General features: G+C 68.0%; 52 protein-coding genes and 1 pseudogene (1 of these 53 cut by a window edge). 41 read left to right on the top strand and 12 right to left on the bottom strand.

What is annotated here, in order from left to right:
* From metE to BKH28_RS11740, 8 genes are all read left to right on the top strand, one after another.
* Positions 1–960, top strand: partial view of a 5-methyltetrahydropteroyltriglutamate--homocysteine S-methyltransferase gene (gene metE, locus BKH28_RS11775; protein ID WP_081380138.1) — the end only. It extends 1431 nt beyond the left edge of the window; only the last 960 of its 2391 coding nucleotides appear in the window; its start codon lies off the left edge, out of view; its stop codon occupies positions 958–960.
* 91 nt (positions 961–1051) lie between these two features.
* A complete protein-coding gene (gene hisD / locus BKH28_RS11770; RefSeq protein ID WP_075418974.1) occupies positions 1052–2392 on the top strand; it encodes a histidinol dehydrogenase in 1341 nt (446 codons plus the stop codon).
* A gap of 381 nt (positions 2393–2773) precedes the next feature.
* Positions 2774–3022: a hypothetical protein gene (locus tag BKH28_RS11765; RefSeq protein ID WP_256695917.1), complete on the top strand. Its 249-nt coding sequence runs from the start codon at positions 2774–2776 to the stop codon at positions 3020–3022.
* A complete protein-coding gene (locus BKH28_RS11760; RefSeq protein ID WP_075418972.1) occupies positions 3022–4575 on the top strand; it encodes a glycosyltransferase family 2 protein in 1554 nt (517 codons plus the stop codon). The genes BKH28_RS11765 and BKH28_RS11760 overlap by 1 nt, the downstream gene beginning before the upstream one ends.
* Positions 4572–5285 (top strand): hypothetical protein, encoded by a 714-nt coding sequence (locus tag BKH28_RS11755; RefSeq protein WP_075418971.1) that lies wholly within the window; start codon positions 4572–4574, stop codon positions 5283–5285. The genes BKH28_RS11760 and BKH28_RS11755 overlap by 4 nt, the downstream gene beginning before the upstream one ends.
* Positions 5286–5369: 84 nt before the next feature.
* A complete protein-coding gene (gene wecB / locus BKH28_RS11750; protein ID WP_075418970.1) occupies positions 5370–6572 on the top strand; it encodes a non-hydrolyzing UDP-N-acetylglucosamine 2-epimerase in 1203 nt (400 codons plus the stop codon).
* Positions 6569–8524: a DUF2334 domain-containing protein gene (locus BKH28_RS11745; protein ID WP_075418969.1), complete on the top strand. Its 1956-nt coding sequence runs from the start codon at positions 6569–6571 to the stop codon at positions 8522–8524. Before wecB ends, BKH28_RS11745 begins: the two co-directional genes overlap by 4 nt.
* A 94-nt stretch (positions 8525–8618) precedes the next feature.
* Positions 8619–10112, top strand: coding sequence for a Tat pathway signal sequence (locus BKH28_RS11740; RefSeq protein WP_075418968.1), 1494 nt, complete (start codon positions 8619–8621; stop codon positions 10110–10112).
* Between the two features lie 48 nt (positions 10113–10160).
* On the opposite strand, the gene BKH28_RS11735 is transcribed toward BKH28_RS11740, so the two are convergent.
* Positions 10161–12494, bottom strand: a complete 2334-nt coding sequence (locus BKH28_RS11735; RefSeq protein WP_075418967.1) for a RecQ family ATP-dependent DNA helicase — start codon at positions 12492–12494, stop codon at positions 10161–10163.
* A gap of 55 nt (positions 12495–12549) precedes the next feature.
* Here BKH28_RS11735 and BKH28_RS11730 point away from each other — a divergent pair, with 55 nt between their 5' ends.
* The 4 genes from BKH28_RS11730 (at position 12550) to BKH28_RS11715 (ending at position 17348) form a co-directional block, all read left to right on the top strand.
* Entirely contained in the window at positions 12550–14484 is a 1935-nt protein-coding gene (locus BKH28_RS11730) for a cation:proton antiporter (protein ID WP_075418966.1), read from the top strand.
* 97 nt (positions 14485–14581) lie between these two features.
* Positions 14582–15724 carry a histidinol-phosphate transaminase gene (locus tag BKH28_RS11725; protein ID WP_075418965.1) on the top strand — a complete coding sequence of 381 codons (1143 nt, stop codon included), beginning with the start codon at positions 14582–14584 and terminating at the stop codon, positions 15722–15724.
* Positions 15725–15834: 110 nt separating this feature from the next.
* A complete protein-coding gene (hisB, locus tag BKH28_RS11720; protein ID WP_075418964.1) occupies positions 15835–16434 on the top strand; it encodes an imidazoleglycerol-phosphate dehydratase HisB in 600 nt (199 codons plus the stop codon).
* Complete coding sequence (locus BKH28_RS11715) at positions 16434–17348, top strand: hypothetical protein (protein ID WP_178388881.1); 915 nt, start codon at positions 16434–16436, stop codon at positions 17346–17348. The genes hisB and BKH28_RS11715 overlap by 1 nt, the downstream gene beginning before the upstream one ends.
* A 46-nt stretch (positions 17349–17394) precedes the next feature.
* Here the strand turns inward: BKH28_RS11715 and BKH28_RS11710 are convergent, their stop codons facing one another.
* Entirely contained in the window at positions 17395–18996 is a 1602-nt protein-coding gene (locus tag BKH28_RS11710; RefSeq protein WP_075418983.1) for a serine/threonine-protein kinase, read from the bottom strand.
* A gap of 427 nt (positions 18997–19423) precedes the next feature.
* Between BKH28_RS11710 and hisH the strand changes: the two genes are divergently transcribed.
* From hisH to BKH28_RS11695, 3 genes are all read left to right on the top strand, one after another.
* Positions 19424–20062 carry an imidazole glycerol phosphate synthase subunit HisH gene (gene hisH / locus BKH28_RS11705; RefSeq protein WP_075418962.1) on the top strand — a complete coding sequence of 213 codons (639 nt, stop codon included), beginning with the start codon at positions 19424–19426 and terminating at the stop codon, positions 20060–20062.
* A gap of 40 nt (positions 20063–20102) precedes the next feature.
* A complete protein-coding gene (priA, locus tag BKH28_RS11700) occupies positions 20103–20855 on the top strand; it encodes a bifunctional 1-(5-phosphoribosyl)-5-((5-phosphoribosylamino)methylideneamino)imidazole-4-carboxamide isomerase/phosphoribosylanthranilate isomerase PriA (RefSeq protein ID WP_075418961.1) in 753 nt (250 codons plus the stop codon).
* A gap of 79 nt (positions 20856–20934) precedes the next feature.
* Positions 20935–21837 carry an SseB family protein gene (locus BKH28_RS11695; protein ID WP_256695910.1) on the top strand — a complete coding sequence of 301 codons (903 nt, stop codon included), beginning with the start codon at positions 20935–20937 and terminating at the stop codon, positions 21835–21837.
* Positions 21838–21859: 22 nt separating this feature from the next.
* On the opposite strand, the gene BKH28_RS11690 is transcribed toward BKH28_RS11695, so the two are convergent.
* Positions 21860–22177, bottom strand: coding sequence for a hypothetical protein (locus BKH28_RS11690; protein WP_075418981.1), 318 nt, complete (start codon positions 22175–22177; stop codon positions 21860–21862).
* Between the two features lie 67 nt (positions 22178–22244).
* Here BKH28_RS11690 and BKH28_RS11685 point away from each other — a divergent pair, with 67 nt between their 5' ends.
* The 6 genes from BKH28_RS11685 to BKH28_RS11660 all read left to right on the top strand — a co-directional run bounded on the left by BKH28_RS11685 (position 22245) and on the right by BKH28_RS11660 (position 27367).
* Positions 22245–23033 carry an ABC transporter ATP-binding protein gene (locus BKH28_RS11685; RefSeq protein WP_256695907.1) on the top strand — a complete coding sequence of 263 codons (789 nt, stop codon included), beginning with the start codon at positions 22245–22247 and terminating at the stop codon, positions 23031–23033.
* A complete protein-coding gene (locus BKH28_RS11680) occupies positions 23030–24640 on the top strand; it encodes a DUF6297 family protein (RefSeq protein WP_075418959.1) in 1611 nt (536 codons plus the stop codon). Before BKH28_RS11685 ends, BKH28_RS11680 begins: the two co-directional genes overlap by 4 nt.
* Before the next feature lie 363 nt (positions 24641–25003).
* Positions 25004–25603: a translation initiation factor IF-3 gene (infC, locus tag BKH28_RS11675; RefSeq protein WP_428978915.1), complete on the top strand. Its 600-nt coding sequence runs from the start codon at positions 25004–25006 to the stop codon at positions 25601–25603.
* A 123-nt stretch (positions 25604–25726) separates the two neighbouring features.
* Entirely contained in the window at positions 25727–25921 is a 195-nt protein-coding gene (gene rpmI / locus BKH28_RS11670) for a 50S ribosomal protein L35 (RefSeq protein ID WP_003780493.1), read from the top strand.
* Positions 25922–25948: 27 nt separating this feature from the next.
* Positions 25949–26329, top strand: a complete 381-nt coding sequence (gene rplT / locus BKH28_RS11665) for a 50S ribosomal protein L20 (protein ID WP_003780489.1) — start codon at positions 25949–25951, stop codon at positions 26327–26329.
* A 123-nt stretch (positions 26330–26452) separates the two neighbouring features.
* A complete protein-coding gene (locus BKH28_RS11660; protein WP_075418957.1) occupies positions 26453–27367 on the top strand; it encodes a TrmH family RNA methyltransferase in 915 nt (304 codons plus the stop codon).
* Between the two features lie 42 nt (positions 27368–27409).
* Here BKH28_RS11660 and BKH28_RS11655 read toward each other — a convergent pair whose 3' ends face one another.
* Together BKH28_RS11655 and BKH28_RS11650 are read right to left on the bottom strand one after the other, a co-directional pair.
* Positions 27410–28690: a glycosyltransferase gene (locus tag BKH28_RS11655; protein ID WP_075418956.1), complete on the bottom strand. Its 1281-nt coding sequence runs from the start codon at positions 28688–28690 to the stop codon at positions 27410–27412.
* Positions 28691–28899: 209 nt separating this feature from the next.
* The gene (locus tag BKH28_RS11650) at positions 28900–29550 is read right to left on the bottom strand and encodes a TetR/AcrR family transcriptional regulator (RefSeq protein WP_143224140.1); all 651 of its coding nucleotides are present in this window, start codon (positions 29548–29550) and stop codon (positions 28900–28902) included.
* Positions 29551–29815: 265 nt separating this feature from the next.
* Here BKH28_RS11650 and BKH28_RS11645 point away from each other — a divergent pair, with 265 nt between their 5' ends.
* The 4 genes from BKH28_RS11645 to BKH28_RS11630 all read left to right on the top strand — a co-directional run bounded on the left by BKH28_RS11645 (position 29816) and on the right by BKH28_RS11630 (position 33327).
* Positions 29816–30601 (top strand): amino acid ABC transporter ATP-binding protein, encoded by a 786-nt coding sequence (locus BKH28_RS11645; protein WP_075418955.1) that lies wholly within the window; start codon positions 29816–29818, stop codon positions 30599–30601.
* Positions 30602–30690: 89 nt separating this feature from the next.
* Positions 30691–31671: a glutamate ABC transporter substrate-binding protein gene (locus tag BKH28_RS11640; RefSeq protein ID WP_075418954.1), complete on the top strand. Its 981-nt coding sequence runs from the start codon at positions 30691–30693 to the stop codon at positions 31669–31671.
* A 127-nt stretch (positions 31672–31798) separates the two neighbouring features.
* Positions 31799–32455: an amino acid ABC transporter permease gene (locus tag BKH28_RS11635; RefSeq protein WP_075418953.1), complete on the top strand. Its 657-nt coding sequence runs from the start codon at positions 31799–31801 to the stop codon at positions 32453–32455.
* Positions 32452–33327, top strand: a complete 876-nt coding sequence (locus BKH28_RS11630; RefSeq protein WP_075418952.1) for an amino acid ABC transporter permease — start codon at positions 32452–32454, stop codon at positions 33325–33327. The genes BKH28_RS11635 and BKH28_RS11630 overlap by 4 nt, the downstream gene beginning before the upstream one ends.
* 59 nt (positions 33328–33386) lie before the next feature.
* Here the strand turns inward: BKH28_RS11630 and BKH28_RS11625 are convergent, their stop codons facing one another.
* From BKH28_RS11625 to BKH28_RS11615, 3 genes and pseudogenes are all read right to left on the bottom strand, one after another.
* The gene (locus BKH28_RS11625) at positions 33387–34169 is read right to left on the bottom strand and encodes a hypothetical protein (protein ID WP_075418951.1); all 783 of its coding nucleotides are present in this window, start codon (positions 34167–34169) and stop codon (positions 33387–33389) included.
* Positions 34170–34283: 114 nt separating this feature from the next.
* A pseudogene (locus BKH28_RS11620) lies at positions 34284–34478 on the bottom strand (hypothetical protein); the annotation flags it as partial.
* A 115-nt stretch (positions 34479–34593) separates the two neighbouring features.
* Positions 34594–35052: a MarR family winged helix-turn-helix transcriptional regulator gene (locus BKH28_RS11615; protein WP_075418949.1), complete on the bottom strand. Its 459-nt coding sequence runs from the start codon at positions 35050–35052 to the stop codon at positions 34594–34596.
* A 49-nt stretch (positions 35053–35101) separates the two neighbouring features.
* Here BKH28_RS11615 and BKH28_RS11610 point away from each other — a divergent pair, with 49 nt between their 5' ends.
* Positions 35102–35461, top strand: coding sequence for a hypothetical protein (locus BKH28_RS11610; protein WP_178388880.1), 360 nt, complete (start codon positions 35102–35104; stop codon positions 35459–35461).
* Between the two features lie 42 nt (positions 35462–35503).
* On the opposite strand, the gene BKH28_RS11605 is transcribed toward BKH28_RS11610, so the two are convergent.
* From BKH28_RS11605 to BKH28_RS11595, 3 genes are read right to left on the bottom strand one after another with little or no spacing between them, the layout of a single operon-like run.
* Positions 35504–37174, bottom strand: coding sequence for an ABC transporter permease (locus tag BKH28_RS11605; protein WP_075418948.1), 1671 nt, complete (start codon positions 37172–37174; stop codon positions 35504–35506).
* Positions 37174–38139, bottom strand: a complete 966-nt coding sequence (locus tag BKH28_RS11600; RefSeq protein ID WP_081380136.1) for an ABC transporter ATP-binding protein — start codon at positions 38137–38139, stop codon at positions 37174–37176. The genes BKH28_RS11605 and BKH28_RS11600 overlap by 1 nt, the downstream gene beginning before the upstream one ends.
* A 38-nt stretch (positions 38140–38177) precedes the next feature.
* Entirely contained in the window at positions 38178–39041 is an 864-nt protein-coding gene (locus tag BKH28_RS11595; protein ID WP_075418947.1) for a MerR family transcriptional regulator, read from the bottom strand.
* Between the two features lie 200 nt (positions 39042–39241).
* Here BKH28_RS11595 and pheS point away from each other — a divergent pair, with 200 nt between their 5' ends.
* The 9 genes from pheS to BKH28_RS11550 all read left to right on the top strand — a co-directional run bounded on the left by pheS (position 39242) and on the right by BKH28_RS11550 (position 50105).
* Positions 39242–40327 carry a phenylalanine--tRNA ligase subunit alpha gene (gene pheS / locus BKH28_RS11590; protein ID WP_075418946.1) on the top strand — a complete coding sequence of 362 codons (1086 nt, stop codon included), beginning with the start codon at positions 39242–39244 and terminating at the stop codon, positions 40325–40327.
* A gap of 1 nt (position 40328) precedes the next feature.
* On the top strand, positions 40329–42986 hold the full coding sequence (gene pheT / locus BKH28_RS11585; RefSeq protein ID WP_075418945.1) for a phenylalanine--tRNA ligase subunit beta: 2658 nt from the start codon (positions 40329–40331) through the stop codon (positions 42984–42986).
* A 129-nt stretch (positions 42987–43115) separates the two neighbouring features.
* The gene (locus tag BKH28_RS11580) at positions 43116–43634 is read left to right on the top strand and encodes a flavodoxin domain-containing protein (protein WP_075418944.1); all 519 of its coding nucleotides are present in this window, start codon (positions 43116–43118) and stop codon (positions 43632–43634) included.
* 85 nt (positions 43635–43719) lie between these two features.
* Positions 43720–44829 carry an N-acetyl-gamma-glutamyl-phosphate reductase gene (gene argC, locus BKH28_RS11575; RefSeq protein ID WP_075418943.1) on the top strand — a complete coding sequence of 370 codons (1110 nt, stop codon included), beginning with the start codon at positions 43720–43722 and terminating at the stop codon, positions 44827–44829.
* Positions 44826–46022: a bifunctional glutamate N-acetyltransferase/amino-acid acetyltransferase ArgJ gene (argJ, locus tag BKH28_RS11570; protein WP_075418942.1), complete on the top strand. Its 1197-nt coding sequence runs from the start codon at positions 44826–44828 to the stop codon at positions 46020–46022. Before argC ends, argJ begins: the two co-directional genes overlap by 4 nt.
* The gene (argB, locus tag BKH28_RS11565; RefSeq protein WP_075418941.1) at positions 46019–46945 is read left to right on the top strand and encodes an acetylglutamate kinase; all 927 of its coding nucleotides are present in this window, start codon (positions 46019–46021) and stop codon (positions 46943–46945) included. The genes argJ and argB overlap by 4 nt, the downstream gene beginning before the upstream one ends.
* Positions 46942–48216, top strand: a complete 1275-nt coding sequence (locus BKH28_RS11560; RefSeq protein WP_075418940.1) for an acetylornithine transaminase — start codon at positions 46942–46944, stop codon at positions 48214–48216. The genes argB and BKH28_RS11560 overlap by 4 nt, the downstream gene beginning before the upstream one ends.
* On the top strand, positions 48213–48800 hold the full coding sequence (locus tag BKH28_RS11555; protein ID WP_075418939.1) for an ArgR family transcriptional regulator: 588 nt from the start codon (positions 48213–48215) through the stop codon (positions 48798–48800). The genes BKH28_RS11560 and BKH28_RS11555 overlap by 4 nt, the downstream gene beginning before the upstream one ends.
* Positions 48801–48881: 81 nt before the next feature.
* Positions 48882–50105 (top strand): argininosuccinate synthase, encoded by a 1224-nt coding sequence (locus tag BKH28_RS11550; protein WP_075418938.1) that lies wholly within the window; start codon positions 48882–48884, stop codon positions 50103–50105.
* Positions 50106–50145: 40 nt separating this feature from the next.
* On the opposite strand, the gene BKH28_RS11545 is transcribed toward BKH28_RS11550, so the two are convergent.
* Positions 50146–51018, bottom strand: a complete 873-nt coding sequence (locus tag BKH28_RS11545) for a formate/nitrite transporter family protein (protein WP_075418937.1) — start codon at positions 51016–51018, stop codon at positions 50146–50148.
* 177 nt (positions 51019–51195) lie between these two features.
* Here BKH28_RS11545 and argH point away from each other — a divergent pair, with 177 nt between their 5' ends.
* The 6 genes from argH to tyrS all read left to right on the top strand — a co-directional run bounded on the left by argH (position 51196) and on the right by tyrS (position 56620).
* Positions 51196–52779 carry an argininosuccinate lyase gene (gene argH / locus BKH28_RS11540; RefSeq protein WP_178388879.1) on the top strand — a complete coding sequence of 528 codons (1584 nt, stop codon included), beginning with the start codon at positions 51196–51198 and terminating at the stop codon, positions 52777–52779.
* 17 nt (positions 52780–52796) lie between these two features.
* On the top strand, positions 52797–53474 hold the full coding sequence (locus tag BKH28_RS11535; protein ID WP_075418936.1) for a DNA-3-methyladenine glycosylase: 678 nt from the start codon (positions 52797–52799) through the stop codon (positions 53472–53474).
* Positions 53475–53606: 132 nt separating this feature from the next.
* Entirely contained in the window at positions 53607–54032 is a 426-nt protein-coding gene (locus BKH28_RS11530) for a hypothetical protein (RefSeq protein ID WP_075418935.1), read from the top strand.
* Positions 54029–54589 carry a MarR family winged helix-turn-helix transcriptional regulator gene (locus BKH28_RS11525; protein ID WP_075418934.1) on the top strand — a complete coding sequence of 187 codons (561 nt, stop codon included), beginning with the start codon at positions 54029–54031 and terminating at the stop codon, positions 54587–54589. Before BKH28_RS11530 ends, BKH28_RS11525 begins: the two co-directional genes overlap by 4 nt.
* On the top strand, positions 54579–55193 hold the full coding sequence (locus tag BKH28_RS11520; RefSeq protein WP_075418933.1) for a class I SAM-dependent methyltransferase: 615 nt from the start codon (positions 54579–54581) through the stop codon (positions 55191–55193). Before BKH28_RS11525 ends, BKH28_RS11520 begins: the two co-directional genes overlap by 11 nt.
* A 164-nt stretch (positions 55194–55357) precedes the next feature.
* Positions 55358–56620, top strand: a complete 1263-nt coding sequence (gene tyrS, locus BKH28_RS11515; protein ID WP_075418932.1) for a tyrosine--tRNA ligase — start codon at positions 55358–55360, stop codon at positions 56618–56620.
* Positions 56621–57028: the final 408 nt, after the last annotated feature.

Genomic DNA, 57028 nt, shown 5'->3' with positions numbered 1-57028 from the left:
CAGACCGCTGAGATCCGTAAGGCCCGCGCCGCTTGGCGCAAGGGTGAGCTCGACGATGCCGCCTACGACACAGCCATGCGCGCAGAGATCGCCAGCGTCGTCGCCCTTCAGGAACGCCTGGGCCTGGATGTCCTGGTCCATGGCGAGGCCGAGCGCAACGACATGGTCCAGTACTTCGCCGAGCTGCTCGACGGCTTCGTGACCACGGAGCACGGATGGGTCCAGTCCTACGGGTCGCGCTGCACCCGCCCCTCCATCCTGTGGGGCGACGTCGCCCGCCCCGAGCCCATGACGGTTGCCTGGTCGGCCTACGCCCAGTCCCTGACCGACAAGCCCCTCAAGGGTATGCTCACCGGCCCGGTGACGATCATGGCCTGGTCCTTCGTCCGCGACGACATCCCGCGCGCTCAGGTCGCCGACCAGCTGGGGCTGGCCCTGCGTGCGGAGGTGGCGGACCTTGAGGCCGCCGGCATCGGCGTCATCCAGGTCGATGAGCCCGCCATCCGTGAGACTCTGCCGCTGCGGCGCGCCGACCGCCCCGCCTACCTGGAGTGGTCCGTCGGCTCCTTCCGCCTGGCCACCGGAGGGGCGGCTCCCGCCACCCAGATCCACACCCACCTGTGCTACTCGGAGTTCGATGTCGTCATCGACGCGGTCGACCACCTCGACGCCGACGTGACCTCCATCGAGGCCTCCCGCTCGCGCATGGACATCCTTCCTGCGGTGGCCGAGCACGGCTTCGAGCGTCAGCTCGGCCCGGGCGTGTGGGACATCCACTCCCCGCGCGTGCCCAGCCAGGCCGAGTGCACCGACCTGCTCCAGCGGGCCGTCGACGCCCTGGGGGCCGAGAAGGTCTGGGTCAACCCCGACTGCGGCCTCAAGACCCGCGCCTACGCCGAGACCGAGGCGAGCCTGACCAGCCTGGTAGGCGCCGCCCGCGCCGTGCGCGGGGCCCGATGAGCCTCTGACTCAACCGCAGATGTTGTGAGGCGGCCCGGGAGACAACGTGCTCTCCCGGGCCGCCTTGTGCGTGACCGGTAGGCTTACGGGCATGCTCACCCGCACTGATCTGCGCAGCACCCGACTCTCTGCACGCCAGCTGGCACAGGCCCTGCCCAGGGCCACCCTTGACGTCACCGCGGCCCAGGCCGCAGTGGCTCCACTGATCGAGGACGTCCGGTCCCGTGGAGCGGCCGCACTGCGTGATGCCGCCGAGCGCTTCGACGGCGTGCGCCCCGTTCACCTGCGTGTGCCCGCTGCGGCCATCGCCCAGGCGCTCAACGACCTGGACCCGGCGGTGCGCGAGGCCCTCGAGCTGTCCATCGCCCACAACCGGGCCGGGCACACCGCTCAGGTGCCCGTCGAGCGAACCACGGAGGTGGTCCCCGGAGGCACCGTCACCCAGCGCTGGATCCCCGTCGAGCGCGTCGGGCTCTACGTTCCCGGAGGACTGGCCGTCTATCCCTCCAGCGTGGTGATGAACGCGGTGGCCGCCCAGGTCGCCGGCGTCGAGCAGATCGCCCTGGCCAGCCCGCCCCAGGCCGAGTTCGCAGGTCTGCCTCACCCCACGATCCTGGCGGCGTGCGCGCTGCTCGGGATCACTGAGGTCTACGCTGTCGGTGGCGCCCAGGCCATCGCGATGCTTGCTTACGGCGCTGACGCCCAGGACGACACCGATCGCGCAGACGCCGGGGGAGAGATCCTGTGCCGGGGCGTCGACGTCATCACCGGTCCCGGCAACGTCTACGTGGCGGCCGCCAAGCGAGCCGTTATGGGAGTGGTCGGCATCGACGCCGAGGCGGGCCCTACCGAGATCGCCGTCCTGGCCGACGCCGGGGCCAACTCAGAGTACGTGGCCGCCGACCTGCTCTCCCAGGCGGAGCATGATCCCAACGCCGGTAGCGTCCTCATCACAGACTCCCCGGAACTGGCCGACGCCGTCGACGCGGCGCTCGAGCGCCGGCTCAGTGCGACCCGGCACCGGGAGCGGGCATCGACCGCCCTGAAGGGGCCGCAATCGGGAACCGTCCTGGTGCGTGACCTTGCGCAGGCCATTGAGGTCGCCGACGCCTACGCGGCCGAGCACCTGGAGATCCACACGTCCGACGCCCCCGAGGTCGCACGTCGGATCCGCAACGCCGGCGCCATCTTCATCGGCCCCTACAGTCCTGTGCCCCTGGGGGACTACCTGGCCGGCTCCAACCACGTCCTGCCCACCGGAGGTACCGCCCGCTTCGCGGCCGGGCTGAGCGTGATGGCCTTCCTCAAACCGGTCCAGCTCATCGAGTACAGCGCGAGCGCTCTGGAGGTCATGACACCTGCACTGGAGGTCCTGGCGAGCTGTGAGGATCTGCCGGCCCACGGTGAGGCGGCACGCGCCCGGAGACTGTGAAAAAGGCTGCCGAACAGGCCTTTCGAGATCGTTCTGTGACCTACTCGTGACCATCCACTGCCGCATTTGGGAGTGGGCGTGATGGCGCCACCTGCTGCCCTTGATGCTTCAATCGTTGAGATGCCGCCACCTCCTGCTCTTGTGAGCCACCTCCAAGAGGCCGCTTATTGCATGGTCGAATAGCACAGTGTTGCAAAGCGTTACTCTATTGTTATATTTGGTTACGACGCACGGTGCGCCGTGCCCGACGGGCTGAGTTCCCACATCCCGTCACCCCCGGGCGCGCCGCACCGAGGCGTCGGTGCCGACTGAATCTGCTTGCCGCATGCGGTGGTGCCGGTCGGCGCCGGCCCTACCCCTTGGATCCAGATGGATGGCCTCATGCACTACTCCCCATTCGCCGCCGGAACCGGACTGTTCGTCGTGTGGTATGTCGCTCCGGCAGGTTCCCCTCCCGCTCTCGTCGCCCGCTTCCTCATCGACTGTGCCGGCCTGGTGTTCGTCGCCATCCTGGCCTTCTTCCTGATGACCAACCTCTATGGCGCGGCCCGCGCCCTGCTCCCGCACCCCGGGCGCACCGCCGGGCGTCACGTCCAGCAGCGCAGCGGCCTGATGAGTCTGCGAGCGTGATGAGGACGCAGACCCCGTTCATGTCCATGAGCTTCGATTCCTCGAGCCTCCTGGGAATCCTCGACCGCATCGGTTGGTGGGGCGCCCTGGGGATGATCGCAGTCGCTCTCGCCTACACCTTCTTCATGCTCATTGCCTCCCGTGGGGCCCCGAGGCACAGCGGGCCCTCGCATCCGGATGCGCCGCTGCTCATCGTCATCCTCATGCCCTGCCTCAACGAGGCGGAGGTCATCGGTGCCAGCGTCAGGCGGCTCACCTCGATTCCGGACCCCGGCCTGCGCATCATGGTCATCGACGACGGCTCCGACGACGACACCGCTCAGGTGGCCGCCCAGGCCGGCGACGAACGTGTCGAGGTGGTCCGCCGTCGTCCTCCCCACGCCCGTCTGGGCAAGGGGGAGGCCCTTAATGACGCGCTGTCGATCGTGCGCTCCCGATGCACCGCGGTGTCCTCCTCGCGAGTCGTCGTGGGAGTCATGGACGCCGACGGCAGGCTTGATCCCCACGCCATCGGGGAGGTCCGCAAGGCCTTCGCCCCGCAGGATGTCGGTGCCGTCCAGATGGGGGTGCGCATCAACAACCGTTTCGGTTCTCTGCTCGCCCGCATGCAGGACATGGAGTTCGTGATCTTCACCGAGGTCTTCCAGCGAGGACGGCGCCGAGTCCACAGCGTCGGCATGGGTGGTAACGCCCAGTTCGTCCGCCTCAGCGCACTCGACGCCCTGGGACCCCGGCCCTGGACCCGCTCGCTGACCGAGGACTTCGACCTGGGGATCCGGCTCAACGCCACCAGCTGGACCAACGAGTTCTGGCCCGCGGCCTCCGTTCACCAGCAGGGCGTGACGAACATGCGCCGCCTCATGCGCCAACGTACCCGCTGGTTCCAGGGAAACCTCCAGGCGCTGCACCTGCTGCGTTCCGTCGCCCGCGAGCAGCGTGGCCTGGGGCGCGCCGACACGCTCTGGCAGATCCTCACGCCCTACCTGCTCCTGACCGGGTCCCTGCTGACCCTGTCCTTCCTCATTACCATGGTGACCGCCGCTGTGGCCGCGGTCCTCAGATGGGAGCAGTCATGGATATGGCTCGTCGGGGCCTACGTCATCGCCTTCGGGCCCGCACTCATATACGCCTGGATCTACTGGCGCATCGAGCGCAGTGAGGGGCTGAACCCGCTCAAGGCCGTGGGCTACGCACATCTGTTCGTCCTGTACGGGCTCCTTCCCAGCCTCTACGGGTGGCGAGCAGTCGCCCGGGAGCTGACCGGGCGCACCGGGTGGGCCAAGACCGCTCGGGAGGCGGAGCCTGCTCAAGGAGCGCAGGCCGCGCCCAGCAGGCCGGCTGCCGGTCCCAACGAATCGGCACCCGTGGGCTCACCGGTACCGAGCAAGCAGCGGCCGCCCAGCGGGCCTGCGAGGGTGGAGTCCCTTGCGGCTCCCCAGGGCGCAGGCCCGGGCAGTGCCGTCCCGGTCCGCCCCCTGCTGAACCCCACCGCCGTGATCGTGCGCCGACCCCGCCGTCCAGCCAGCAGTCTGACCAACGAGGAGATGAGATGACAGCCGCCAACGCGCCTCAGCACGCAGGAGCCATCGACGGCTCTCGTCGCGGCAGGATCCTGCGTCGCGTACTTCTGACGGCCTGCGTCCTGGCACTGGTCCTAGGAGTCACCGTGTACTGCCATGCTCGAGAGACGGAGTCCTCGGACTGCTCCCAGTGGGAGATCATCTTCGATGGCTATGGCGAGGCCTCGTGCTCCGATGGCCTGCTGCGCCTCAAGCCGACGTCGGCCAACTCCCATGACACGACCCACGCCGGGTTGGCCACCTCCACCACGGTCGAGATCGAGGCGGGCAACGTCCAGACCATCCACACCACGATGACCACCGTCAGACAGCTGCGTGAGGACGGTGAGCCCAATGCCTGGGAGGTCGCCTGGCTCCTGTGGAACTACACCGACAACAACCACTTCTACGCCCTGGCCCTCAAGCCCAACGGCTGGGAGGTCTCCAAGCAGGACACCGCCTACCCGGGGTACCAGAGATTCCTGTCGTCCGGCTCCACGCCCGTCTACCCACCCGGGAAGAGCCACGACGTCACCGTCACCATTGACACAACCAAATCGACAGAGGTCGCCTTCACCATCACTGTGGACGGGAAGGAGCTCGGAACCGTCGCCGACAAGCAGTCCCCCTACCGGTCCGGAAGCGTGGCGGCCTACTGCGAGGACTCCGATGTCACCTTCACCCCGATCATCGAGGACAAGTAGGACCTCCCCTCCACGGCGATATCGGACTCGGCCACCACAGAGGCCCACTTCGTCCCACTCCCGACACACGACCAGGAGAACCCCATGACAACCGACTCCACGCAAACGGGCAGCCCCCTGAGGGTCATGCTCGTCTACGGCACCCGCCCAGAGGCGATCAAGCTCGCGCCTCTGGTGGCCGCCATGCGCGACGACCAGCGCTTCGCCCCCATCGTCGTCGTCACCGGACAGCACCGCGAGATGCTCGACCAGGTGCATGAGTTCTTCGGCATCGTGCCCGACGACGACCTTGACATCCACTCACCGGGACAGACCCTCACCCAGATCACCAACCGCTGCCTGCAAGGGGTGGGGCGGGCGATCGAGGCCCATCGGCCGGACGCCGTCGTCGTCCAGGGGGACACCACCTCCGCCTTCGCCGCCGCGCTCGCGGCCTTCTATCACGAGGTCCCGGTCCTCCACGTCGAGGCCGGTCTGCGCACCGGAGACATCTCCTCACCCTTCCCCGAAGAGGCCAACCGGCGGCTCATCAGCCAGGTGACCACCCTGCACCTGTGCCCCACCACCACCAGCCGGGACAACCTGCTGCGCGAGAGCACCGACCCGCAGGCCGTCAGTGTTACGGGCAACACGGTCATCGATGCGCTCCTGGTCGCCGTCGACCGTCGGGTCCCGCCACCGGACGAGAATCTGGCAGCAGCACTGAAGGACGCCTCCCAGCGTGTCGTGCTCGTCACCGCCCACCGCCGTGAGTCCTGGGGCGAGCCGATGCGGGCCATCGGTCGTGCCGTCGCGCGCCTGGCCGAGAAGCACCCCGAGGTGCTCTTCGTGCTGCCGGTCCACCGCAATCCCAAGGTTCGCGAGGACCTCCTGCCGCAGATCGAGGGCCACGCCAACATCATCTGGTGCGACCCGCTGGAGTACGGAGCCTTCTGCGCGCTCATCGACCGCTGCGACGTCGTCCTCACCGACTCCGGGGGTGTCCAGGAGGAGGCCCCAGCGCTGTCCAAGCCCGTCCTGGTCATGCGGGACAACACCGAGCGTCCGGAGGCCGTCGCCTTCGGGGTCGCCGAGCTGGTCGGAACCGACGAGGACCGCATCGTCGAGCGGGTCTCCACCCTGCTGACCGACGAGGCGGCCTACACGGCCATGGCCCAGGCCGCCAACCCCTACGGCGACGGGCACGCCTGTAAGCGCATCCTGGCCGCCACCGCCGCCCTGTTCGGCCGCGGTGTTCCCCTTCCCGAGTTCGAACCTGTTCCCGCCTCATCCAAGGAGTGTTCATGAGCCTTCCGACCCTGCTGTCTGCACGACGCCGCCGCTGCGCACTGGCCGCCATCGCGGTGTGCCTGGGCAGTTCCATCGCCTCAGTGGGCCCCGCCCAGGCCGCACCCGCCGCCGGCACGCAGGTCCCGGTCGCGGCCCAGGCCGCAGCGGCCAAGCCCGCCGGTGGGGCCCAGGCCAATGACGCCGAGCCGGCCAAGAACCCGCTCCCTGCTCCGCCCGAGCCCGCCGCCGCGGCCAAGAAGGAGCTCCCCCTCAAGGCCGATAAGCAGGCCGGCGTGGATCTCAACAAGCCTGCGCCCGCCGCAGGACAGGTCCAGATCCGCGACCTGAAAAAGAATGCGCCTGACGTTCCTGCCGGCGCGGTGACCTTCTCCAACCAGGAGGCGGGACCCGCATCGACCCTGGTCCTGTTCGACACCACCGGTGACTACGCCAAGCTGGGGGAGTACTACGCCCTGAGCATGGGCACCCTGGCCAGCCACTCCGGGACCGTGACGACCCTTCCGGTCAAGGACTACGTCGCCGGCCTGGCCGGTCGCTTCACCAACGTGGTCTACATCGGCTCCACCTACGACGAGCCCCTGCCGCGAGCCTTCATCGACGACGCCCTGACCGGCAACATCCCGGTCATGTGGTCCGGATTCAACATCTGGCAGCTGGCCAAGACCGACGCAGACCGCGCCGCCTTCACCCAGCGCTACGGCTGGGACGCCGCCAGCTCCTACATCGACTCCACCGACAGGGTCACCAAGATCAGCTACAACGGTGCCTCCCTGAAGCGCAACGAGCTCAACTCCGGTGGCATCATCGCTCCGCACATCACCCGCGACAAGGACGTCAAGGTCCTCGGGCGCGCCGAGTGCTCCAAGCCCGATGGTGCGGCCACCGTCTGCGCCTCCGTCGCCCAGTCCGGCACCAGCTCCTTCCCCTGGGCGGTCAGCTCCTCCGGAATGACCTTCATCGGTGAGATCCCCCTGACCTACCTGGGTGAGCAGGACCGGTACATCGCTGCTGCCGACATCCTCCTGGACTTCCTCCAGCCCGGTGCCCAGCAGTTCCGCCAGGCCGCTGTGCGTCTGGAGGACGTGACCCCGGACAGCGACCCCGAGGAGCTGCAGGCCATCGTCGACTACCTCCACAGTGAGAACGTGCCCTTCCAGATGGCGGTGGTGCCCAAGTACGTCGACCCCAAGGGCACCGAGAACAACGGGACGCCCAAGGAGCTCACTCTTGAGGACTCCCCGGAGCTGGTGGCCGTCCTCCAGGACGCCGTGAAGAAGGGCGGAACGATCGTCCAGCACGGCACCACCCACCAGTTCGGGACCCTGGACAACCCCTACAACGCCGTCTCCGCTGACGACTTCGAGTTCATCCGCTCGTGGTGCTCGGCCACCAACGACACCAAGGCCCCGGCCGTCGACTGCGAGGACAAGTCCTTCGTCCAGATCGGAGGTACCCTGCCGGGCACCTCCCAGGCGTGGGCCGCCGAGCGCGTGGACCAGGGACGCCAGATCTTCGGCGAGGTGGGCCTGCCGACTCCGGAGATCTTCGAGACCCCGCACTACTCGGCCACCCGTGAGGCCTACTACGGCATCGGCGAGCACTACCCGGTGCGCTACGAGCGCGAGCTCCTCTACGCCGGCACCCTGACCAATACCCAGGCCGGTCCTCACGACTACTACGGTCAGTTCTTCCCCTACGCGGTCAACGACCCCTACGGGACCCACGTCCTTCCCGAGAACCTGGGTAACTTCGAGCCCAACGAGATCAACCAGCACCCGCCGCGTCTGGCTCAGGAGGTCATCGACGCTGCCAAGCTCAACCTGGTCAACACTCACGCCACCGCCAGCTTCTTCTTCCACCCCTACTACCCGCTGGCCGAGCTGAAGAAGATCGTCACCGGTATCAAGGCCGAGGGGTACACCTTCGTGCCGGCCTCGGAGCTGAAATGACCACGGCGCAGACTGTGATATTCAGCGGTTCCGGATTCACGGAAATGGGACCGTTCGGTCGAAATATCTCTCAAGAGACTGGAATAATGTTTTCATGACTTTTGAGACTAATCGCAGAAGGGCACTGGCGCTCCTGGGCGCCGGGATTCTGGGGGCCTCAGTGTCCTCCTGCGGGCACGCGAATGTCACTCCGCCGGCCAGGGGAGACGGGGCGACCACCCATCTGAGGCTTCACATCAGTGACGCTCAGGGCAACGCCCTCAGTCTCGAGGCGCTGCGACGCATTCAGTCCAATGGCAAGGGCGAGGTCGGCTATGACGACGCGCTGCTGGATGCCAAGACCCTGGAGGTCATCGCAGTTGGCCCCCTCTACCAGGATGAGGGTGGTGTCATCGGCATCGATGTGCCCACCGGACGTGCCTGCACACTGACCATGTCCTGGCCCACCAGTCATGGGTACTCGGCTCTCATGGCGGATCTGCCGGCCTCCGGCGAGCACGATCTCCTGGAATTGGCGGCCAGAACCCTCCATGACCGGCAGGCCGAGCGCTATCAGCGGGCCACCGCGAATGGTCTCAAGGGCGCTGACGAGGCGGTAACGCTGCGGACCTCCGCCCAGCAGTCTCTGGATGCCTGCGCCACGACCCAGTCCTGGGCGGACCGAGGCCGCCTGGCGAACTCCGCCCTGGAGTCAGCCGCAGGGGCCCAGCTCGCCCTGGACCGGGCGCTGGCCGCCCAGGCACCACAGGACGCCGTCATCGGGGTGACCTTCACCCGAGTGCCCACGGCCGCAGAGGTGGCCGCCGCCCTGGCTCCCGGTGGACCCGGAGGTGGCAAGCGGAAGGTGTCGGCCCGTCTGGTGATCGGTGACCCCAATGACGCCCAGGAGATGGCCGGCTGGCGCAGCACGGTGGAGACCCTGCACGCGCAGGGCGGGCAGGCCCTGGTTCAGATCTGCGACTCCCACGACATGGTCGCCCTGACCGACGCAGCCTGGGACGCACGGGTCAACGCCCTCATCAAGGCGCTTCCCAACGTCGATGCCTGGGAGGTCGGCAATGAGATCGGTGGGGACTGGCTGGGCGGTGGGCCGGTAGCCAAGGCCCAGCGAGCGGCCAAGGTCGTGCGTGAGCGCACCAGTGCCACGACGGTGCTGACCCTGTACTACCAGCTCGGGCAGGCGGACCCGGCGTACTCCCTGTTCAGCTATGCCGCCAGGGAGATCCCCGCGTCGATCAGGGAGCAGATCGACGTCGTGGGGCTGTCCGTCTACCCACAGCTCCATCCGCTGGGAACAGCCGCTGATCGGGTCCTGAACACTTTGGAGGACGCCTTCTCCTCCTCCCGGATCGCTGTGACCGAGCTCGGGTACGGAGGCCAGGACCTCAACGCCGGCCCCTGGTGGTTCGGTTCGGCCTCCGACCCCGTGGCGGCCCGCACCGCCGTCGCCGAGCATGTCACCGGAGCGGCGCTGGGGCGCGCCGACGCCTGGGGCGCTCCCTTCTGGTGGTACTACCTCGAGGATCAGGTCGGGACTCCCGGGGGCCAGGTGGCTCCGGCGCTGGCCGCCGTCTCCACTGGTTTCTAGCGCGCCGGGGTCGGTGGGCGATGCCTGTAGAGGAGGCCCCACCGGCCCCTATCTCTGTGCCAGGACGAAGGGGTGGACCGCCGCCGCCCCCGCCTCCCGTAGGAGGAAGGCCGCCAGCGTGAGCGTCCAGCCGGAGTCGCTCCAGTCGTCCACGAGGACCACCACGCAGTCCTGCAGCTCATACAAGGCCTGGGAGGACCACCCCTGGAGCGTCAGGCTGCGAGCCACCTGTGCCAGGCGAAACGCAGAGCCCACATCGTGCTGCGGCGGGTCCTGGCCGGTCAGACCCACGACGCCCAGCGCCCTGGCGCCCAGTCGCGTGGCCACGGCGTGCCCCAGCCGGCGGACCATGCGGGGGCGGGTGCGGGAGTCCACGACGACGACGGCGAGCGGCCTGCTCAGCCTGTCGGTACCGGCGGTGTCCTGCTCATCCCGGATGATCTCGCCGAGCCGATCCACCGCCTCAAGGATCTGCTGCCTCACGGCCACCGGGACCTCGCCGTCCGAGGCGGAGGCCACCAGCTCACGCAGCACCGCCGGGGTCCCCAACCCATCCAGTCTCCCCACGGCCAGCCCGGTCGCCGTCTGACGATCGGCTCCGATGCGCCCCTTGAGGCGGCCCAGGCCCAGCCGATCCATCCCGGTGGGCCACTGGCGGCGTGCCCGCAGCTCGAACCCTGCGCGCCCGAGCGCCTGACGAGCGGCACCGACCTGCTCCTGGTCGGGGGCGTCAGGAAGCTCCAGGCCCCCGCACAGGTCGCAGGCTCCGCAGCGCCATCCCGGCTCAAGGAGGGGGTCATCGAGCACCGACCTCAGAAAGGCCATCCGGCAGGGGGCCACGTCTCCCTGCTCAGGGCCGGGAACAGCCCCGAGCCCCTCATAGATGACCATCGCCTCCTGCTCGGCCCGGCGGGCGGCACGGACTCTCGCGTAACGCTGGGCGTCATAGGACCAGGGCTGGCCGGTGGACTCCCAACCACCGCGAACCCGACGCACGGCGCCGTCAACGTCAAGGACCTTGAGCATGGACTCCAGCCGGCTGCGCCGCAACGAGGTCACTGTCTCCAGCGCCGCCGTCGACGTCGCCCCGCCGGCTGCGGCCCTGCGCTCCTCCAGAGCGTCCAGGACGGTGCGAACCTGATCCTCGGGCGGGAAGCCCTGCGAGCCGAACCACTCCCAGATGGCCCGGTCCTCCGAGCCGGGCAGCAGGATCACCTCGGCCCGCTCCACACCACGACCGGCGCGCCCCACCTGCTGGTAGTAGCTCACCGGTGAGGACGGAGCCCCCACATGCACCACGAAGGCCAGATCCGGCTTGTCGAAGCCCATTCCCAGAGCGGAGGTGGCCACCAGCGCCCTGACCCGGTCGGCCTTGAGGTCCTCCTCCAGGCGCTCTCGCTCGGCGGCGTCGGTCTGTCCCGTGTAGGCGGCCACCTCCACACCCGCCGTGCGCAGGTACTCGGCGATCTCCAGCGCCGCCGAGACCGTCAGGCAGTAGACGATGCCGCTCCCGGGAGTACGGCCGATGTAGGCGGCCAACCAGGCCAAGCGGGAGGCGGCATCCGGCAGGACCTTGACCCCCAGGTGGAGAGAGCCGCGCTCCAGGGTCCCCCGCAGCACCAGGACCTGCTCGCCGCCCGCCCCGCCTTCCTCCAGGGAGGCTCCCAGCTGCTCAGCGACGTCGGCGCTGACCCGGGAGTTCGCAGTCGCCGTCGTCGCCAGGACAGGGGTGCACGGCGGCAGACTCGCCAGCAGGGCGCCGATGCGCCGGTAGTCAGGGCGAAAGTCATGGCCCCAGTCCGAGATGCAGTGGGCCTCGTCAATGACGATCATTGCGGCGCTCGCAGCCAGATGGGGGAGTACCTCATCCCGGAAGACCGGGTTGTTAAGACGCTCCGGGGACACCAACAGGACATCGACCTCACCTGCGCGCACCTGGGCCTGGATCTGCTCCCACTGGGTGACGTTGGCCGAGTTCATGGTCACGGCTCGGATCCCGGCACGCTCGGCAGCGGCGACCTGGTCGCGCATGAGGGCCAGCAACGGCGAGATGATGACGCTCGCCCCGGCGCCACCGGGCGTACCGGGGGAGGGCGGTGGTGCGCCCGGACGCCAGCCTGCCCAGCCCTCCCGCAGCAGTGCCGTTGCCACGAAGTACACCGCCGACTTCCCCCAGCCGGTGCGCTGCACCACCAGCGCGCGGCGGCGCGCGACGACAAGCGCCTCGATCGCCCGCCACTGGTCCTCGCGCAGGTGCGCGTCGCTGCGACCCACGAGCTCGCGCAGGACGGCCTCGGCTCGCTCACGCACGGGCGAGTCGACCAGATCGTGGTACGCGGAGCGCTCAGCGCCTTCAGGGTCCTCGGGGCCTGTGATCGTCACAGAACCACGGTAGCGCGGACGATCAAGGCGGCGCTGCCTTGGATACCCTTGGCCCATGGACCTCCTCATCTTCGCCGTGCTGGGCACCTTGGCCATCGCTGCGGCCTCTCAGCTCAGTGACCGCATCGGTGTCGCCCCGGCGCTGATCCTTCTGGCGGGTGGTACGGCGGTCGGCTTCCTGCCCTTCATCCCGGCGATTGAGCTCGACCCCCAGTTGGTCCTGGAAGGAGTCCTTCCTCCGCTGCTGTTCTCCACGGCGGTGAGCATCTCGACGATCAACTTCCGACGCGAGCTCGCGCCGGTGGCGGTGCTGGCCATCCTGCTGGTGGCCCTGTCCGCGGCAGTGATCGGCGTGGTCCTCGCTCTCGTGGTTCCAGGACTCTCCCTGGCCTGGGCGATCGCCATGGGGGCGATCCTCAGTCCCACCGACGCCGTGGCCATCTCCATCGCCCGCCGGCTGGGAGTCTCCCAGCGCATCATCACCGTCCTGGAAGGTGAGGGGCTGCTCAACGACGCCACCGCCCTGGTGGTCCTGTCCTCAGCCGTCTCCGCGGCCACATCCGGCGGTGTCAGCATCGGCGGCGTCCTGGGCGGCTTCGCCCTGGCGGTCCTCGTGGCCCTGGGCGTGGGCTGGCTCGTCGGTGAGGTGAGCCTGCGGGTGCGCTCCCACATCACCGACCCCACCGTGGACACGGTCGTGTCCTTCACCGTCCCCTTCCTCGCGGCGATCCCAGCCGATCACATGCACGGCTCCGGCCTCGTGGCAGCCGTCGTCGCCGGACTCATCACCGGCCACCGCGGCCCCCGGATGCTGCCGCCGGCCCACCGCGTGGCCTCACGCACCAACTGGCACACCGTCGAACTCACCATGGAAGGACTCATCTTCCTGGTCATGGGGCTGGAGTTCTTCGGCATCGTGGAGAAGGTCGACGCCTCAGCTCTCGGTGTTGTCCGGGCCATCGCGGTCGCTGTCGTTGCCGGGGCGCTGACCATCGTCATCCGGGCCCTCGTGGTGGCACCAATGCTCAAGGTCCTCAGCCACCGGACCGCGCGATGGGCGATCCACTGGCAGGAGAACGAGGATGCCATCCACCAGTTCCAGAACCGCTGCTCGGCCATCGTACGCGGAGAGTCCGAGATGCCCCCGGTTCCCTGGGACCGGAGCCCCCTGGCGCAGGTTCAGCGCAGGCTCCGCCGAGAGACCAACCACGAGAGCATCGCCAGGCGCGCGCTCCGCCTCTCCAGCCGGGTCAGACGCCGGGGCGCCGACCTGGACTACTTCGCGGCTGAGCCCCTGGGCACACGCGAGGGCGCCGTCATCGTCTGGGCGGGGATGCGCGGCGCCATCACCCTGGCAGCCGCCCAGACCCTGCCGACCACAGCGCCTCACCACGCCTTCCTCCTCCTGGTGGCCATGCTCGTGGCCGCCGGATCACTGACGATCCAAGGCCTCACACTGCCCGCACTGGTCCGCCTCGTCAGCCCCGCCATGGCCGGACCCGCCGACGAGGAGGAGAAGGCCGCCGTCATCTCGCTGCTGGTCAACGCCGCCCGCGACGTCGCCTCCGTCGGTGCCCACGGCGCCTCCCAGCACGCCGTCCCCACCGTGTCCACCGGTGCCGCAGACCCCGACACCCCAGGCGTTCAGGCGACGACGAGCATGCCTGAGCTGGACAAGGTCTCACAGGCCGCCCCCGACCCCGAGGACAACGAGAGCCTCAGCCCCGCCACTGAACAGCACGGCCTCGTGCGCAGAGAGGGCAACGACATCGTCGTCTCGCCGGCAGCCATTGCCAAGGCCTGGGCCGACCCCACCTGGCGCCACGACGAGCTCGCGCCCATGCGAGAACGCGCCCTGGACATGATCCGAGCCCAGCGCGAGGCCCTTCTCGACGCCGGCGACGAGGGCCTCTACTCAGCCGACTCCCTGGAGCACGCCCTGGACCGCCTCGACTTCCAGGAGATCATGCTGACCAGCGAGCCGCACTGACAACGCCCCCAGCAGGACACTGTCGCCACACTGCCGCCGGCGCCATCTGCTGCGGGACCCTCGTCCGCGGCAGCGGACCGAGCCGTAGACTCTTGGCGTGAGCGCGAACCTGCCCCTGAGACCGGACCTGGAGGGTGAGGCCCCCTACGGGGCCCCGGAGATCGACGTCCCCGTGCGGCTGAACGTCAACGAGAACCCCTACCCGCCCTCTGCCGCTGTCATCGAGTCCATCGCCACCGCCGTGGCTCAGGCCGCCCGGGGCCTCAACCGCTACCCGGAGCGGGACTTTCCTCGGCTGCGGGCCGCGCTCGCGGACTATCTCAAGGCCGAGTCCGGTGCGCACCTGGTCCCTGAGCAGATCTGGGCGGCCAACGGCTCCAATGAGGTCATGCTCCACGTGCTCCAGGCCTTCGGCGGTCCCGGGCGCATCTGCCTGACCTTCACCCCCACCTACTCGATGTACCCCGAGTACGCCCGTGACACACTGACCGACTACGCCACGCGACCGCGCCGGGAGGACTTCACTCTCGATGTGGACGCCGCGGTGGCCGCGATCAACGAGCTGCGGCCGGCCGTCGTCATTCTGGCCAGCCCCAACAACCCGACCGGAACAGCCCTGCCGCTGGAGGGCATCAGGAGGATCCTTGAGGCGGCCCGCGGTCACGGCCCCCTGCTCGGAGCCGAGATCGGCTCGCCTGCCCGGGCCAGTGACTGCGTCGTCGTCATCGATGAGGCCTACGCCGAGTTCCGTCGTCCGGGCGTGCCCAGCGCCCTGGAGCTGGTGGGGCCGGTCAACCCGCACCTGGCCGTCACCCGCACCATGTCCAAGGCTTTCGGGGCAGCCGGTCTGCGCCTGGGGTACCTGGCCGCGGATAGCGCCCTGGTTGACGCCCTGCGCGTCGTGCGTCTGCCCTATCACCTGTCCGCCGTCACCCAGGCCGCGGCCCTGGCCGCCCTGTCCCACCGTGACGAGCTCATGGCTCAGGTGGCCTCCCTGCGTGATGAGCGCGATGCCTTCGTGGCCTGGCTGCGCGGCCAGGGGCTGACCGCGCACGACTCGGACGCCAACTTCGTCCTGTTCGGCCCGTTCCCGGACCGCGATGCCGTCTGGAGACGCCTGCTCGACGCCGGGGTCCTCATCCGCGTCGTCGGCCCCGATGGTTTCCTGCGGGCCAGCATCGGCACGCCCACTGAGATGGAGCTCCTCCGCCGTGCCCTGCTCGCAGCCATTGGTGGATGAAGAGGGACGCCGGCAGCGATCAGAGGCGAGGACCGGTAGGGTTGCTATCGATTGAGATACCTTGAACCACTCCGCTGAAAAGCACGACACACGATGCTGAGGAAGCACCCATGAGCCGTACCGCCCGCATTGAACGAGCCACGAGCGAGTCAAGCGTCGTCGTCGAGATCAATCTCGATGGCACGGGCAAGACCGACATCTCCACCACCGTCCCCTTCTACGACCACATGCTCACTGCGCTGGGGCGCCACTCGCTCATCGATCTGACAGTGCGCGCAACCGGTGACACCGAGATCGACGTGCACCACACCGTTGAGGACACCGCCATCTGCATCGGTGAGGCCCTGCGCGTGGCCCTGGGGGACAAGCGCGGTATCCGCCGCTTCGGTGAGGCCAGCGTTCCGCTGGACGAGGCCCTGGCTCATGCCGTCGTTGATATCTCCGGACGTCCCTACCTGGTGCACGAGGGTGAGTCCGAGGCCTTCATCCACCACCTCATCGGCGGTCACTTCACCGGTTCCATGGTGCGTCACGTGCTGGAGGCCATCGCCTACCACGCCGGCATCTGCCTGCATGTGCGTGTCCTGGCCGGGCGCGATCCCCACCACATCGCCGAGGCCGAGTTCAAGGCCCTGGCCCGTGCCCTGCGCGCTGCCGTGGAGGACGACCCCCGCGTCGAGACCATCCCATCCACGAAGGGAAGCCTGTGATGGATCAGACCCCCCAGCCCGACGAGAGCCGCGACGACCGCCAGGATCACGAGCGCGATCTGGACGCCGAGTTCGCCGCCCTCATGGGCGACGTGGAGATCCCCGACGACCTCTCGGTCGAAGGCATGGAGGCTCCGCAGGACACCCGACGTGAGCTGGGCCAGGAGACCCCTGCGGAGGACGGCTCCGTTCCGGTCGGCGCCGAGGGGGAGAGCGGACCCGCGCACGTGAGTCCCGACGACGTCCCCCACAACACCTACCATCCTCTGAGCGGGGAACAGGCGCGAGCGGAGGACATCGACGAGCCTTCCCGACTCACCGACGCTCAGGAAGCGCAGATCGCCGCCGCGACCGACTCCCTGAGCTCCTCCGTGCCCGGACAGTCCGACGACCAGGCTCCCCGGGCGGTCAAGGTCGCTGTCGTCATGACACCGCTGAACCGGGCTGATGGCTTGGCGGGAATGTGCTCCCTCCTGGACCTCGACTGCACCGTGGTGCCCTCCTCCAACGGAGCCTTCGCGGTCAAGCAGTTCGTCTCGGCCCACTCCGACTGGGACGTGGCCGAGCTGCTCGGCGGCTCCGACTCCGAACCAGCTGAGGCCGCCGAGCTGGCCGCGCAGCTCTCTCGCCTGTCACGAGCCGGCGCGGTCCTCATGACCGCCGACCTGGCCACCGACGTCGGTATTGAATCCGGCCTGTCCGGGACGATCACCGCCCGTCACTTCACCAACGGCCAGCCCGGCGAGGAGGCCTCGGCGGGGCTCCTCCTGGCCTCCATGGACCAGGTCGTGGAGGACGTGCTCCTGGGGATCATCGACGCCGACGACGTCCCCGGCGCGGTGAAGTCCTCCGAGATCAAGGCGCCCCGGGCGATGCGCTGGTTCGGACGCGGCCTGCGCCGTCCCCCGCAGTGATGTCACAGGTGCGAGCCGTCCGCTGCCGGCCAGGGGGCATTGGCTCCTAGCCGGCGTAGGAGCTCGTCCGCTGCCCGCCCTTGTCGGAGGCGATGCAGGAGAAGCCCCGCTTTCCGGCGTTCCAGCCGGCCTCTCCCGGACCCAGCACCGATGTACTCGGATCGCTCGCCCCGTACTGCTGGGCCGCCTCTGAGGTACAGGTGGCCTGCACGTTGGGATCGGCCGCCAGGTCGTCGTCACTGGAACCCGAGGTGCTCTCCGCCAGGGTCCCCACCTGGTAGACCTCCCAGGAGTGGGGCTCGTTGCAGTCGACCTTCCTGGCCGTGGTCTGCCCTGAGATCGAGGTAGTGCCCGCCAGGCAGGTACCCACCGGGTGCGGCGGGGTCGAGGCGGCGTCCTGACTCGACGATGAGGACTGGGAAGCGGAACCCGGTGCCGTCGCGGCCGACGACGATCTGGTGGCACTGACCGCGGGAGCCAGGTGGGCGCCCGCCACCCATCCTGCGCTCAGACCGACGACCAGGCCGACAACTGCGCCGATCGCTCCAGAGCGCAGACCGATCTGGCGGCGCTCCGATCTGGACAGTCTCATCGACTGACCCGCCTGAACTGAGGCGGGAGCGTTCGTAAATACCTTCCCGGAGCTCTCCAACCCGCCTGAGACGACTGAGGGGGCTGAGGCGGCGGAGCCTGAGGGGCCGGCTGCACGGACAGGGAAGACGGAGTCGGATGATGACCACTGCGACGCACCGGACAGAGCGTGGGAGTCGGGCGATCCTTCCCGTTGGTCGGGCGGAGGCGGCGCCAGTCCGGCCTCAACCAGCCGCAATGAGGTCACCGGCCCGCCGACGGCCAGGTTTCCTACCCCGAGATGCTCACGGATCTGTCCCAGGGCCCCGGTGAGCTCGGTGCCGTTGCGGTAGCGGTCCTTGGGGTCCGGCGCCATCGCCTTGCTGAGGACCGGAAGCAGGATCTCGGGGACATTCGGGTCGCTGATGTCCAGGGGGTCGTCGAGGGAGCGGACGATCTCCGGCAGGCTGCGTTGCACGCCGTCGGGACCACGCCGGGGGCCTCGCCCCGTCAGCAGGGCGAAGAGTACCGCGCCCATGGACCACACATCCCCCTCGGGGCCGGGGCTGGCCAGCATGAAGGCCTCCGGCGCGGCGAAGTCGGGGGTGAGGCACTCCAGAGTCACGGTGGGATCCTGACCTTCGCGCTGGACCGCGGCGATGCCGAAGTCCGACAGGCGTGGAGAGCCGTAGGAGTCCAGAAGGATGTTGGCGGGCTTGATGTCCCGGTGCATGACACCGGCCGCGTGGGCCGCCCCCAGAGCCGAGGCCGCTGCCTCCACCAGGGCCACGGCGTCGGAGGCGGGGGTCGGGCCGCGTGAGACGAGGTCGTAGAGGCTGCCGCCCGCGCACAGCTCCATGACCAGGTAGGGGCGAAGATCGGGCAGCTTGCCCGTGTCGACCAGTGAGACCACATGAGGATGCCCCGAGATCCTCGAGGCCGCCTGCACCTCGCGCATGAACCGCCGCTCATTGCGAGGATCATCCAAGGGACGGGAGTCCACCTTGACGGCGACCGGACGCTCCAGGGAGTCCTGCACGCCGGCGTAGACCGTGGCGAAGCCGCCGCGTCCCAGCACCGAGGTGATCCGCACGCCGGGGATGGAGAACGGTGCTCCGCTGCGCGACCTGCTGGATCCACCCGAGCCTGTGCCGGCCGCTGCGGGTGAGTGGCTCGAGAAGGACTGCGAAGGCGGCGGAGGCGGGGGTGCCGACCAAGGCGGCTGAGGGGCCTGGCCGGAGGGGGACTGCATGCTCACGGATGAATACTCGCCCATCTTGGGGATTCGTGAAAGGAAGCCGACTACCCAGATCCGAATCGCACAATCCGTGCCGTGTCTCCGCGCTGTCCCTGCTCACGCCCACGATGAGCTCGACGCGCCACCCGATCCGCTGCGCCAACGCTGTGGAGCCGACGCTGACGGCTTCGATTCTGCGCATGTCAGAAGGCGTTTCAGAGTGTGGAGGATGCTCAGAACGATCTACCGGGACGATAGGATATGTCACATGCAAGCGCCACGCGTCACCGTCCTGTCATACGGATCCGGCAACGTCCGTTCGGCGGTGCGTGCTCTGGAACGCGTCGGCGCGCAGGTGACCCTCACCAGCGACCCGCACGAGGTCGCTGAGGCCGATGGGCTCGTGGTCCCCGGGGTGGGAGCCTTCGGCGCGGTCATGGAACAGCTGCGGGCGGTTGGCGCCCCCCGTCTCATCGAACGGCGCCTGGCCGGTGGACGGCCGGTCCTGGGAATCTGCGTGGGCATGCAGGTCATGTTCGAGCGCTCCGAGGAGCACGGGACCGCTGAAGACGGACTGGGACAGTGGCCCGGCACCGTGTCCCGCTTGAGTGCCGACGTCGTTCCTCACATGGGGTGGAGCCGGGTCCGCCCTCCTTCGGACTCCGTTCTGTTCGACGGCGTTGCCGACGAGCACTTCTACTTCGTCCACTCCTACGCGGCCACTGCGGACCCTGCCGAGCTGCTCGGTCCCGGTCCCACCCGTCTGCCCCAGGTCACCTGGGCGACTCACGGGAACGACTTCATCGCCGCCGTCGAGAACGGAGCCCTGTGCGCTACGCAGTTCCACCCCGAGAAGTCCGGTGACGCAGGGGCTCGGCTGCTGCGCAACTGGTTGACGACCCTCTGAACCTCACCCGAGTCATCCCACGACCACTGCAGGAGAAAGCATGCTCACTCTACTTCCCGCCGTCGACGTCGCCGATGGCAAGGCCGTCCGGCTCCTTCAGGGAGAGGCCGGCTCAGAGACGGACTACGGCAGCCCCGTCGACGCCGCCCGGGACTGGGTGCGCGCCGGAGCCGAATGGATCCACTTGGTGGACCTCGACGCCGCCTTCGGTCGCGGCTCCAACCATGAGCTGCTCTCTCGCATCGTCGGCGAGGTCGGTATCAAGGTGGAGCTCTCCGGAGGCATCCGTGATGACGCCTCACTGGCCCGGGCCCTGGCCGCCGGTGCCGCCCGGGTCAACCTGGGGACAGCGGCTCTGGAGGACCCCGAGTGGACCGAACGGGTGATCGCCGAGCATGGGGAGAGGATCGCCGTTGGCCTCGACGTGCGCGGCTCCACCCTGGCGGCCCGCGGCTGGACCAAGGAGGGCGGAGACCTGTGGGAGACCCTTGAGCGGCTCAACGCTGCGGGGTGCGCGCGCTACGTCGTCACTGACGTCACTCGGGACGGAACGCTGAGCGGCCCCAACACCACCCTGCTCACCGATGTCTGCCAGCGGACCGCAGCGCCGGTGGTCGCCTCCGGTGGTATCGCCCACCTCGATGACCTGGTCGCGCTGCGTCGTCTGGTGCCGCTGGGACTGGAGGGCGCGATCGTCGGCAAGGCGCTCTACAACGGCAACTTCACTCTTCAGGATGCCCTGGTCGTGGCCGGTGACGAGGAGGGGCGAGAGCCCTCGAAGGCTCACGTCTGACTACTCCGAGCGCCCCGGCTCCCGCATCGTCGCCCTGTTCGCCGACGTCAGGGACAAGGTGGATCGGAAAGGCGCTACCGTGAGGGCCGTGAGCCATTCAGCGCAGAACCAGCAGACAGATCCCGAAGCAGCACCCGCGCTGGTCGGCGACTCAGCGGCCGGGACCCAACGGGCCACCCAGGTGGCGGCGGCCATGGCCGCACGCGCCAAGCTGGAGCGGCTTCTGGCTGCACCGGCCCCCTTCGCCGACGACGATGGCTCGATTAGGCCGGAGGTGCGCGACGCCCTGGAGGCCGTGGACCTGCCGCGTCATCAGTACCTCGATGAGTTGTGGGCGGCACTCGTCGGTGGCCGGCTCATCGTCCCTGTGGCCGCCCATGCCCTTCCCGGCCGCCTGAAGGGGAGCCGGGAGCAGTCCGTGAGCCTGGCGCAGGGTCTGGCGGGCGATGGCGCACCGCAGGTTCCGGCTCACGAGGTGCACACCACCGACGCCTGCCAGGACGCGGCTACCCTGGCGGTGAGCCTGCCCGACGGGCACATCGCCCTGCCGGTGTTCACCAGCGCCGAGGCCATGACCGCATGGCGCAGTGACGTCCGCCCCGTGCCGGTGAAGCCCCGGCGAGCGGCGCAGGTGGCCTGTCTGTCCACCGACCAGTTATGGGTGCTCGACCCCGGTAGCCGGGACCTGCGTCTGCCGCGCCCCGCCGTCGTGGCCCTGGCCGGGGGAGAGGCGTGGGTGCCATCATGGCGCAACGAGCCGGTTCAGGCCGAGGTACGCGCCCAGCTCCAGGAGGTCGACGGAGTCACCGGCGTGGCCTTCGGGCCCGGTGAGGGTGCCGAGCTGCGGGTCTTCATCCGCATCGACGCCGCAGACGGTCGCGCCGGCGTGGCCCGGAGCCTGGAGGGCTGCCAGCACGTCATGGTCAACCCGGCCTGGGGAGACCTCGTCGACACCGTGGAGCTGTGCCCGCTTCCCGCCTGATCCGTGCAGCTGGAGCACAATCTCAAGGGCGCCCCAGGATCAGGGCCTCCCACTGCTCGACCTGTCTGTAGTGGTCCTCCAGCGGCCCGGCCACCTGGTCGAAGCGGGCAACGACCTCATGCAGGACCTGGGCGTCCTGGGATCGTCCGTCATTCTGGGCGATCCGGGCACAGGCCTCAGCGATCGCACGGGCATGGGCGAGATCCCGGGACGAGACCATCACCCGGCCGGGGCCCGGGTCCCTCGTGGTGCTCCAGTCGGTTCCGGCCTCACGGGAGAGGGCGGAACCGCCGTCTGATGCGCCATTCGGGTCCGGTGTCCTCACGCTGTTCCAATCCATGATTGCGGAGCGTAAGGCATCCGATTCGACCAGGCCACCGAAAAAAACGTGTGTTGGAATAGTATCGATGATCGCGATGTCGACCACCTCAGGCCCATCTCAACCCGACCCCGAGCTGCCGCCCGGTATCCGGCATGATTTCAACAGCGGCACCCAGCCTCCGGCTCCAAGCCGTGAGCCACTGGTGAGCGCCCGCGACCTCAGTGTCGGATACAGCGACCAACCGGTCTGCGCCCCGGCGACCTTCGACCTGCTTCCCGGCCAGGTGCTGGCACTGGTCGGAGTCAACGGGGCCGGCAAGTCGACGATCCTGCGCACCTGCTGCGGGCTACTGCGCCCGCTGGCAGGGCGGGTTCGCGTGCTCGGACACGTCCCGGACCCCCGTTCAGGTGTCCAGCGCGCAGCTGTCGCCACGGATCTGGGGCAGGAGTCCTTCTTCCCCACACTGACCGTCATCGAGCACCTGCGGCTGGTCTGCTTCGGGCACGGCGTCGTCGAGGCCGACGACGTGGTCAGTGACCTGCTGGAGGACCTGGAGCTGCGGCGGCTCGCGGGGCACCTTCCCGAGGAGCTCTCCTCGGGGCAACGGCGCCGTCTGGCGCTGGCGTCGGTCCTGGCCCGACCCCGTAGGCTGCTGATCCTCGATGAGCCCGAGCAGCGTTTGGACCGGGTGACCCGCCTGCTCCTGGCGGACCGACTCGTTGAGGAGCGTGAGGCCGGCGGGGGAGTGCTCATGGTCTCCCATGATCCGGAGATCGTTGAGGAGGCGGCCACTGACGTGCTCCTCGTCGGACGCGACACCCGGATGCTCAGCGTGGATGATGGCGTGCGCGCCATTGAGGAGGGGCTGCGGTGACGCCGCTGGGCGAACAGAAGACGCAGCCCCTCTCCACGGCTCCGGAGAATGCGGTGCTTCCCGACGGGGCCGCACTGCGCAGCTGGGTGAGGCTCCGTACCCGGCGGCATCGCCGCGGTGTCTGGGCGCTCGTAGGAGACATCTACTCCGCGCTTCTGACGATCATCATCGTCGGTACGATCCTGGCCCCCTATCTGCGGGCACTGATCGTGGATAGGCCCGCCTCGGCGACCGGGACCGGTGCGCTCCACGGCTTTGTAGTAGCGGGTCTCGAGCCCGGGTGGCTGGTCCTGGCGCCGCTCATGCTGCTCGCAGCGGTCGGTGTCGGTTCACTCGGCCTACTCGGCCCGCTCTTCCTGCGCCCTCATGAGGCTGCCTGGTGGCTGCCCATGCCCGGGGATCGGGGCAGCCTCCTGGTGCCGGTGGCCCGTGTCGAGTACCTCATCGCGGCCACCGTGGGAGCCGCGGTGGGCGTGCTCCCAGCGCTGGCGGCCGGAGGTGGCTGGGTCGCCGCTGTGGCGTGGCCGGCCCTACTCGCGACCGGGAACTGCCTGGTGCTCACCGAGCTCATCAAGGCCCAGATCCTTGGCCACGGTGTCGAGCGGCTGCGGCGCCGTCTCATCCTGGCGGGAGTCGCAGCCTGCCTGGCCGGTGTGGGGCTTCCCTTCCCGCGCTCCGTACTGGGGAACGCGGTGATCGCCCTCCTGGCCGGTGCGCTGGTCGTCCTCACTGTCACAGAATGGCAGCGGGCCAGACGCAGCCTGGGGCAGGTGCATGATGCTGCGCTCCTCGCCGTCGTCGCGCGTTCCTTCGGTGCGCACGTCTCATTGCTGTCGTTGGACACCAGGGCCCTGGGGCGGCTGATCTCCCCGGATCCTGCCAGGCCCGTGACCCCTTCGCCGTTGTGGACGGCCGGGATCGGGAGCCGGCTGCCCCGACCCCTCGGGGTGCTGATGACGGTGGCTCAAGCGGACTGGATCCTGCTGCGTCGCCAGCGCCGGCGCCTGCTTCAGATGGGGGTCGGGCTGGCCATCGCGGTGCTGCCGCTCCTGTCCAGCGCGGTCGGTGCCCCCCTGCGCGCCGTCGGCTATCTCATCGGAGGATGGGTCGCGACCCTGGCCGTTGCCGAGCCGGCGCGTCAGGCCTGGTTCGACGGCGGTCCTGACACCTCCTGGCCGGTGGCGCCCTGGGTGGTGCGCGCGGGGCACCTGCTCGTGCCGGCCGTTCTCATGAGCACGTGGTCCCTCCTGAGCCTGGCCCCAGTCATGGCGACCCACGGGGCCGCGGCCGACTGGAAGGGGCTGGGAATCGTGGTCGCCCTGGCTCTTGTGAGCGGCTGGGCCTGGGGCGGGGCGGCGCTGCGTTCCGGGTATCGGGAGATGCCCGACTTCGCCGCCGGACTCGTCACCTCGCCCGTGGGATCCCTGCCGCCGGGAGTGGTGCAGATGTTGACTCAAGGGCCCGATGCCGCCGTCGTAGGAGCACTGGCTGCGGCGCTTGCCGCCAGTGGAATCGCGGCGCCGACGACGACGCTGCTCGGGATCCAGGCCGCCGCCGGCATCATCGCCGTCGTGTGGGGAGTCCGCACGAACCGCTGGGTCTCTTGACGCTCTGACTCGCCTCATATCCGCCTCATACGTGGGAGGACTCACGCCAAGTGGGGCGAGAACGCAGTGGGAGAGCAGGCCTGTGTCCTGGTAGCATTCCTCATTGACCACCCGGGGTTCGCCCCGGTGCGCAAGCGGAGTGATCCCACCTGGGTTCCTTTCGGGAATCGGGTTCATGCAAGGGTGACAAGCCCTTCGCGGTCCCTGCTCGGCCACGGCCGTGCGGTGACCGCGCTCATCACGAGGCCTCCGACCTGCGCGGCAGGGACGGGGGCCTTTCCTCGTCCCGCAAGCATCCGTGACTCAGAGTGAGGAACCGACATCAGCGAGCCCCGTATCAACGAACGGATCCGCGTTCCCGAAGTGCGTCTCGTCGGCCCCAGCGGAGAGCAGGTCGGCGTTGTCCGCGTGGAGGACGCCCTGCGTCTGGCTGAGGAGGCCGATCTCGACCTGGTCGAGGTGGCACCCGACGCCCGACCTCCGGTGTGCAAGCTCATGGACTACGGCAAGTTCAAGTACGAGTCGGCCATGAAGGCGCGCGACGCGCGACGCAACCAGGCAAACACCCAGCTCAAGGAGATCCAGTTCCGCCCCAAGATCGATGAGCACGACTACGCCACCAAGCGCGGCCACGTCGAGCGATTCCTCAAGGGCGGGGACAAGGTCAAGTGCATCGTCCGCTTCCGCGGCCGTGAGCAGTCCCGGCCCGAGCTCGGGATCAGGCTCCTGCAGGGCCTGGCCGAGGAGATGGCCGAGCTGGGCACCATCGAGTCCCACCCCCGTCAGGACGGCCGCAACATGGTCATGGTCCTGGCCCCGGTCCGTAAGAAGGCCGAGGTCAAGTCCGACCAGCGCCGCCGTCGCGAGGAGGCCCGTGCCGCTCGCCGTGCCGAGAAGCACGCGGGCCGGGCGCCCAAGGGCGCCAAGGCCTTGGACGGGGAGCCTGCCGGCGAGAACGCCTGAGAGCGCCCGACGGCGCTCTCGACACTCACCTGACACCACCGACCCACCCCCTCGCCACCGTGAGCGGGGTCCGCAGTCCCGGCGACCACTGGTCTCCCAGGGACCGAGAAGAGGAAATTACCCATGCCGAAGAACAAGACGCACTCCGGTGCCAAGAAGCGCTTCCGGGTCACCGGCAGCGGCAAGCTCATGCGCGAGCAGGCCAACAAGCGCCACCTGCTGGAGGTCAAGTCCTCCCGCCGCAAGCGCAAGCTGTCCCAGGACCAGCCGGTCGCCCCGGCCGACGTCCGCCAGGTCAAGAAGCTGCTCGGTCGCTGACCGCCCAACCCACCAAGGAGTCTCACCATGGCACGTGTGAAGCGGGCTGTTAACGCCCAGAAGAAGCGTCGTTCCGTTCTCGAGAAGGCCTCGGGCTACCGCGGCCAGCGCTCGCGCCTCTACCGCAAGGCCAAGGAGCAGGTCACCCACTCCGGCGTCTACGCGTTCCGCGACCGTCGCGCCCGCAAGGGTGACTTCCGTCGTCTGTGGATCCAGCGCATCAACGCTGCCGCCCGCGCCGAGGGCCTGACCTACAACCGCTTCATCCAGGGTCTTGGCCTGGCCGGTGTGGAGATCGACCGCCGCATGCTCGCCGAGCTGGCCGTCAACGAGCCCGAGGGCTTCAAGGCCCTTGTGGAGGTGGCCCGCAAGGCCCTCCCCGAGGACGTCAACGCCCCCAAGGCCTGAATCACCAGTGCAGCCGGGGGCCAGCCCCGCTGACACATGATCGCCGAGTCCTCGTCACAGACCCTGAGTCGGTTTGTGGCGGGGATTCGGTGTTCTGGTCGGCCGCTCGCGTAGGCTGACGGCATGAGCCCTACCGCCTCTGCCGTCCCTGATGAGTTCTTCGATGACTCTGCTGACCGTCCTCAGGCTCGAGGGCCGCGGCGGCGCACCGTTACCGAGGGGCCGGCCGCCGGCCGAGAGGTACTGAGCAATCCGGCCTCGGCCCGCATCTCCCGGGTAGCGGGCCTGTCACGCCGCAACGCGAGGGCTAAGCACCGTCGCTTCCTGGTTGAAGGCCCCCAGGGCGTGCGCGAGGCCGTCCGGCACGCCCCAGGCCGCCTGCTCGACGTCTACTTCACCGAGGCGGCCGTCGAGCGCCACAGCGAGATCTGGGATGAGGCCGTGGCGGCCGAGCTCTACGTGCACGTCACCACGGAGCAGGTCATGGACGCCATGAGCGCTGACGCTCAGGGCCTCCTGGCCGTCGTAGCCACCGAGGAGGCCACCGGCTCCGAGGCGCTGACCACCGTCCTGGAGGGGGCCAGGCTCGTCGCCGTCCTCACCCAGGCCCAGGACCCGGGAAACGCTGGAACCATCATCCGGGCCGCCGACGCCGCCGGAGCCGACGCCGTCGTCCTCGTACGCGGCAGCGTGGACCCCACCGCGCCGAAGGTCGTGCGCTCCACCGCCGGAAGCCTCTTCCACCTGCCCGTGGTCACCGGTGTGGCCCTCGACGACGCCGTCACCGCGCTCCACAACGCCGGACTCACCGTCCTCGCGGCCGACGGACGCGGCGACTTCGACCTCTTCGAGGCCGAGTCTCTCCTAGAGGCGCCCAGTGCCTGGCTGCTCGGCAATGAGGCCCACGGACTGCCCTCAGAGGCGCTGAGCCGAGCCGACGCCGTCGTCTCCATCCCCGTCTACGGCAAGGCGGAGTCCCTCAACGTCGCCGCAGCCGCGGCCGTCTGCCTCTACGCCAGCGCCCGGGCGCAGGCCTAGGACACAGTCCGGCGGAAGTCTCGGAGGCAAACCGCCGCAGACTCACAGCAGCTCGCAGATCGCCTCGGCTGCACGGCCCGGTCCGTCCAGCCCCTCCATGAGCCTCGCCATCCGTCGAGCGCGGGAACGCATGCCGTCGTTGGCCAGGGCCTGCCGCACCAGCGCCGCCCAGTCGGCCCTGCGAGCCTCCTTCTGCGAAACGAGTCTGGCCGAGCCGAAGGCCACACAGCGCTGAATGTTGAATCGCTGCTCGAACTGCAACGGGATCCCGATGAAGGGCCACCCCTGGACGCAGCTGGTCTGCACCGTTCCCTCCCCGCCGTGGGTGATGGCCAGGTCGACGGCGTCGCCCAGCTGGTGCGCCGGGATCCAGTCAGTGACGTGCACGTTGGGCGGAAGAGTCTCCAGGTCCTCCTCGTGAAGGTGGGTGCGCACCGGTGCCAGTACCTGGCAATCCGCCCGGCCCAGGCCTGCGAGCACGTCAAGGACGAGGTCACGGTTCCCCGATGAGCCCATGGCGAAGTACACCAGGGGCTGGGGGCCGGCAGCCAAGTTGGCCAGGAGCTCGGGAGTCTCCCCGGGCAGACGGGCGTAGACCGGTCCCACCACTCGGTGTCCCTCGGGCATCCTCAGCCACCGAGGCAGCAGGTGCGGAGCGCTGGCGATGAGATTGAGGTCGGCAGTGAGCCCTGCGAGCACTCCCCGGGGCAGCGAGACGCCATTGGCCTTGGCCACCTGATGGAAGGAACGGGACAGGGGAACTCGAGTCCCGAATGCATGGAGCGCGTGGGCGGCCACGTTATCGAGCAGGCACTCCTCGGGGGAGGTGCGGGGCAGGAAGCCGGTGGACCCTGTGGCGCGCGCCGCCTCCAGGTGCGCCAGGGAATAGGCGAAGGGCCGTACGAAAACCAGTGGCACGCACTCCGCCCGCGCAGAAATAAACTGGCTGGGAGTTACTCCGATGACAACGGCGTCCGGACGCAGGCCGCGCAACAGTACGCGCTCGCTGCTCACCCGCTGGGCGAGCATCTGCGCCGTGAACGGGTGACGCAGGCTGCGGCCCTGGTCGAAGGCCAGCGCCAGCCGTCCCTCCTCCTCGCCGAGGTAGGGGGTCAGCAGGCGGAACTCGAAGCCCGCGGCCCTGATGTACTCGGAGTTGCGTCGCGAGAAGCCGGCAAAGACGCACTCAACGTGCGACGGCATCCGGCGGGCCACCTCGATCGCGCGGGTCACCTCGGCGAAGTTGAATGTCTCCGGAGCGAAGAGGACACGCGATGTCCTGCGGCTTACAGCCACCACATCTCCAGTGGTGCCTTGAGGCATGATCGGCTCTCCTTCTGAGAGCGAGGGGCGCCGCAGTACGGGGAACCCTCATCGTCGTTCTATTGCACGTCTTGTACAACTGGGGGAGAGAGTAGCACGTCCGTGCCGACGTGAACGCCTATTTTTACGACAGGTTTGGAATGCTGGAAAAAAGTGTGTGATGCGGACTCGGCTGAGGCCTGATTCTCGGCGTGGCTCGGAGGCCGACCTCAGTGGTCACCCACCAGGTCATGGGCAGTGGTCGGCGCTGAGGCCTGTTCGGCGGTGTGCTCGGCGCCTTGCCGAGCCTGGGACACCAGACCCCGTAGCGTCTGGGCGGACATGTTCGTGATGGTCTCCTGGCTGATCTCGGGGTGATCCAGCCAGGCCAGGCACAGGGTGATCATGGTGCTGATCCACACCTCGGCGGCGAACATGGCGTGCTCGTCGGGCTCTGCGATGCCCAGGAGCATGAGTACGAGGCGTTCGTAGCGCTCGAAGCTGGTGGCCAGCGCTGCCGCGATCTCAGGGTCCTGGTCAAGACCTCCGGTGTGAAGCGCTCGAAGGCTGTCGGGCCTGGCCTTCACATAGCCCGCGAAGGTGGAGATCGCCCCTTCCAGGGTCAGCGCCGTCTGCTGCTCGACCAGACCATGAAGGTGAAGGATCTCGTACTCCACAATGGCTCGGGCGAAGGCGATCTTGGAGGGGAAGTAGTGATAGAAGAGTGTGCGTGAAACGCCGGCCCGCTTGATGATCTCGTTGACGTGAGTGCGGTCGAGCGTTCCTTCCGCGAACAGCTCAACGCCTACTCTCACCAGCTCCTCCCGGCGCTGCTCGGGCTGGAGGCGGCGGCGCGGATCGGTGGCATTCGCGGGACTCATGCAGATGAGACTACGACCGCATGGTCGGCTCGTGCGGTTAGGCACTCTGTATGGCGTGTGAGCATCATCCCAAGGGCTGGGGCACTCGGGGGCGGTTGACGTCCTGGTTGCCGACGGTGCTACTCTTCCTGACGAGAGGTCGAAACCTCCTCGAATGTGCAGGCCGACACGAGTCAAGGAGGAATGCAGTGCGCATGTGGATGTGTTGCTGTTGCTGTCGATGAGACAGATGACGCTCCCATACCCATGTTGAGACGAGGTACTCGTGACCGCATCCGCACCCTCTCCTGATCAGGCAGCCGCAGACCGGAACGATGACGTCCTGGTGCGGATCAGCCACGTCACCAAGTACTACGGCCGTTTCAAGGCTCTCGACGACGTCTCACTCGACATCCACCGTGGCGAGGTCGTGGCCGTCATCGGCGCCTCCGGATCGGGTAAGTCCACCCTGTGCCGCACCGTCAATCGCCTGGAGCCGATCCAGGAGGGGCGGATCGAGATCGACGGAACCCCCCTGCCTCAGGAGGGCCGGGCTCTGGCCCAGCTGCGCGCCGAGGTGGGAATGGTCTTCCAGTCCTTCAACCTCTTCCCGCACCGCACGGTGCTGGACAACATCACCTTGGCACCCATGAAGGTGCGTGGCGTCCCCCGGAACCGGGCTGAGGAACGGGCCCGTGAGCTGCTGGCCAGAGTCGGTCTGGAGGACCAGGCCGGAAAACGTCCCTCCCAGCTGTCCGGAGGGCAGCAGCAGCGCGTCGCCATCGCCCGTGCGCTGGCCATGGACCCCAAGCTCATGCTCTTCGATGAGCCCACCAGCGCCTTGGACCCGGAGATGATCAACGAGGTCCTCGACGTCATCAAGGACCTGGCGGCCTCGGGCATGACCATGCTCGTCGTCACCCACGAGATGGGCTTCGCCCGCTCGGTCGCCGACCGGGTCGTCTTCATGGACGGCGGCCAGATCGTTGAGTCCGGCCGACCCGCTGAGTTCTTCTCCTCCCCGCGCACCGAGCGCGCCCGCGACTTCCTCTCCAAGGTGCTCAGCCACTGAGCCCCGAACCGCACCGTCTCCCGAGTGCGGCGACCACCGCAGGCCCAGCGCCTGGGACGGCCCCTCCCCGTCCGAACGAAAGGAACACCATGACCACCCTCTCCCGCCGCGGACTCCTGGCCACGACCGGTGCCGTCTCCCTGGCCGGCGTGCTGGCCGCCTGCGCCGACACGGGCGCCGACGGTAAGGCCGTCGCCTCGTCGTCGGCCTCCGACGCCGACTACGACAAGGCCATTAACTCCGGTCCGGTGGCCGCCGCCGACGTCGTGGCCGCCTCCTCCTGGGCCGCCGCCGTGAAGCAGGCGGGCAAGCTCGTCACCGGCGGGACCAAGACCTCGGAGGTCTTCTCCTGGGAGGACTCCAAGACGAAGAAGATCTCCGGTTTCGATGCGGCCATCGCCCAGGCGCTGGCCCGCTACATCATCGGCGGCGACGACGCCCGCTCCCTCCTCGAGGTCCAGCAGGTCACCTCCGACACGCGCGAGACCGTCCTGACGAACGGCACGGTCAAGGCCGTCATCGCCACCTACACGATCACCCCGGAGCGGGCCAAGAAGATCGACTTCGCCGGCCCGTACTACGCCTCCAGCCAGGCCATCCTGGTCAAGGCCGACAACCAGGACATCACCGGCGTCGACACCCTCACCGGGGATGTCGCGGTCCAGTCCAACTCCTCGTCGGCCGCTGCGCTGAAGAAGCACGCCCCCAAGGCCAACGCCAAGCCCTTCGACACCCAGGCCAAGTGCGTCGCCGCCGTTGAGAGCGGTCAGGTCAAGGCCTACGTCGTGGACCAGTCTCTGCTCAAGAGCGAGGTCCTGTCCAATGACAAGGTCAAGATCGTCGGTGAGACCTTCGCCGAGGACCCCTACGGTATCGGACTCCCCAAGGACTCCGGTGCGCAGGCCTTCGTCAACACCTTCCTGAAGACGATTGAGGCCGACGGCACCTGGAAGAGGATCTGGGACGCGACGATCGGAAAGTCCCTCGGTGGCACCGCCCCACAGCCGCCGGCCATCGGCTCGGTCCCCGGCTCCTCGGCCACCGGGGACGCGACCCCGCAGAGCTCCTGAACGACGTCAGCGCCTGTCAGGCTTGCCGTGTCCTCGGTCCGAGCGGATCCGCTACAGGGTCTCGGTGGCGCGGCAGCCGGCAGCATTCCCGTCATGGTGACGACCCGCATCTTGCAAGGAGGCGACTGTGAGTGCCATTACCGATAATCTCGCCGATATCGGCTGGGGGCTGCTGGTTACCCTAGTGATCTCCGTCCTGTCCTACCTGGGTGGGCTGTTCCTGGGATCGCTCATGGCCATCTTCCGGGTCGGTCCCATCCCTCCGCTGCGCGCGCTGGGCGCGGCGTGGGTGACAGTCGCCTGCAACATTCCCAACTTGTGCCTCATGGTGCTCATCGGGCTGGCGCTACCCCATGTCGGTATCACCATCCCCCTTTTCTGGGCGGTGATCGTCGCGCTGATCTTCTCCTCATCCGGATTCGTGTGCGAGACGGTCCGCAGCGGAATCAACTCGGTGCCGAAGGGCCAGATCGAGGCCGCTCGCGCTCTGGGAATGCCCTTCAGCCTCATCATTCGCGGCATCGTCCTGCCCCAGGCGCTGGTGCGCACGATCCAGCCGCTGGTCAACATCTTCATCGCCTGCCTCATCGGCTCCTCGCTCGCCGCGGCCATCGGCGTCGTCGAGCTGACGGCCGTCACGCAGAGAATCAACCAGGATCGGGCCGCGGGAGTCATCACGTTCCTCACCTCCGGTCTCACCTACCTGGCCATCGCCTTTGCCGCGACGAGGCTCGGCGGGCTTCTCGAAAGACGCCTGGAGTTCATGGGGAGGGGACAAGCATGAGCTCAGACATCATGCCGATGACAGATGCCCGTCCACGCCGACAGCGGGGCCAGGGCTCCGGGGCAACGGATGCGGCGCTGCTCTTCGATGAGCCGGGGCCGCGGGGGCGCATCCTGATCGCCATCGGATCGGTCTTCGCCGTCATTGGAATCGCGGCGCTGGTGGGTGCGGTTCTCTACCGACTGGACCTCGCGGGGCAGCTCGACTACCCCGAGTGGCGCTACTTCCTGGGACGCTCGGTCGTCAGTCAGCTCCTGGAGGCGGCCGGTACCACGTTGAGCCTGGGGGCCGTCTCCGCTGTCCTCACCTTCCCTCTGGGAATCGCCCTGGGATGGCTCCGCCTGCTGGACAACCGTCCCGTGAGGTGGCTGGTCGGCCTGTGGATCGATGCCATGAGGGCGGTGCCGATGCTGCTGCTCGTCTACTTCTTCCTCCTGGTGGTTCCCCGCTTCGCGACGGTCTCGGACTTCTGGAAGCTGGCTCTGCCGATCGTCATGTGCACCTCGGCGACGACGGCGGAGGTCTTCCGCTCCGGTGTCCGGGCGCTGGATCGGGGACAGACAGAGGCCGCCGTGGCACTGGGGATGAGTCAATCTCTCACGATGCGCCTCATTCTGGCGCCGCAGGCCCTGCGTCTTATGCTCCCGACTCTGGTGACGCAGCTGGTGACCATCATCAAGGGGACAACGCTGGCGTACGTGCTCGCCTACCCCGAGCTCATGTATCGCGGTTCCACCATGATCGGTCAGGCGAAGATCGACGCCCGTTTGTCGGTCTTCTTCCAGACCTATGTCATCATCGCCGTGCTCTACATCATCGTGAACTGGTCCCTGGGGGCACTGGCCAGGTACATCGAGTCGCGTACCCGCTGAGGGTGGGGCAACAACATCGCCCCACCCTCAGCGGGCGGAGTCAGCTGTAGGAGACCGGTCTACTGGTGCTGGTCTAGTACGACTCCGACGTAGCGGCCGAAGTGTTTCGTGATGTTCTCATGATTGTTGTTGGGCCAGTCGCTCCACGTGTGCCTGAAGGAGACATCCGGGGCTGAACTGTAGAACGCCAGTCCCTTCTTCGCGTTCCCGAGGGCGTCATAATCTTTGGACGAATCCCATTTTCCGGTCACCCAGTTCAGTGAGAACGTGCTTCGAGCCTGGGTGGAGAATGAGACTCCAGTCTGGTCTTCTGGAGCGTTACCTCCACCGAAGACAAGGAATCCTCCGGCCTTCATGCTTTCGGCATATTGGGGGAAGAAGCTCTGGGTAATGAACTCGGAGCCTCCGGAGTAGCCGATAAGCCACAATTGGTCCAGGGTGCTCGCGTGCTTGGTGCTTTCCCTCTGGATTGTGTCTGTCAGATAGTTGACGTTGTCTCCGCTCCACCATTTTCTATCCTTGCTGGGGGTACGAACGGACAAGACGTTATAGCCTCGGCTCGTTGCGGCACCAACGATTCCGTCTGCTCCGGCAAGGCCGCCGGGAATCGGGGACGTGTCGTCGCCGTCACTGTCATGCAGCTCCTGGCCGTCACCGTCAAGGTAGACGACCAGTCCTCTTCTTCCGTTTCGGCCCGGGTAGAATCTCGTCGCAGGAATGGCCGCCTCATTGGTAGTTGTTGAGGTGGCCGCTGCTGCTCCTGTGCTATGACCGATGTACGCGGTCGCTGCGAGAGCAAGTGGCAGACCAAGGGTATGACGCCGGGAAATGAGCTTTGCCATCAGTGATTCTCCTCGTGTGATGGTATTGCTGTCTGCGTCGGGGTAATGGGACGCTAACACGAGCAATCTTGACAGTAAAGCGGGGTGGGAAACGTCCAGTCTTTATGGTGCCGTCTACAAGGTGTCGCTGGATGGTGGGGCGGAGATGAGCTGTAGTGATGGTGTTCGGGCGGGCAGGCCGCGGCGGGTGTAGGCGGCCAGGCCGATCATGATGCCGATGAGGCCAACCACGGCTTGGACGGTCAGAGGCTTCCAGTCGGGGGAGCCGACGACGTCGAGATGATGCCCGAGCACGCTGAGGTCCTTGGCCAGTGTTCGAGTCCGAGTCGACTGGGTGTGGAGGGTGCTCGCCGCGACATTGGGAGCATATCCGCTGCCGGAAAGTACGTTGTCCGTGTGTCGGAAGCCAGTGAGCTGACCTGGGCTACGCCTCGTCTTGGCCTGTTGTCACAGCGGAGTGAAGAAGTGAAGGCAGAAGCCTGTCCAAGGCCTGTTGATCGTTGGGGGAGAGGGACGTGCGCAGATCGGCGTCAAGTCTGCTGGCGACATCGGTGGCAGTCTTCAGCAGCTTGCGCCCTTCGTCGGTGATCTCGATGATCTGCACTCGACGGTCGCTCCGACTGCGCGTCCTGCGCACGGCACCGGTGCTGGTGAGCTGGTCGACCAGTGTCACCACCAGGCTTGGGGCGACATGAAGTCGTGTGGCGATCTCGCGTTGTGAGGTCGCCACTCCGGCGTCGACGACGGCGAGCAGTCCCACTTGTTTGTGGGACAGGCCGATGTGTTCGATGCGTCTTGAGAAGGACTGGGTGATCTGGCTGCCTGCGACACCGAGCTGGAAGCATGCCGAGGACAGGATTGCGTGGCCATCTTCTCCGATCATGAGAATAATGTTACAGTACAAAATGATTCAGATGTGAACGATAGGGAGAGTGGTCCTCATGCCGTGGTGGCTCGCGTTGCTGAACTCGTCGCTGGGAATCGTCTCTGCGGGGTTCGGCGTCGTTACGGTGCTCCGTCCGCAGGCACTTGCGCCGCCTGGCCCTGACGGGCGAGAGAGCCGTTTCTATCCGGCGATGTACGCGGCTCGAAGCATCCCACTCGGACTACTTGTCGCCGTTGCTGTCTGGCTGGATCCTGCCCGACCGCTGACGTTGCTCGTCTTGGCTGCGTCGGCGGCCGCTCAGCTTGGAGACACTGCGATCGGAGTGATGTACCGCCTGCCGGGGATGGCGGTGTTCCCTCTTGCCGTTGCCCTCGTCCACCTGATCGGCGCGGTATATCTGTTCTGAGAGCAACACAAGATGACGAGGTGAGAGAGAACAGTCTCGTCGTCAGGCGGGCAGGTCGCGGCGAGTGTAGGCGGCCAGGCCGATCATGATGCCGATGAGGCCAACCACGGCTTGGACGGTCAGAGGCTTCCAGTCGGGGGAGCCGACGACGTCGAGATGATGCCCGAGCACGCTGAGGTCCTTGGCCCAGCCCTTGAGCTCGACGAGTCCACCGAAGAACTGGGCGAAAGCGCTCCAGGTGACGACCGCCCAGGACAGGCCGGTCAGTCTTGGCGCCAGACCCACCAGGGCGGCCGCGATCCCGATGGCCGCCACCATACCGGGCAGCTGGCTCACCGTGAACACGAAGGACCGCGCCACGGCGTGGTCGTCCGTGAGCTGAGTCGCCGTCGTCGCCGCAAGGACCGCTGCCGAGACGAGCAGCAGGACCATCGACTCGATCAGTGCGCACAGAACCTGGGATAGGAACACGCGTCCTCGACTGACTCCGGCGGCCAGCTCGACCTCCACCAGGCCCGCGCGCTCCAGACCCGCCAACCGGTTCACCCGCTGCACCGCCGCCACAGCCACAAGCAGTACCGTCACCACTGTCATGAGGGACATGAACTGCTCCACCGGGGACCCCACGGCCATCTTGCCGACATAGGACGCCGTCGGCGAACCGGGGGCCAGCAGGTCCTTGATGCTGCCAGAGACGGATCCGTACAGGAGCGCAAGACCCGTCGAGGCCAGTGCCCAACCGACGAGACCGCGCCACGACAGGCGCCCGAGCAGATCCATATGTCCCCGCACTCGCCACCGCCGCCGAGACGAGCTGCGGTCGGGGAGGTAGCCGTCCAGGTACTCACGGCGCGCGGCGAGCACCGCGGCGCCGAGTGTCAGAGCGATGGCAACGGCGTTGCACACCGCGAGCACCGCGAAACGGTCATCGGTGTACGGGCGTACGAGGTCACGCCAACCCAGGGGAGTCAACCACCTGAGCCAGTCCGAGCCAGTGCCGTCTGAGATCTGGTCGGCGCTCACCCGCATCACGAAGGCGAGTGCGAGCATCACCATGGACAGGCCCCTGGCCTGGCCCACCTGACGTCCCAGCTGGGAGGCCACCGCCGCGACGGCCGAGAACACCCAGCCGGTTACGCAGATCGTCCCGGCCAGCGCCCAGGCCCCAGTGACCGTCAGCTCCTCGATCATCCTGGTCTGCCAGGTCAGAATGCCACCGACCCCCGCAGACAGGGTGCCGACCACTGCCCACATCAGAGCCACCGGCACGAGAAAGGGAACCGACCTGCCCACACCCGTGGCGCGCAGGATCTCGACGAGACCCTCGTCCTCATCCGCCCGCAGCACCCGGCACGTCAGCAGAATCGCCATAAGTGAGGTGCACACGAGCAGGAAGGTTCCAGTCTCCCACTGCAGGAGCTGCCCGAGCCTGCCAGGAGTCGGGACGTATCCGTAGAGCAGGCGCGTCCCGGGAGACTTGCGCATCTGCTCGATGAGCACCGTCCGGGTCTCCAACGAGGGGTAGACGCTCTCGTAGCTCGGCGCGGTGACACCGACTAACAGCCACAGGGGCATCAGCCAAGCCACGATCTGAACCCGGAATCGTCTCAGCAGAATCCGCAGGTAGGTGTCCCAGCCGGCCAGGGCACCGTTCGCGCCGGAGCTGACGGCCGGCACCATCGCGTTCGCTGCTGTGCTCGATGCGACGTTCATCAGGCCTCCTCGTAGTGGCGCAGGAAGAGATCCTCCAGACTGGCCGGCTCACACGTGACGTCCTGGATCCGGTGCTCGCCCGCGAGGCTCAGCACCGCCGGCACCTGCTCCGCCGACACCTCGAGGCTGAGACGGCCACTGTCCTCGACGACGTCGAGCCCGACGGCCTTCAGCGCCTGCGAGACGGTGGCGAGCTCGTCGGTCGGAACGCCCAGCTCGATACGGGTGCGTGACAGACGCCGCAGAGTCCCCAGGTCACCGTGCTCGACGACGCGGCCGTTCTTGATGATCGTCACCGCACTGCACAGGCGTTGGACCTCGGCCAGGATGTGGCTGGAAAGCAGAACCGTGCGGCCCTCACCGGCGGCCCTGGCGACCTCCTCGGTGAAGGCCCGCTCCATGAGTGGATCCAGGCCACTGGTGGGCTCGTCGAGTACGAGCAGCCGTGTCGGAGCGGCCAGGGCGGCCACGAGCGCCACCTTCTGCCGGTTCCCCTTGGAGTAGGTCCGTACCCGCTTGGTCGGATCGAGATCGAACCGTTCGATGAGCTCGGCCTCCCGATCGGTGTCGCGCGATCCTCGCAGTCCGGACAGGGCATCGAGCACCTGTCCGCCGGTCAGGGCCGGCCACAGCGCCACATCACCGGGAACATAGGAGACCTCCCGGTTGATGAGCGCGGCATCCCTCCACGGCTCGCGGCCCAGCACGCTCACACTTCCCTCATCTGGCCGGTAGAGCCCCAGCAGGACACGGATCGTTGTGGACTTACCCGCACCGTTGGGGCCGAGGAAGCCGTGGACGCTGCCCGCCTCCACCTCCAGGTCGAGGTGGTCCAGAGCCCTGAAGCGCCCGAAGCGCTTGACCACACCGCGCACGTGCACCGGCGACTCAGTCCCGCGTCCCAGGTCACGGACCGCGGCGGGAGGGGAATCCGTGGCGTGCTCGGCTGAGCCCGTGTGGGACATCGCTGCTGATGCGACTACTGCCTTCTTTGCCTCGGTTTTCACAGCACTGGCTCCTCTCCCGCCGAGCGGCGGATAGTTGCGGCGAAGTCCGGATCGGCGAGCAAGAGCTCCATGAGCTCAGCCACGAAGGCCTGCTGAGCCGGATGCGGATAGCTGGAAGTAGTCAGCACATGGGTGAGTCGCCACATGGCACGGCCCAGAGCGCCCGAGGGCAGGTCGTCCAGGACGGCCAGGGCGTGCTCCTTGTGGCGGCACGCCAGCCCCCAGCTGTTCTGCGCAATCCGGTGGGCCTCGGCCCGGCCCTCCTTCTCCGGCAATGTGGACAGCCGGGTGAAGTCCGCGATCTGCTGGGCGGCCAACTCCCGATCGGCCTCATCCAGTCCCTCGATGAAGGGGATCGCACTGTCGGGCACCATGCCCAGCGAGGCGAGTACCACCATCATCTGGCGTTCGGCCCGCAGCCCTCGCATGCTGCCGCCCAGGTGGGCGATCCTGGCCTCCATGTCGTCGTAGAAACGCGTCAGGGCGCTGGGGGCGGGGGACAGGCCCTCACCGCGCTCCACCCGGGCGATGAGCTCATCGACACGGGAGGTCTGCTCGGCCAGGCTGCGTTGCTGTGCCTCGATCGTGCCCCGAGTGGCCCGCAGGTCACGCAGCACCGCCTCACGGCGGGAGTCCTGATCGGTGCCGATCGTGTCCGAGGCGAGCATCTCAGCCACCTGAGTCAGCGACAGCCCGCCGTCGGCCAGCCACCGGATACGCAGCAGACGGGCCACGTGCTCGACGCCGTACTCGCGCTTCCCCCGTACCGTGGGCGGAATCTCCAACAGACCCAGGTGGTGGTAGTGACGCACCGCCCTCGGCGTGGTGCCGGCGATCCGGGCAAGCTCCTTGATGCGCATGAATCCATGACAGCAGGTGACGTAACGTCACCGTCAAGTCCCAGGTGGCAGCAGCCCGACTGGAGCGCGTGACCACATGACAAGGTGCGGGGAGCGGCTACCGCGCCACCCCGGTGACGAGACGATTCACGCCCTCGCGACGGCGCGGACTACCCTTAAGGGCGGACAACCCCGGAGACACCTGGTGGAAGGCACCGCATATGACTGACGCTCCCGGCGCGCTCTCGCCCCTGGACGAGGCCGGCATCAACGCCGCCGTCGAGGAGGCCCTGGCCGCCTTCGCCGCAGCCGGCACCCTCGCCGAGCTCAAGGAGGCCCGCCTGGCCCATACCGGCGACGCCTCACCACTGACCCTGGCCAACCGGCTCATCGGCACCCTGGACAAGGCGGATAAGCCCACGGCCGGCAAGCTCCTGGGCGGCGCTCGCGGGCGTATCGCCAAGGCCCTGGCCGCCAGACAGGAGACCCTCGAGGCCGCCGCCGAGGAGGAGATGCTGCGCACCGAGGCGGTCGACGTCACCATCCCCACCTCGCGGACGCAGAGGGGCGCCCGGCACCCCCTTGACATCCTCGTCGACGAGGTCACTGACCTGTTCGTCGCCATGGGCTGGTCCATCGCCGAGGGGCCGGAGGTGGAGCACGAGTGGTTCGACTTCGACGCCCTCAACTTCGACGCCGATCACCCCGCCCGCCAGATGCAGGACACCTTCTACATCGACGGCTCCAGCGTCGGGGCGGACGAGGGGCAGGCGGCCAACCTCGTGCTGCGTACCCACACATCCCCGGTCCAGGCCCGGGTCATGCTCGATCAGCAGCCCCCGATCTACGTGGCCTGCCCCGGCAAGGTCTTCCGCTCCGACGAGCTCGATCAGACCCACACCCCCGTCTTCCACCAGGTCGAGGGCCTGGCCGTGGACAAGGGCCTGACGATGGCGCACCTCAAGGGCGTCCTCGACCACTTCGCCAAGGCCATGTTCGGTCCCGAGGCGCGCACCCGCCTGCGTCCCTCCTTCTTCCCCTTCACTGAACCCAGCGCCGAGATGGACCTGTGGTTCCCTCAGAAGAAGGGCGGCGCCGGCTGGATCGAGTGGGGAGGCTGCGGCATGGTCAACCCCAACGTGCTCACGGCCTGCGGCATCGACCCCGAGGTCTACACCGGCTTCGCCTTCGGCATGGGCCTGGAACGCACCCTCATGCTGCGCCACGGCATCGCCGACATGCACGACATCGTCGAGGGCGACATCCGCTTCTCCCAGCAGTTCGGCACCACCGGAAAGGGAAACTGACATGCCCTACGTCCCCATTGAATGGCTGCGCGAGCACGTCGATGTTCCCGCCGACCTGAGTGCCGAGCAGCTCGCCGCCGACCTCGTCCGGGTGGGCCTGGAGGAGGAGCGCATCGTTCCCCCGGCCGTCACCGGCCCCCTCGTCGTCGGCAAGGTCCTCACCCGCGAGGCCAAGGAGCAGTCCAACGGCAAGGTCATCAACTACTGCCGCGTCGACGTCGGACCCGAGCACAACGATGCCCCCGGCACCGGCAAGGAGCCCTCCGAGCTGCCCAGCCGCGGCATCGTCTGCGGCGCCCACAACTTCGACGTCGGTGACTACGTCGTGGTCTGCCTGCCCGGCGCCGTCCTCCCCGGTGACTTCCGCATTGCCGCGCGCAAGACCTACGGCCACGTCTCCGACGGCATGATCTGCTCCGCCCGTGAGCTCGGCATCGGGGAGGACCACTCCGGCATCATCGTGCTCCAGCAGTGGCTGGCCGAGCACGGCCACGAGGGTGAGGAACCGCCCGCCCCCGGGACCGACGCCATCGGCATCCTCGGCCTGAGGGAGGAGGTCCTCGAGATCAACGTGACCCCGGACCGCGGCTACTGCTTCTCCATGCGCGGCGTGGCCCGCGAGTACTCCCACTCCACCGGCGCCCGCTTCACCGACCCCGCCGACGCCACCGACACGGGGCTCTACCCCAACGGCGTGGCCCCTGCCGACGAAGGCGGCTTCGACGTCGTCATCCCCGAGGACCCCCGCCCCATCCACGGACGCCCCGGCTGCGACCGCTACGTCGCCCGTCTCGTGCGCGGCATCGACCCGAACGCACCGTCGCCTGCCTGGATGCAGGACCGCCTCACCGCCGCAGGCATGCGGCCCATCTCCCTGGCCGTCGACGTCACCAACTACGTCATGCTCGACTTGGGTCAGCCACTGCACGCCTTCGACGCCGGTAAGCTCACTGCCCCCATCGTCGTGCGCCGGGCGAAGGATGGTGAGCGCCTCACCTTCCTCGATGACGTCACCCGCACCCTCGACCCCGAGGACCTGGTCATCGCCGACTCCCCGGAGGGCGAGGGCTCCCGGGCCCTGGTTCTGGCCGGTGTCTTCGGCGGCGCTCTCAGCGAGGTCGACGCCAGCACCCGCGACGTCCTCATCGAGGCCGCCCACTTCGACCCGGTCTCCGTGGCCCGCTCCTCTCGACGCCACAAACTGCCCACCGAGTCCTCCAAGCGCAACGAGCGCGGCGTGGACACCGAGCTCACGCCCATCGCCGCGCAGCGAGCCGTCGACCTGCTCGTCGAGTACGGCGGCGGCACCGCCGAGCCCGTGGCCACCGACATCAACCGCACCCGGGCCCCCGAGCCCATCACCATGCGCGCCGACGCCGCCGAACGACTGACCGGCGTCGCCTACGGAACCGAGCGCGTCACCGAGCTGCTCACCACCATCGGATGCACCGTGGAGCGCAGCGGCTCCGCCGACGACGGAACCGTTCTGCTGACCGTCACCCCGCCGACCTGGCGCCCGGACCTCGTGGGGCCCGCCCACCTGGTTGAGGAGATCGCCCGCCTCGACGGCTACGACGCCATCCCGGTCATCGTGCCCGCGGCCCCCGCCGGCACGGGACTGAGCGCCGACCAGAGGGCCCGCCGTGACGTCGTGCGCGCCCTGGCCGAGGCCGGACTCACCCAGGTCCTGTCCTACCCCTTCATCGGGGACATCCACGACCTGCTCGAGATCCCAGCGGACGACGTTCGCCGCCAGACGGTCCGTCTGGCCAACCCCCTGGCCGAGGACGCCCCCTACCTGCGCACCAGCGTGCTCGACTCCCTGGTCGATGTCTCCCGGCGCAACGTCTCCCGAGGCCTGACTGACGTCGCCGTCTTCGAGATCGGCTCAGTCACCCACCCGGCCGGCACCATTCCCGCCCCGATCCCCGGAACCGCCGGGCGTCCCACCGACTCAGAGGAGGCGGCCCTTGAGGCGGGCGTCCCCGCTCAGCCCACTCATGTCGGTGCCGTCATGACCGGTGAGCACGAGCGCAGCGGAGTCCTGGGGGTCGGCCGCCCTTGGGACTGGGCCGACGCCGTCGAGGTGGTCCGCACTGTGGCCAGCACGCTCGGGGTGGACATCGAGGTCTCCGCCCCTGAGCGCCCCTACGCCCCCTGGCACCCCGGTCGCACCGCGGAGATCCGCCTACCCGGTCGACGTCGGGGCAAGGAGGTCGAGCCCGGCAGGATCGTCGCCCACGCCGGCGAGCTCCACCCGCGGGTGGTCCGCGCCCTCGGACTTCCGGAGCGGGCCTGCGCCGTCGAGATCGACCTCAACCCGTTGCTGGAGGCCTCCCGCGGCGCCGGGGCACTCCAGGTCAAGGCCGTCTCCACCTTCCCGGCCGCCAAGGAGGACATAGCCCTCGTCGTCGACGAGACCACCACTGCCGCCGAGGTCGAGGCCCTGGTCAGACAGGCCGCAGGGGACCTGGCCGAGGAGGTGCGTCTCTTCGACGTCTTCCGCGGCCCCCAGCTCGGCGAGGGCAAGAAGTCTCTGGCGTTCTCCCTGGTGCTGCGAGCCCCTGACCGCACGCTGACCGCCGAGGAGACCGCCGGCGTGCGCAAGCGCGTGGTCAAGCGGGCCGCCAAGCTTCTGGGAGCCGAGCTGCGCAGCTGAACCACGTCCGTCCTCACAAGAACTGACGGCCATGATGTGACGCACATCATGGCCGTTAGTGCCTCTTCGATGTCTTCGGCGAGCAGGGGATCCCAGACAGCAGGTGTGCTCTCGGTAATACTAGGTGGCATGAAGATCCTGCTGACCTCTTCCTCCAAGCACGGGTCCACCGATGAGGTGGCTGCGGTGATTGCCGAGCGGCTCCAGGCCGCCCAGATCGATGTGGAGACCAAACGTCCCGAGGATGTCGACAGTGTCGAGGGGTATGACGCCTTCGTCCTGGGGAGTGCGGTCTACATGACCAAGTGGACGCCGGAGGCCGTCGACTTCACCGAGCGCTTCCGTGATGTCCTCAGAGACAAGCCTGTGTGGGCCTTCTCCGTGGGGCTCTCCGGTCTGCCGAAGGGCAAGGTCTCCGATCCCATGCGTATCGGCCCGGTGCTCCTGGCCATTGACCCGGAGGATCACGTGACCTTCGCGGGCCGCTTCGATCCCTCCAAGCTCAGTCTGCGTGAACGCTCCATCGCCAGACTCGGGGGAGCGACCGAGGGTGACTACCGCGACTGGGGTGAGGTGCGTCAGTGGGCCGACGCCATCGCCACCTCCCTCTATGACGACACGCTCACCGGTCGCCGCGATCGCTCCTAGTCCTCGACGTCGGGGCAGGGGGGGAGAAAAATTTCAGTGACCACCGACGAGTGCATTTCTATGCAGGCGGATGTATGGTTGCTGTATGAGTTGGACAGTTGCTGTTGCTGGAGCCACCGGGTACGCCGGCGGTGAGGTCCTGCGCCTGCTCACGGCCCACCCCGAGGTGGAGGTCGGTGCGCTCACGGCGGCTTCATCCGCCGGCAGTCGGCTCGGAGACCACCACCCGCACCTGGTGTCCCTGGCGGACCGAATCGTCCAGCCCACCGAGGCGGAGATCCTCGCTGAGCACGACGTCGTCGTCCTGGCCCTGCCGCACGGGGCCTCCGGAGCCATCACAGCGGCCCTTGAGAGGCTCGCGCCGGACGGCGGTGGCGCACCCCTTCTCATCGACTGCGGGGCGGACCACCGCCTGACCAGTCAGCAGGCATGGGAGACCTTCTACGGCTCCGACTACGCCGGCGCCTGGACCTACGGCATGCCCGAGCTCCTGCACAACGGCGAGACGTGCCCCCGCGCTCAGCGCGACGAGCTGGCCGCCACCAGGCGCATCGCAGTTCCCGGCTGCAACGTCACTGCCGTCACCCTGGCCGTCCAGCCCGGCATCGCCGCCGGACTCCTCGACCCCTCCCGACTGACCGCGGTGCTGGCGGTCGGCTACTCCGGCGCCGGCAAGGCGCTCAAGCCTCACCTCACTGCCGCTGAGGCACTGGGGTCGGCTCAGCCCTATGCCGTCGGCGGCACCCACCGACACATTCCCGAGATCATCCAGAACCTGGAGGCGGCCGGCGCTGCCGCCGGCTCAGTACACCTGTCCTTCACCCCGGTCCTGGTCCCCATGAGCCGTGGCATCCTCGCCACCGTCACCGCCCCCATGACTCCGGCTCTGCGCCAGGCCCCCGACCCGGAAGCCACCCTACGGGCGGCCTGGGATGACGCCTACGGGGTCACCGACAGCGGTGAGAGCCTCATCCAGCTGCTGCCCGAGGGTACCTGGCCCACCACCGGCACCGTCCTGGGAAGCGGAACCGCAACCGTTCAGGTCGCCATCGACTGTCGTGCGGACTCCGTCATCGCCATGTGCGCCATCGACAACCTCGGTAAGGGCACCGCCAGTGCCGCCGTGCAGTCCCTCAACCTCGCCCTCGGGCTGGAGGAGACCACCGCCATCGTCACCCAAGGAGTCGCACCGTGAGCGTGACCGCAGCCCAGGGATTCCGCGCCGCCGGCGTGCGCGCCGGCCTCAAGGCCTCCGGCAGGCCCGATCTCGCCCTCGTCGTCAATGACGGACCCCTCGACACCGCGGCCGGAGTGTTCACCACCAACCGGGTCGTCGCCGCCCCCGTCGTCTGGTCACGGCGGCTCCTGGCCGGTCAGGAAGGTGCCCGGCCGGGCCACGCCCGCGCCGTCGTCCTCAACTCCGGCAGTGCCAACGCCTGCACCGGCACGCAGGGCCTGAACGACACCGAGGCCACCGCCGCCCGCACCGCCGGCCTGCTGGGGGCCGAACCGGGCCAGGTCCTGGTCTGCTCCACTGGCGTCATCGGAGAGCGCATCGATATGCCCGTCCTCCTGGAGGGAGTCGACGTCGCCGCCCTCGCCCTGGCCGACACGTCCCAGGCCGGGACCGATGCCGCCACCGCCATCATGACGACCGACACCGTCTCCAAGGAGGACGCCGTCGCAGTCGGTGCCGGCGAGCAGAGCTGGACCATCGGCGGCATGATCAAGGGAGTGGGCATGCTGGCCCCCGGGATGGCCACCATGCTCGCCGTCATCACCACCGACGCCGTCATCACCCCTCCGCAGGCGCAGGACGCCCTGGCATCCGCCACGGCACGAACCGTCAACCGGATCAACTCCGACGGTTGCATGTCCACCAATGACACGGTTGTCCTACTGGCCTCCGGAGCCTCCGGCATCACGCCCTCTCGAGCCGAGTTCGACGAGGCGCTCACCGAGGTGATGAGCAGGCTCGGCCGGCGCCTCGTGGCCGATGCCGAGGGCGCCACCCACGACATCGCCATCACCGTCTCCGGCGCCGTCAGCGAGGAGGCCGCCGAGGCCGCAGCCCGCACCGTCAGCTCCTCCAACCTCCTCAAGTGCGCCGTCGCCGGGGCCGACCCCAACTGGGGGCGCATCCTCTCCCAGCTCGGGACCGTGCCCGAGGACGTCTGCCCCTTCAACCCCGATGAGGTCGATGTCGCCATCAACGGCATCACGATCTTCAGCCACGGCACCCCCGAACCGAACCGGGACGCGGTGGACATGAGCCCACGCGAGACCCGCATCGACATCGACCTGTCGGCGGGCCCGGCCGAGGCCACCGTGTGGACCAACGACCTCACCCACGGATACGTCACCATCAACGCGGACTACACGACATGAAACGGACCCCTCTCGACCCACAGACCAAGGCATCCGTCCTGCTGGAGGCCGTACCGTGGCTGCGCACCTACAAGGGCGCCACCATGGTCATCAAGTACGGCGGCAACGCCATGGTCAACGATGATCTCAAGCGCGCCTTCGCGCAGGACATCCTCTTCCTCCACCAGGTCGGGGTGCGCCCCGTCGTCGTCCACGGCGGCGGGCCCCAGATCAACGCGATGCTCAAGCGGCTGAACATCACCTCGGAGTTCCGCGGAGGCCTGCGCGTGACCACACCTGAGGTCATGGACGTTGTCCGCATGGTCCTCACCGGCTCCGTGCAGCGAGAGCTCGTCTCCCTGCTCAACATCGACGGCTCAGCCGCGGTCGGCATCAGTGGTGAGGACGGCGGACTCCTGCGAGCCCGGCAGCGCCTGGCCACGGTGGACGGGCACAAGGTCGATGTCGGCCTGGTCGGTGACGTCGTCGACGTCAGCCCGCAGCCCATCATCGACCTGCTCGACCAGGGCCGCATCCCGGTCATCTCCTCGGTCGCCCCGCTGACGACGGACTCCGAGACGGTCCTCAACGTCAACGCCGACACGGCCGCCGCCGCGATCGCCGTGGCCCTCAAGGCCCGCACCCTGCTCATGCTCACCGACGTCGAAGGGCTCTACTCCGCCTGGCCCGACCGCAGCACACTGGTGCCCTTCATCAGCGCCGCTGCGCTGGAGGAGCTCCTACCCACGCTCGAGGCCGGGATGATCCCCAAGATGGAGGCCTGTCTGCGGGCCGTCTACGGAGGAGTCGCACAGGCGCACGTCGTTGACGGGCGCCAGGCGCACAGCATGCTGCTCGAGATCGTCACCGACCAGGGTGTCGGCACCGTCATCCACCCCGGAGACGCCCCGATCCCACCGTTGAACGGAGGCAAGAGCCTATGACCCCCTCCTCACAAGCGCCGGCCCCCACCGCCGAAGCCACCGGGGGCGGCACCGACAACGCCGGATGGCTGACCCGTTACACCGACGCCGTCATGAACACCTTCGGCACCCCCGGCCGGGTCCTGGTGCGGGGACGGGGCGCCCACGTCTGGGACGCCGACGGCCGGGAGTACATCGACCTGCTGGCGGGCATTGCCGTCAACTGCCTGGGCCACGCACACCCCGCGATCATCCGGGCCGTCACCGACCAGCTCGCTGAACTGGGTCACGTCTCGAACTTCTTCACCACCCCCGCCCAGGTCAACCTCGCCGAGGAGCTCGTCCGGCTGACCTTCCCCAGCCGTCCCGCTCACGACTCGCGCGTCTTCCTGGCCAACTCCGGTACCGAGGCCAATGAGGCCGCCTTCAAGATCGCCCGGCGCCACGGCGGTGACCGGCGCCCCCGGGTCCTGGCCCTCCAGGACGCCTTCCACGGCAGGTCCATGGGTGCCCTGGCCCTGACCCACAAGGCCGCCTACCGTGAGCCCTTCGAGCCGTTGCCCGGCGGGGTGGAGTTCATCCCCGCCGGTGACATCGAGGCACTGCGCACCGCACTGGGGCCGGATGTGGCAGCACTCGTCGTCGAACCCATTCAGGGTGAGGCCGGGGTGCGCGAGCTGCCCGCCGGATACCTGGAGGCGGCCCGCGAGCTGACCGAGGCCGCCGGCGCCCTGCTCATCATCGATGAGGTCCAGACCGGAATGGGACGCACCGGCGCCTGGATGGCCCACCACCTGCTGGCGCCAGGCGTCGTCCCCGACGTCGTCACGCTGGCCAAGGGACTGGGCGGAGGCGTCCCCATCGGCGCAGTCGTCGCCACCGGTCAGGCCGCGGCTCTCCTCGGGCCGGGACAGCACGGCACCACCTTCGGCGGAAACCCCGTGGCCTGCGCAGCAGCGCTCGCCGTCATCGAGACCATCCGCAGCCAGGCCCTGCTCGACCGGGTTCAACAGCTCGGCTCGGCCTGGTCCCGGGAGCTGGCGGCCGTCGACGGAGTCGACCAGGTACGCGGCCGCGGCCTGCTGCTCGGTGTCGGGCTGGAGGGTGGACTCCCACCCGCCGCTGAGCTCGCCGCCTCTCTGGCGACCCGCGGCTTCATCGTCAATGCGCCGCGCCCCGACACGATTCGCCTGGCGCCGCCCTTCATCCTGTCCGATGAGGACGCCGGGGCCTTCACCACCACGCTGTCCGAGGTCCTCGCTCGGGCGCTGTCAGAGAGAGCCGGTTCATGAGCGCCACCATTGAGGTCTCTCAGCGCGACCTGGCGGCAGCGGCCCCGCTGGTGCCAGGGACCAAGACCGCCAGGCACGCCAGTATCGTCCAGATCCTGTCGCGTGAACGTATCCGCTCCCAGGCCCAGCTGCGCAAGGCCCTGGCACAGCGGGGCATCAGTACCACCCAGGCCACGCTCTCGAGGGATCTGGTGGAGCTACGGGCCACGAAGATCCGCGCCCCGGGTGGAGAGCTCATCTACTCCATGCCTGAGGCCGGTGCCCCCGGCCAGGTCCATGCCGGCGCCATCTCCGAGACGGAGGAGACCGACGATTCCCTGCGTGCCCACACCACACCCCGTCTGTCCCGGTGGTGCGCCGAGCTGCTGGTCACCGCCGAGTGGGCCGGTCCCCAGGTGGTCCTGCGAACTCCTGCCGGAGCCGCCCAGCTGCTCGCCGGGGCCGTTGATGACGCCATGATGCCCGGCGTCATGGGGTGCATCGCCGGAGACGACACCGTCCTGGTCATTACCCGCGGCGCTCAGGTCGCAGCCGACGTGGCCAGGCACCTGCTCGCCCTAGCCGATCCCTCAGCCCGAACCTGACCTTTCTCCCCGCCATCCTTGGCACCTCATGTCACCTCGGCGCCGGTCCGCCGGCGTCATCACGAAGAGAAGAGTGATCCCATGAGTATCCATAAGGACCGTGTCGTCCTGGCCTACTCCGGAGGCCTGGACACGTCTGTCGCCATCGGTTGGATCGGTGAGGCCACCGGTCGAGAGGTTGTGGCCGTCGCCGTCGACGTCGGCCAGGGGGGCGAGGACCTCGAGGTGATCCGTCAGCGAGCCCTCGACTGCGGTGCCGTCGAGGCCTATGTCACCGATGCCCGCGACGAGTTCGCCAACGACTACTGCATGCCCGCTCTCAAGGCCAACGCCCTCTACGAGGGAACCTACCCGCTCGTCTCAGCGCTCTCCCGCCCCGTCATCGCCCGCCACCTGGTCAAGGCCGCCCGCGAGTTCGGTGCGCACACCGTGGCGCACGGCTGCACCGGCAAAGGCAACGATCAGGTCCGCTTCGAGGTCTCCATCACCTCGATGGCCCCTGACATGGACTGCATCTCCCCGGTGCGTGACCTGGCGCTGACCCGTGATGTGGCCATCGACTACGCCGAGAAGCACGACCTGCCGATCGAGACCACCAAGCACAACCCCTTCTCCATCGACCAGAACGTCTGGGGGCGTGCCATTGAGACCGGGTTCCTCGAGGATCTGTGGAACGCCCCCACCAAGGACGTCTACGTCTACACCGATGACCCCGCCTACCCGCCCCTGCCTGACGAGGTGATCCTCACCTTCAAGGAGGGCGTCCCCGTGGCCATCGACGGTCGTGATGTCAGCCCTCTGGAGGCGATTCAGGAGCTCAACCGCAGGGCCGGCGCTCAGGGCGTGGGGCGTATCGACATGGTCGAGGACCGGCTCGTGGGGATCAAGTCCCGCGAGATCTACGAGGCTCCCGGGGCCGTGGCTCTTATCGAGGCCCACCGGGCGCTTGAGGCCATCACCCTGGAGCGCATGCAGCACCGCTACAAGCGGAGCATGGAGCAGACCTGGGCCGAGCTCGTTTACGAGGCCCAGTGGTACTCCCCGCTCAAGCGCTCCATGGACGCCTTCATCGAGGACACGCAACGCTACGTCAGCGGCGACATTCGAATGGTTCTGCACGGCGGTCGGGCGACCGTCAACGGCCGCCGTTCCGAGACGGGCCTGTACGACTTCAACCTGGCCACCTACGAGAGCGGAGACACCTTCGACCAGTCCTCATCGCGGGGATTCATCGAGATCTACGGGATGCAGTCAAAGCTCGCTGCCGCCCGCGACGTGCGTGCCGGCAACGGTCGGGGGTTCTGACTGAGCTGCGCCCAGGCCCCACCGTCTCCGGAGCACTCGGCTACTCGGCCGCTTGTGCCTGGTCCTGGTGGGGCTGGCGGCGCAGCCAGCGGGAGTCGTCATTGGCGTAGGCGTAGTAGGCGCCGATCAGCAGCCCGCCACCCACGAAGTTGCCCAGCAGCGCCACGGCCACGTTCCCCAGCGCCGGAAGGACATCGATCCCGTGTGTCAGGCCGACGACGGTGAACAGGACCGTGTTGGCCACTGAGTGCTCAAGGCCGAGGAAGGCGAAGACGAACACGGCGATGATCATCGAGAAGATCTTGGACCAGTCCTCGTGGATGAAGCCGTTGTAGATGAGGAGCATGGCCAGGTTGATCATGAAGTTGCACAGGATCGCCCGCACGAAGAGGTCTGCGATCCCCGAGGCCGATGACAGGTAGTGGAGCTTGACAGCCACTGAGTGCACGGCCTGCTCGCCACTGGCTCCGTCCACGAGGGTGGAGAAGCGGTACATGACTGCGAAGAAGAGCCCGCCCACGAAGTTACCGGCCAGACACATGACCAGCACCCTCAGGGCCCTCCACGCTGAGATCCGCTTGTAGTAGTAGCCGATGACCACCACCATCATGTTGCTGGTGAGCAGCTCGGACTTCGTGTAGTAGATGAAGACGAGAGCGGGGCCGAAGGCCAGTGCCCCAAGGAGCTTGCCGATCCCTGCCAGAGAGGTCTCTCCGGCGTGAAGACCGTCGAAGACGCCGACAATGGCGTAGTTCACGATATAGAAGATCGCCACGATCATGCCGGCCATGGCCGCGCGCATGAGATAACGGTGGGCGATCACCCCGGTCATCCGGGTCTTGGTCTCCAGCGCCTCGAGCACGGTGGAGATGAACTGCTTACCTGGGAAAAGGGCGTCTTGTTCGGCGGGCATCGACTCATCATGGCATGGCCGGTCAGCCGTCATGCGGGCCTTTCTTCCTTCTTGTCGGTTGGTGCCGCCCGTCCCGGTCCCTCTCCCGGTCCGTCCTCAAGAATGCGTAGGTGTCTTCGCCTGCGATCCACGACAGGTCATTCTCCTGACTGATCGCTGAGGAATCTGTATGGGGATATGAGCCATGATGGGTCCATGAGCCAGTTCTCCAGCCAGCCCGCTATGCCATCCGCTGTCCAGTCCGTTGCCTCAGACTATCAGCAGGACCCGGCCCCGGCCGGCGTCAGTCTGTGGGGCGGACGCTTCTTAGGAGGACCCGCCGACGCGCTGGCCGCCCTGTCGGTGAGTACTCACTTCGACTGGCGCCTGGCCCGTTACGACATCGCCGGCTCCCGGGCCCACGCCCGTGCCCTGGCACAGGCCGGTCTGCTGGATGCGGGTCAGCTGTCCGGCATGCTGGATGCCCTGGACCGCCTCGAGGCCGACGTCGTCGCCGGCATCTTCGTCGCCGAAGTCTCCGACGAAGACGTCCACACGGCTCTGGAGCGCGGCCTCATCGAGCGCGCAGGTGATGACCTGGGGGGCCGTCTGCGCGCCGGACGCAGCCGCAATGACCAGATCGCCACCCTCATCCGCATGTACCTGCGCGACCAGGCCCGCCACGTGGCCGGGCTCGTCCTCGACGTCGTCGACGCCCTCATCGACCAGGCCGCCCAGGCCTCCGACGCCATCATGCCCGGACGCACCCACATGCAGCATGCGCAGCCGGTGCTCGTCGCCCACCAGCTGCTGGCCCACGCCTGGCCGCTCATGCGCGATGTCGAGCGCCTTGAGGACTGGGACTCCCGCGCCGCCGTGAGCCCCTACGGTTCCGGTGCGCTGGCGGGAAACACTCTCGGCATGGACCCCGACGCCGTGGCCGCCGACCTCGGATTCGAGGCCGCCGTGGAGAACTCCATCGACGGCACCGCCGCACGTGACGTCGTTGCCGAGCTGAGCTTCGTCCTTGCGATGGTCGCGGTGGACGTCTCGCGCCTGAGTGAGGAGATCATTGTCTGGAACACCAAGGAGTTCGACTTCGTCACCCTGGACGACTCCTACTCCACGGGCTCGTCCATCATGCCGCAGAAGAAGAACCCGGATGTGGCCGAGCTCGCCCGCGGCAAGGCCGGACGCCTCATCGGTGACCTGACCGGGCTGCTCGCCACCCTCAAGGCTCTGCCCCTGGCCTACAACCGGGATCTGCAGGAGGACAAGGAGCCGGTCTTCGACGCCGTCGACACCCTGGCCGTTCTCCTGCCGGCCGTCAGCGGCATGGTGAGCACAATGACCCTCCACTACGAGCGCATGGCGGAGCTCGCCCCCCAGGGATTCTCCCTGGCCACCGACATCGCGGAGTGGCTGGTCAAGAATGGCGTGCCCTTCCGAAGCGCCCACGAGATCTCCGGCGCCTGCGTGCGCGAGTGCGAGAGGCGCGGCATCGAGCTGTGGGACCTGACTGACGATGACTTCGCCGCCATCGACGAGCGGCTCACCCCGGGCGTGCGGGAGGTCCTGTCGGCCGAGGGCTCGGTGGCTGCCCGCACCGGGCACGGTGGCACCGCACCGGTGCGGGTCGTGGAGCAGCTGGCCCGTGCCATAGCCCGCAGTGCCGAGTTGCGAGTCTTCGCCTGGGAGGGCTCTCTGCTGGACGGCCCCGCGGGTCCCCAGTGGCCAGAGCCCAGTCAGACCGATGACGAGTGGAGTGAGGAGCAGGACTGAACCGGGGTGAGAGAACGGTGTCAGACGGTGCCGTGAGGGAGGTGGCGACGGGTCTGAGCGCCGAGGTCGCCTCGCTGCTCAGATGCGACAGCCTGGAGGTGGCTCCGGCGCTGCTGGGCGCCGTCATCGCCGTTGCCGACTCTCAAGGCCGCGTCGCGATCCGGCTGACCGAGGTGGAGGCCTACTGCGGCGAGAAGGACCCGGGCTCCCACTCCTTCCGGGGACGCACGGCGCGCAACGCCTCCATGTTCGAGGCCGGCGGGTGCATCTACGTCTACTTCACCTATGGCATGCACCACTGCCTCAACATCGTCACCGGACCGGCGGGAGTCTCGCGTGCGGTGCTGCTGCGCGGTGGAGAGGTCGTTGACGGGATCGAGCTGGCTCGGGCGCGTCGTCCCGCGGCACGCACGGACCGCGACCTGGCCCGTGGCCCGGCGCGCCTGTGTGCCGCACTCGGACTGGACCGCTCCGATGATGGCTCACTGCTGGGCGGGTCGGGGTCGCGTATCAGCCTGACGCTGCCGGAGCCTCAGCGGACACCGGAGCCTGAGCTCATCCGCAGCGGGCCACGCACCGGGGTGGCCGGTCCCGGGGGAGATGGAGAGGCCTTCCCGTGGCGCTTCTGGCTGGATGGAGAGCCCACCGTCTCAACGTACCGGCCCGCCGTCGCCAGGCGGCGTTCACAAGGCTGAACCGCACCGAGCCTCACACCTGGGCGCCCACTTGCCGGAGCCCCTGCCGCCCGCTAATAATAGGTACACAGATTATCGGCGCGAAGACTATTCGGGGCGCGGAACCGCTGAGGGCGGAGGAAGGAGAAGGCCATGTGGTCGACTGAGTGCCAACGGACAGTGGATCTCCCGGTGGAGGTCCTGTGGGAGACCTGGATCAAGGTGCTCTCCGGTGAGATCGAGCTCCCGCAGGGAGATCGCTACGAGCCGCGCGAGCCCGTGGGGCCCGGTGCGTCGATCAGGATGACACCTGCCGGGCAGGACAGCGTCGAGATCACGGTGACCCGCTGGGAGCCACCTCATGTCCAGGCGGACCGGGCCTCCTACGGGGGAGTGGAACTCACCTTCACGCACTCCTTCACGTCCGCACAGGAACAGGGGAAGAGCGTTGTGACAACCCGCCTCGACATCGACGGCCCCGGTGCCGACGATGTTGGCCCGGCGATCGGTCCTGGGATCGCCGAGGACTTCCCGCAGGCCATCGACTCACTCGTCGAGGCTGCTAGGGTCGATATGTGAAGACACGGTTCCAGGGGCCGGAGGCGAGCCCCGGCTTCCTCATGTGGAGGGCCGCGCTGGCCTGGCAGCGCGACATCGCTGCCGCCCTGGAACCGGTTGGGCTGACGCACTCCCAGTTCGTCCTCCTGGCCTGCACGCAGTGGCTCGAGGAGCAGGGAGACGGTGCCAGCCAGGTCATGATTGCGGCCCAGGCGGGAATGGACGTGAAAACCGCCAGCCAGGTGCTGCGCAGGTTGGAGCGGGCCGGCCTGGTGTCGCGTCAACCGGATCCCAAGGATGCCCGCGCTCGGATCGTGACAACAACAGCAGTGGGACGAGAAGTCGGGGCCAGCGCAACGCATCTCGTGGAGGATGCCGATGAGGCATACTTCGCCGTCATGCCCCACCTGCGCGAGGCGCTGCTGCGCGACGCCGGTGTCGTGGTGCGTGGACCGGCGGTGCAGCCCAACGAGGAAACCGATGTGTCCATCGGTCGGAGCGCGAGCTCCAAGATCTCGGGTGATGCGGCCGGACCGACCGAGGCGGCCGCTCCGTCAGGCTCCCGCAGTGTCCGGTGACTACTGGAACCACAATGTCGCCTTTCACCGGCGCATCGTGCGGGACGCGGCGCTGCGCGGTGGGAACGCGCTCGATGTCGGATGCGGTGACGGGCTCCTGCTCGCACGTCTGGCAACGGTGTGTCGCCGCGCCGTCGGACTTGAAACCGACGAGCAGGCGGTTGCTCGAGCGCGTAGACGTCTGGAACAGACTCCGCAGGCCGAGGTGCTGCTTGACGACGTCATGGATCCCGATCTGCCTCAGCGCATCGGAACCTTCGAGACGGTCAGCTGTGTGGCCACGCTGCACCACCTCCCGCTGGAACTCGCCCTGGCGAGGCTGAGCGAGCTGGTGACACCCGGCGGCAGACTCATCGTCGTCGGCCTGGCCGCCAACAGGAGCCTGTGGGACTGGGTGCTGTCCGCGCTGGCTGTCCTACCTCTGCGCGCGGTCGGTGCCCTGCGCCGGGAGACGCCCGACGTCGGTGTGGTCACGCATCCTCCAAGAGAGTCCCTGGCCGAGATTCGTGCAGCGGCATCCCGGATGCTTCCCGAGGCCAGGATCCGACGGCGCTTCTACTACCGATACACCCTCATATGGGACCACCCGACGGAGGTCTTGTGAACGAACCCCGTACCCGGTTCACGGCTCTGCGGCCCGGTCTCCTCACGGAAGCCGGGCCGGAGCATGGCAGACTATCTGCGCCGGAGGTATCAGCCGGACCCGAGCGTGACGCGCCGGGATAACGCGTGCGGGACGCACGACAACCCATGGAAGGCGACTGGACAGTGACGGACATCCTGGACGAACTGCAGTGGCGCGGGCTCATCGCCCAGCACACCGACATCGACGCGCTGCGAGCGGCGCTCGCCGACGGGGCCGTCACCTTCTATTGCGGGTTCGACCCCACGGCGCCGAGCCTTCACCACGGACACCTCGTGGCCGTCAAAGTCATGCGCCACCTTCAGCTCGCCGGCCACCGCCCCCTGGCACTGGTTGGCGGGGCGACTGGGCTCATCGGCGACCCGCGCGCCAAGGGTGAGCGCAGCCTCAACACCAAGGACGTCGTCGCCGGCTGGGCGGCCAGCCTGCAAGAGCAGCTCGAGAACCTTCTCGACTTCAGCGGGGACAATCCGGCGCGGATCGTCAACAACCTGGACTGGACCCAGGCGATGAGCGCCATCGACTTCCTGCGGGACCTGGGCAAGCACTTCCGCATGGGCACCATGCTCTCCAAGGACATCGTTGCGCGCCGCCTGGCCAGTGAGGAGGGCATCTCCTACACCGAGTTCAGCTACCAGGTCCTCCAAGCCAACGACTACCTCGAGCTCTACCGGCGCTACGGCTGCACCCTGGAGATCGGTGGCAACGACCAGTGGGGCAACCTCGTGGGCGGGATGGACCTCATTCACAAGGTTGAGGGCACCTCGGTCCACGTGATGACCAACCCGCTCATCACCAAGGCCGACGGCACCAAGTTCGGCAAGTCAGAGGGCGGGGCGATCTGGCTCAACCCCGAGATGCTCAGCCCCTACGGCTTCTACCAGTTCTGGCTCCAGGTAGACGACGCCGACGTCGTGCGCTTCCTCAAGGTGTTCACCTTCCTGGAGCGTAAGGAGATCGAGCGCCTGGAGGCGGCGACTGCCGAGAACCCGAAGGCGCGCGAGGCGCAGCGGGTCCTGGCGCACGAAGTCACCACCTGGGTCCACGGAGCCGACGCGACCGCTCAGGCGGAAGCCGCGACCTCCGCGCTGTGGGGACGCGGAGACCTCGCCGACATCGATGAGGCAACGATCCTGGCCGCTACGTCCGATCTCGCCTCCAGCGATGTGGCGGTTGGAGAGACCACGATTGTGGACCTGCTGGTGGGCACGGGACTGGAACGAGGACGTAACGCGGCCCGCAAGACCATTGCCGGAGGCGGGGCCTACCTCAACAACGTCAAGGTGGCCGATGAGACCGTGGTCATCGGCCCCGAGCACCTGCTCGCCGGGGGAGTGGTGCTGGTGCGCAAGGGGCGGCGGAACCTGGCTGTCGGACGGACCGTTTAGGTTCCTTCCAAAGGGCGCGTCGGCGTCAGAACGCAGTCGTTGGGCGGTGACAGTGCCTTGTGTGCACCGTCACCGCCCTGCAGTTTGACGGGTTGGTGGCAAGTGCGTAATGTTCTCTCCGGCCCGAAACGGGGAGGATGAATTCCTCAAGCCGAACGGGACTGAGAAACTAAACAGAGCCGATTGAGAGACGAGGGTCACCAGCCATTCGTTTGACTCAGAAAAAGCGGCTCGCTAAAGTTTCTCAGGCGCTTCTGAGAGCGAAACGAAAGACGAATGTCTTTTGAATAGTTCTCGGTGGGTGTGTTGTTTGAGAACTCGATAGTGTGTCATGTTTTTTATGCCATGGCCTCTTGGGCTGCGCGTGTTTTGTGTGGTTTGGGGGGTTTGTTTTGTTTTGGTTTGCCT

This window comes from Actinomyces oris (assembly GCF_001937665.1).
GTDB classification, from domain to species: domain Bacteria; phylum Actinomycetota; class Actinomycetes; order Actinomycetales; family Actinomycetaceae; genus Actinomyces; species Actinomyces stomatis.
Note: the sequence above shows the minus strand (reverse complement) of the source record. Positions and strands in the feature narration are given on the sequence as shown.

What these genes read in the sequence shown, in the direction of transcription:
- BKH28_RS11690 (WP_075418981.1), bottom strand. Translation starts at nt 22,177, where the DNA reads ATGGATTGGAACAGCGTGAGGACACCGGACCCGAATGGCGCATCAGAC.
- hisB (WP_075418964.1), top strand. Translation starts at nt 15,835, where the DNA reads ATGAGCCGTACCGCCCGCATTGAACGAGCCACGAGCGAGTCAAGCGTC.
- BKH28_RS11660 (WP_075418957.1), top strand. Translation starts at nt 26,453, where the DNA reads ATGAGCCCTACCGCCTCTGCCGTCCCTGATGAGTTCTTCGATGACTCT.
- BKH28_RS11595 (WP_075418947.1), bottom strand. Translation starts at nt 39,041, where the DNA reads ATGCGCATCAAGGAGCTTGCCCGGATCGCCGGCACCACGCCGAGGGCG.
- BKH28_RS11555 (WP_075418939.1), top strand. Translation starts at nt 48,213, where the DNA reads ATGAGCGCCACCATTGAGGTCTCTCAGCGCGACCTGGCGGCAGCGGCC.
- BKH28_RS11550 (WP_075418938.1), top strand. Translation starts at nt 48,882, where the DNA reads ATGAGTATCCATAAGGACCGTGTCGTCCTGGCCTACTCCGGAGGCCTG.
- BKH28_RS11650 (WP_143224140.1), bottom strand. Translation starts at nt 29,550, where the DNA reads ATGAGTCCCGCGAATGCCACCGATCCGCGCCGCCGCCTCCAGCCCGAG.
- pheS (WP_075418946.1), top strand. Translation starts at nt 39,242, where the DNA reads ATGACTGACGCTCCCGGCGCGCTCTCGCCCCTGGACGAGGCCGGCATC.
- BKH28_RS11760 (WP_075418972.1), top strand. Translation starts at nt 3,022, where the DNA reads ATGAGGACGCAGACCCCGTTCATGTCCATGAGCTTCGATTCCTCGAGC.
- pheT (WP_075418945.1), top strand. Translation starts at nt 40,329, where the DNA reads ATGCCCTACGTCCCCATTGAATGGCTGCGCGAGCACGTCGATGTTCCC.
- BKH28_RS11755 (WP_075418971.1), top strand. Translation starts at nt 4,572, where the DNA reads ATGACAGCCGCCAACGCGCCTCAGCACGCAGGAGCCATCGACGGCTCT.
- hisD (WP_075418974.1), top strand. Translation starts at nt 1,052, where the DNA reads ATGCTCACCCGCACTGATCTGCGCAGCACCCGACTCTCTGCACGCCAG.
- rpmI (WP_003780493.1), top strand. Translation starts at nt 25,727, where the DNA reads ATGCCGAAGAACAAGACGCACTCCGGTGCCAAGAAGCGCTTCCGGGTC.
- hisH (WP_075418962.1), top strand. Translation starts at nt 19,424, where the DNA reads ATGCAAGCGCCACGCGTCACCGTCCTGTCATACGGATCCGGCAACGTC.
- BKH28_RS11685 (WP_256695907.1), top strand. Translation starts at nt 22,245, where the DNA reads ATGATCGCGATGTCGACCACCTCAGGCCCATCTCAACCCGACCCCGAG.
- wecB (WP_075418970.1), top strand. Translation starts at nt 5,370, where the DNA reads ATGACAACCGACTCCACGCAAACGGGCAGCCCCCTGAGGGTCATGCTC.
- BKH28_RS11715 (WP_178388881.1), top strand. Translation starts at nt 16,434, where the DNA reads ATGGATCAGACCCCCCAGCCCGACGAGAGCCGCGACGACCGCCAGGAT.
- BKH28_RS11560 (WP_075418940.1), top strand. Translation starts at nt 46,942, where the DNA reads ATGACCCCCTCCTCACAAGCGCCGGCCCCCACCGCCGAAGCCACCGGG.
- priA (WP_075418961.1), top strand. Translation starts at nt 20,103, where the DNA reads ATGCTCACTCTACTTCCCGCCGTCGACGTCGCCGATGGCAAGGCCGTC.
- BKH28_RS11630 (WP_075418952.1), top strand. Translation starts at nt 32,452, where the DNA reads ATGAGCTCAGACATCATGCCGATGACAGATGCCCGTCCACGCCGACAG.
- BKH28_RS11605 (WP_075418948.1), bottom strand. Translation starts at nt 37,174, where the DNA reads ATGAACGTCGCATCGAGCACAGCAGCGAACGCGATGGTGCCGGCCGTC.
- BKH28_RS11580 (WP_075418944.1), top strand. Translation starts at nt 43,116, where the DNA reads ATGAAGATCCTGCTGACCTCTTCCTCCAAGCACGGGTCCACCGATGAG.
- argB (WP_075418941.1), top strand. Translation starts at nt 46,019, where the DNA reads ATGAAACGGACCCCTCTCGACCCACAGACCAAGGCATCCGTCCTGCTG.
- argH (WP_178388879.1), top strand. Translation starts at nt 51,196, where the DNA reads ATGAGCCATGATGGGTCCATGAGCCAGTTCTCCAGCCAGCCCGCTATG.
- BKH28_RS11545 (WP_075418937.1), bottom strand. Translation starts at nt 51,018, where the DNA reads ATGCCCGCCGAACAAGACGCCCTTTTCCCAGGTAAGCAGTTCATCTCC.
- BKH28_RS11530 (WP_075418935.1), top strand. Translation starts at nt 53,607, where the DNA reads ATGTGGTCGACTGAGTGCCAACGGACAGTGGATCTCCCGGTGGAGGTC.
- BKH28_RS11600 (WP_081380136.1), bottom strand. Translation starts at nt 38,139, where the DNA reads ATGTCCCACACGGGCTCAGCCGAGCACGCCACGGATTCCCCTCCCGCC.
- BKH28_RS11640 (WP_075418954.1), top strand. Translation starts at nt 30,691, where the DNA reads ATGACCACCCTCTCCCGCCGCGGACTCCTGGCCACGACCGGTGCCGTC.
- BKH28_RS11730 (WP_075418966.1), top strand. Translation starts at nt 12,550, where the DNA reads ATGGACCTCCTCATCTTCGCCGTGCTGGGCACCTTGGCCATCGCTGCG.
- argC (WP_075418943.1), top strand. Translation starts at nt 43,720, where the DNA reads ATGAGTTGGACAGTTGCTGTTGCTGGAGCCACCGGGTACGCCGGCGGT.
- BKH28_RS11740 (WP_075418968.1), top strand. Translation starts at nt 8,619, where the DNA reads ATGACTTTTGAGACTAATCGCAGAAGGGCACTGGCGCTCCTGGGCGCC.
- BKH28_RS11655 (WP_075418956.1), bottom strand. Translation starts at nt 28,690, where the DNA reads ATGCCTCAAGGCACCACTGGAGATGTGGTGGCTGTAAGCCGCAGGACA.
- BKH28_RS11745 (WP_075418969.1), top strand. Translation starts at nt 6,569, where the DNA reads ATGAGCCTTCCGACCCTGCTGTCTGCACGACGCCGCCGCTGCGCACTG.
- BKH28_RS11625 (WP_075418951.1), bottom strand. Translation starts at nt 34,169, where the DNA reads ATGGCAAAGCTCATTTCCCGGCGTCATACCCTTGGTCTGCCACTTGCT.
- rplT (WP_003780489.1), top strand. Translation starts at nt 25,949, where the DNA reads ATGGCACGTGTGAAGCGGGCTGTTAACGCCCAGAAGAAGCGTCGTTCC.
- BKH28_RS11765 (WP_256695917.1), top strand. Translation starts at nt 2,774, where the DNA reads ATGCACTACTCCCCATTCGCCGCCGGAACCGGACTGTTCGTCGTGTGG.
- BKH28_RS11615 (WP_075418949.1), bottom strand. Translation starts at nt 35,052, where the DNA reads ATGATCGGAGAAGATGGCCACGCAATCCTGTCCTCGGCATGCTTCCAG.